The 48,249-nt window shown below is 41.1% G+C and carries 51 protein-coding genes and 1 other RNA gene; 22 read left to right on the forward strand and 30 right to left on the reverse strand.

Annotated features, from left to right (window positions below):
• Window positions 1-77 precede the first annotated feature (77 nt).
• Window positions 78-569, reverse strand: a complete 492-nt coding sequence (locus tag ASL19_RS14720; RefSeq protein WP_006279119.1) for a hypothetical protein — start codon at window positions 567-569, stop codon at window positions 78-80.
• A 178-nt stretch (window positions 570-747) separates the two neighbouring features.
• Here ASL19_RS14720 and ASL19_RS14725 point away from each other — a divergent pair, with 178 nt between their 5' ends.
• Window positions 748-2,583 (forward strand): serine/threonine-protein kinase, encoded by a 1,836-nt coding sequence (locus ASL19_RS14725; RefSeq protein WP_057178919.1) that lies wholly within the window; start codon window positions 748-750, stop codon window positions 2,581-2,583.
• Between the two features lie 20 nt (window positions 2,584-2,603).
• Here ASL19_RS14725 and ASL19_RS14730 read toward each other — a convergent pair whose 3' ends face one another.
• The 7 genes from ASL19_RS14730 to murC all read right to left on the reverse strand — a co-directional run bounded on the left by ASL19_RS14730 (window position 2,604) and on the right by murC (window position 8,270).
• Window positions 2,604-3,245: a hypothetical protein gene (locus ASL19_RS14730; RefSeq protein ID WP_006279117.1), complete on the reverse strand. Its 642-nt coding sequence runs from the start codon at window positions 3,243-3,245 to the stop codon at window positions 2,604-2,606.
• A 155-nt stretch (window positions 3,246-3,400) separates the two neighbouring features.
• Window positions 3,401-4,198 (reverse strand): tryptophan synthase subunit alpha, encoded by a 798-nt coding sequence (trpA, locus tag ASL19_RS14735; protein ID WP_057178920.1) that lies wholly within the window; start codon window positions 4,196-4,198, stop codon window positions 3,401-3,403.
• A gap of 14 nt (window positions 4,199-4,212) precedes the next feature.
• Window positions 4,213-4,518, reverse strand: a complete 306-nt coding sequence (locus ASL19_RS14740; protein WP_006279115.1) for a DUF3007 family protein — start codon at window positions 4,516-4,518, stop codon at window positions 4,213-4,215.
• Between the two features lie 37 nt (window positions 4,519-4,555).
• Window positions 4,556-4,765, reverse strand: coding sequence for an NAD(P)H-quinone oxidoreductase subunit L (gene ndhL / locus ASL19_RS14745; protein WP_057178921.1), 210 nt, complete (start codon window positions 4,763-4,765; stop codon window positions 4,556-4,558).
• A gap of 551 nt (window positions 4,766-5,316) precedes the next feature.
• Window positions 5,317-5,646 (reverse strand): YbaB/EbfC family nucleoid-associated protein, encoded by a 330-nt coding sequence (locus ASL19_RS14750; protein WP_057178922.1) that lies wholly within the window; start codon window positions 5,644-5,646, stop codon window positions 5,317-5,319.
• A 76-nt stretch (window positions 5,647-5,722) separates the two neighbouring features.
• Window positions 5,723-6,730, reverse strand: a complete 1,008-nt coding sequence (gene murB, locus ASL19_RS14755; RefSeq protein WP_057178923.1) for a UDP-N-acetylmuramate dehydrogenase — start codon at window positions 6,728-6,730, stop codon at window positions 5,723-5,725.
• Between the two features lie 70 nt (window positions 6,731-6,800).
• Entirely contained in the window at window positions 6,801-8,270 is a 1,470-nt protein-coding gene (gene murC / locus ASL19_RS14760; RefSeq protein WP_057178924.1) for a UDP-N-acetylmuramate--L-alanine ligase, read from the reverse strand.
• A 565-nt stretch (window positions 8,271-8,835) separates the two neighbouring features.
• Between murC and ASL19_RS14765 the strand changes: the two genes are divergently transcribed.
• Window positions 8,836-9,849, forward strand: coding sequence for a type I glyceraldehyde-3-phosphate dehydrogenase (locus ASL19_RS14765; protein ID WP_057178925.1), 1,014 nt, complete (start codon window positions 8,836-8,838; stop codon window positions 9,847-9,849).
• Between the two features lie 12 nt (window positions 9,850-9,861).
• Here ASL19_RS14765 and thiL read toward each other — a convergent pair whose 3' ends face one another.
• Window positions 9,862-10,926, reverse strand: a complete 1,065-nt coding sequence (thiL, locus tag ASL19_RS14770; RefSeq protein ID WP_057178926.1) for a thiamine-phosphate kinase — start codon at window positions 10,924-10,926, stop codon at window positions 9,862-9,864.
• 63 nt (window positions 10,927-10,989) lie between these two features.
• Here thiL and ASL19_RS14775 point away from each other — a divergent pair, with 63 nt between their 5' ends.
• Window positions 10,990-12,150 (forward strand): homocysteine biosynthesis protein, encoded by a 1,161-nt coding sequence (locus ASL19_RS14775; RefSeq protein ID WP_057178927.1) that lies wholly within the window; start codon window positions 10,990-10,992, stop codon window positions 12,148-12,150.
• Between the two features lie 7 nt (window positions 12,151-12,157).
• Here ASL19_RS14775 and ASL19_RS14780 read toward each other — a convergent pair whose 3' ends face one another.
• Complete coding sequence (locus tag ASL19_RS14780; RefSeq protein ID WP_057178928.1) at window positions 12,158-13,165, reverse strand: hypothetical protein; 1,008 nt, start codon at window positions 13,163-13,165, stop codon at window positions 12,158-12,160.
• Window positions 13,166-13,703: 538 nt separating this feature from the next.
• Here ASL19_RS14780 and ASL19_RS14785 point away from each other — a divergent pair.
• Window positions 13,704-14,507 carry a tetratricopeptide repeat protein gene (locus ASL19_RS14785; RefSeq protein WP_006279106.1) on the forward strand — a complete coding sequence of 268 codons (804 nt, stop codon included), beginning with the start codon at window positions 13,704-13,706 and terminating at the stop codon, window positions 14,505-14,507.
• On the opposite strand, the gene ASL19_RS14790 is transcribed toward ASL19_RS14785, so the two are convergent.
• From ASL19_RS14790 to ASL19_RS14800, 3 genes are read right to left on the reverse strand one after another with little or no spacing between them, the layout of a single operon-like run.
• Complete coding sequence (locus ASL19_RS14790) at window positions 14,490-15,122, reverse strand: TMEM165/GDT1 family protein (protein ID WP_057178929.1); 633 nt, start codon at window positions 15,120-15,122, stop codon at window positions 14,490-14,492. The two genes, ASL19_RS14785 and ASL19_RS14790, sit on opposite strands and share 18 nt — an antisense overlap.
• Complete coding sequence (locus ASL19_RS14795; RefSeq protein ID WP_006279104.1) at window positions 15,116-15,844, reverse strand: rhodanese-related sulfurtransferase; 729 nt, start codon at window positions 15,842-15,844, stop codon at window positions 15,116-15,118. Before ASL19_RS14795 ends, ASL19_RS14790 begins: the two co-directional genes overlap by 7 nt.
• A gap of 30 nt (window positions 15,845-15,874) precedes the next feature.
• Window positions 15,875-16,108, reverse strand: coding sequence for a DUF3134 domain-containing protein (locus ASL19_RS14800; protein ID WP_006279103.1), 234 nt, complete (start codon window positions 16,106-16,108; stop codon window positions 15,875-15,877).
• A 217-nt stretch (window positions 16,109-16,325) separates the two neighbouring features.
• Here ASL19_RS14800 and pipX point away from each other — a divergent pair, with 217 nt between their 5' ends.
• The 7 genes from pipX to ssrS all read left to right on the forward strand — a co-directional run bounded on the left by pipX (window position 16,326) and on the right by ssrS (window position 20,922).
• The gene (pipX, locus tag ASL19_RS14805; RefSeq protein ID WP_006279102.1) at window positions 16,326-16,604 is read left to right on the forward strand and encodes a transcriptional coactivator PipX; all 279 of its coding nucleotides are present in this window, start codon (window positions 16,326-16,328) and stop codon (window positions 16,602-16,604) included.
• Complete coding sequence (locus tag ASL19_RS14810; protein WP_057178930.1) at window positions 16,601-17,269, forward strand: YggS family pyridoxal phosphate-dependent enzyme; 669 nt, start codon at window positions 16,601-16,603, stop codon at window positions 17,267-17,269. The genes pipX and ASL19_RS14810 overlap by 4 nt, the downstream gene beginning before the upstream one ends.
• 328 nt (window positions 17,270-17,597) lie before the next feature.
• Window positions 17,598-18,179: a cell division protein SepF gene (locus tag ASL19_RS14815; protein WP_057178931.1), complete on the forward strand. Its 582-nt coding sequence runs from the start codon at window positions 17,598-17,600 to the stop codon at window positions 18,177-18,179.
• 30 nt (window positions 18,180-18,209) lie between these two features.
• Window positions 18,210-19,025 (forward strand): pyrroline-5-carboxylate reductase, encoded by an 816-nt coding sequence (gene proC, locus ASL19_RS14820; protein ID WP_057178932.1) that lies wholly within the window; start codon window positions 18,210-18,212, stop codon window positions 19,023-19,025.
• A gap of 11 nt (window positions 19,026-19,036) precedes the next feature.
• Entirely contained in the window at window positions 19,037-19,525 is a 489-nt protein-coding gene (locus ASL19_RS14825) for a pentapeptide repeat-containing protein (RefSeq protein WP_057178933.1), read from the forward strand.
• Window positions 19,522-20,679, forward strand: a complete 1,158-nt coding sequence (locus ASL19_RS14830; RefSeq protein WP_057178934.1) for a 5-(carboxyamino)imidazole ribonucleotide synthase — start codon at window positions 19,522-19,524, stop codon at window positions 20,677-20,679. Before ASL19_RS14825 ends, ASL19_RS14830 begins: the two co-directional genes overlap by 4 nt.
• Window positions 20,680-20,738: 59 nt before the next feature.
• Window positions 20,739-20,922, forward strand: a non-coding RNA gene (gene ssrS / locus ASL19_RS16990) — 6S RNA.
• 25 nt (window positions 20,923-20,947) lie between these two features.
• Here ssrS and rsmH read toward each other — a convergent pair.
• Genes rsmH through ASL19_RS14845 form a run of 3 tightly spaced genes read right to left on the reverse strand, consistent with a single transcriptional unit; the run spans window position 20,948 to window position 22,785 of the window.
• The gene (rsmH, locus tag ASL19_RS14835) at window positions 20,948-21,847 is read right to left on the reverse strand and encodes a 16S rRNA (cytosine(1402)-N(4))-methyltransferase RsmH (protein WP_057178935.1); all 900 of its coding nucleotides are present in this window, start codon (window positions 21,845-21,847) and stop codon (window positions 20,948-20,950) included.
• A 4-nt stretch (window positions 21,848-21,851) separates the two neighbouring features.
• A complete protein-coding gene (locus ASL19_RS14840; protein WP_006279095.1) occupies window positions 21,852-22,139 on the reverse strand; it encodes a DUF2288 domain-containing protein in 288 nt (95 codons plus the stop codon).
• Window positions 22,140-22,146: 7 nt separating this feature from the next.
• Window positions 22,147-22,785, reverse strand: coding sequence for a 1-acyl-sn-glycerol-3-phosphate acyltransferase (locus ASL19_RS14845; RefSeq protein WP_057178936.1), 639 nt, complete (start codon window positions 22,783-22,785; stop codon window positions 22,147-22,149).
• Window positions 22,786-22,873: 88 nt separating this feature from the next.
• Here ASL19_RS14845 and sipA point away from each other — a divergent pair, with 88 nt between their 5' ends.
• The gene (sipA, locus tag ASL19_RS14850) at window positions 22,874-23,095 is read left to right on the forward strand and encodes a regulatory protein SipA (RefSeq protein WP_057178937.1); all 222 of its coding nucleotides are present in this window, start codon (window positions 22,874-22,876) and stop codon (window positions 23,093-23,095) included.
• Window positions 23,096-23,198: 103 nt separating this feature from the next.
• Window positions 23,199-24,707 (forward strand): 4-alpha-glucanotransferase, encoded by a 1,509-nt coding sequence (malQ, locus tag ASL19_RS14855; protein ID WP_057178938.1) that lies wholly within the window; start codon window positions 23,199-23,201, stop codon window positions 24,705-24,707.
• A 58-nt stretch (window positions 24,708-24,765) separates the two neighbouring features.
• Here the strand turns inward: malQ and ASL19_RS14860 are convergent, their stop codons facing one another.
• Entirely contained in the window at window positions 24,766-25,605 is an 840-nt protein-coding gene (locus ASL19_RS14860; RefSeq protein ID WP_057178939.1) for a RodZ domain-containing protein, read from the reverse strand.
• A 49-nt stretch (window positions 25,606-25,654) separates the two neighbouring features.
• Window positions 25,655-26,413 carry a pseudouridine synthase gene (locus ASL19_RS14865; RefSeq protein WP_057178940.1) on the reverse strand — a complete coding sequence of 253 codons (759 nt, stop codon included), beginning with the start codon at window positions 26,411-26,413 and terminating at the stop codon, window positions 25,655-25,657.
• Window positions 26,414-26,485: 72 nt separating this feature from the next.
• Between ASL19_RS14865 and ASL19_RS14870 the strand changes: the two genes are divergently transcribed.
• A complete protein-coding gene (locus ASL19_RS14870; protein ID WP_006279089.1) occupies window positions 26,486-27,208 on the forward strand; it encodes a DUF2993 domain-containing protein in 723 nt (240 codons plus the stop codon).
• A gap of 19 nt (window positions 27,209-27,227) precedes the next feature.
• Here ASL19_RS14870 and ASL19_RS14875 read toward each other — a convergent pair whose 3' ends face one another.
• The 9 genes from ASL19_RS14875 to cimA form a co-directional block, all read right to left on the reverse strand.
• A complete protein-coding gene (locus tag ASL19_RS14875; RefSeq protein ID WP_057178941.1) occupies window positions 27,228-28,106 on the reverse strand; it encodes a phosphatidate cytidylyltransferase in 879 nt (292 codons plus the stop codon).
• Window positions 28,107-28,141: 35 nt separating this feature from the next.
• A complete protein-coding gene (cbiT, locus tag ASL19_RS14880) occupies window positions 28,142-28,744 on the reverse strand; it encodes a precorrin-6Y C5,15-methyltransferase subunit CbiT (RefSeq protein ID WP_006279087.1) in 603 nt (200 codons plus the stop codon).
• Window positions 28,745-28,860: 116 nt separating this feature from the next.
• Window positions 28,861-30,138: an adenosylhomocysteinase gene (gene ahcY, locus ASL19_RS14885; protein WP_057178942.1), complete on the reverse strand. Its 1,278-nt coding sequence runs from the start codon at window positions 30,136-30,138 to the stop codon at window positions 28,861-28,863.
• A 160-nt stretch (window positions 30,139-30,298) separates the two neighbouring features.
• On the reverse strand, window positions 30,299-31,441 hold the full coding sequence (locus ASL19_RS14890; protein ID WP_057178943.1) for a glycosyltransferase family 4 protein: 1,143 nt from the start codon (window positions 31,439-31,441) through the stop codon (window positions 30,299-30,301).
• 7 nt (window positions 31,442-31,448) lie between these two features.
• A complete protein-coding gene (locus tag ASL19_RS14895) occupies window positions 31,449-32,630 on the reverse strand; it encodes a glycosyltransferase family 4 protein (protein WP_057178944.1) in 1,182 nt (393 codons plus the stop codon).
• Between the two features lie 332 nt (window positions 32,631-32,962).
• Entirely contained in the window at window positions 32,963-33,685 is a 723-nt protein-coding gene (locus ASL19_RS14900) for a class I SAM-dependent methyltransferase (protein WP_006279083.1), read from the reverse strand.
• Between the two features lie 18 nt (window positions 33,686-33,703).
• Entirely contained in the window at window positions 33,704-35,341 is a 1,638-nt protein-coding gene (locus ASL19_RS14905) for an ABC transporter ATP-binding protein (RefSeq protein WP_057178945.1), read from the reverse strand.
• A complete protein-coding gene (locus ASL19_RS14910) occupies window positions 35,338-36,570 on the reverse strand; it encodes a zinc ribbon domain-containing protein (protein ID WP_057178946.1) in 1,233 nt (410 codons plus the stop codon). Before ASL19_RS14910 ends, ASL19_RS14905 begins: the two co-directional genes overlap by 4 nt.
• A 246-nt stretch (window positions 36,571-36,816) precedes the next feature.
• Window positions 36,817-38,439 carry a citramalate synthase gene (gene cimA / locus ASL19_RS14915; RefSeq protein WP_057178947.1) on the reverse strand — a complete coding sequence of 541 codons (1,623 nt, stop codon included), beginning with the start codon at window positions 38,437-38,439 and terminating at the stop codon, window positions 36,817-36,819.
• 236 nt (window positions 38,440-38,675) lie between these two features.
• Here cimA and ASL19_RS14920 point away from each other — a divergent pair, with 236 nt between their 5' ends.
• The 5 genes from ASL19_RS14920 (at window position 38,676) to ASL19_RS14940 (ending at window position 44,653) form a co-directional block, all read left to right on the forward strand.
• Window positions 38,676-39,104, forward strand: coding sequence for a hypothetical protein (locus tag ASL19_RS14920; protein WP_006276196.1), 429 nt, complete (start codon window positions 38,676-38,678; stop codon window positions 39,102-39,104).
• Between the two features lie 102 nt (window positions 39,105-39,206).
• Complete coding sequence (gene thiO / locus ASL19_RS14925; protein WP_006276197.1) at window positions 39,207-41,156, forward strand: glycine oxidase ThiO; 1,950 nt, start codon at window positions 39,207-39,209, stop codon at window positions 41,154-41,156.
• 88 nt (window positions 41,157-41,244) lie between these two features.
• On the forward strand, window positions 41,245-42,717 hold the full coding sequence (locus ASL19_RS14930; protein ID WP_006276198.1) for a TldD/PmbA family protein: 1,473 nt from the start codon (window positions 41,245-41,247) through the stop codon (window positions 42,715-42,717).
• A gap of 52 nt (window positions 42,718-42,769) precedes the next feature.
• Entirely contained in the window at window positions 42,770-44,110 is a 1,341-nt protein-coding gene (locus ASL19_RS14935; protein WP_057178948.1) for a TldD/PmbA family protein, read from the forward strand.
• Window positions 44,111-44,155: 45 nt separating this feature from the next.
• On the forward strand, window positions 44,156-44,653 hold the full coding sequence (locus ASL19_RS14940) for a single-stranded DNA-binding protein (RefSeq protein ID WP_057178949.1): 498 nt from the start codon (window positions 44,156-44,158) through the stop codon (window positions 44,651-44,653).
• A gap of 90 nt (window positions 44,654-44,743) precedes the next feature.
• Here ASL19_RS14940 and ASL19_RS14945 read toward each other — a convergent pair whose 3' ends face one another.
• The 3 genes from ASL19_RS14945 to ASL19_RS14955 all read right to left on the reverse strand — a co-directional run bounded on the left by ASL19_RS14945 (window position 44,744) and on the right by ASL19_RS14955 (window position 47,047).
• Window positions 44,744-45,631, reverse strand: coding sequence for a hypothetical protein (locus ASL19_RS14945; RefSeq protein ID WP_057178950.1), 888 nt, complete (start codon window positions 45,629-45,631; stop codon window positions 44,744-44,746).
• 100 nt (window positions 45,632-45,731) lie between these two features.
• Entirely contained in the window at window positions 45,732-46,241 is a 510-nt protein-coding gene (locus tag ASL19_RS14950; protein ID WP_006276203.1) for a hypothetical protein, read from the reverse strand.
• A 152-nt stretch (window positions 46,242-46,393) separates the two neighbouring features.
• Entirely contained in the window at window positions 46,394-47,047 is a 654-nt protein-coding gene (locus ASL19_RS14955; protein WP_006276204.1) for a methyltransferase domain-containing protein, read from the reverse strand.
• A gap of 101 nt (window positions 47,048-47,148) precedes the next feature.
• Here ASL19_RS14955 and ASL19_RS14960 point away from each other — a divergent pair, with 101 nt between their 5' ends.
• The 3 genes from ASL19_RS14960 to ASL19_RS14965 all read left to right on the forward strand — a co-directional run bounded on the left by ASL19_RS14960 (window position 47,149) and on the right by ASL19_RS14965 (window position 48,118).
• Window positions 47,149-47,397 (forward strand): hypothetical protein, encoded by a 249-nt coding sequence (locus tag ASL19_RS14960; protein ID WP_057178951.1) that lies wholly within the window; start codon window positions 47,149-47,151, stop codon window positions 47,395-47,397.
• 264 nt (window positions 47,398-47,661) lie between these two features.
• Window positions 47,662-47,847, forward strand: a complete 186-nt coding sequence (locus tag ASL19_RS18735; protein ID WP_235529015.1) for a hypothetical protein — start codon at window positions 47,662-47,664, stop codon at window positions 47,845-47,847.
• On the forward strand, window positions 47,813-48,118 hold the full coding sequence (locus ASL19_RS14965) for a hypothetical protein (protein ID WP_235529016.1): 306 nt from the start codon (window positions 47,813-47,815) through the stop codon (window positions 48,116-48,118). The genes ASL19_RS18735 and ASL19_RS14965 overlap by 35 nt, the downstream gene beginning before the upstream one ends.
• Window positions 48,119-48,249 lie beyond the last annotated feature (131 nt).

Below are 48,249 nucleotides of genomic sequence, written 5' to 3' on the forward strand. Positions count from 1 at the left end.
TAACCTCATTCAAGCGGATTGGGAATAAATTAAGATAAATGTAATCACCCGCGACAGAGCCAGTCGGTTAAGGGAGTTTATTCCCTGTCTATGAGGTTATCAAAAATTCTTTGCACTAACCCCTTGGTCTTGCTCTCTAAATATTGCCAATCTACCTCCCCAAACTCATCTAATAAATTAGTATCAATGTCAACTGGGACATTTTCAGGACTATAGTCCACAAAACAAACCTGATAACATAAATCCCATAAATCCATATTCACCACCTGTTCTTGATATTGCAAGCGCAAATGATATCCCGGATGGGGGATGGGTAAAAGAGCCAGTTTTTGCTTAATAGCTAGCAAATCTTCCGCTGTGGCGTTTTTTGAATCCTCCAATAACTGGATCACAATAGATTTAGTTTCATCCGTTGTACCCGCTGGCCAAATCAGTACGTCGTGGTAACTTCCTTTCCACTTGGATATATCCAGATGTTTACGAATATTATCAATAATGCGGATAAAAGCTGGTTGCATGAGAATTTCTGCTTGTTGCCATATGGTAGAATTGGGGATATTAGGTGGCATTTTTTTTAAAAATAATTAAAAAAACTAGGACTTACTCATTGACAATTTTTCAGGTTAATCAAAAAAACTGCCACTTTAGTCTAAATCTTTTCTCAACATAGCGGATATTAGGACAGAAAATTTGGAGATATTGACTAGGCAAAATTACAAGATTAAGTATGGAACCGGGGAACAAATCATGATAGGCAAACTACTAGACCATAGATATAAAGTTGTGCGTGTTTTAGCAACTGGGGGATTTAGTCAAACCTACATCGCTCAAGATACTCGGCGACCTGGTAATCCTATTTGTGTTGTTAAACATCTAAAACTGGTTAGTAATGACAAGCATATTTTTACAACTGCTAAACGTCTGTTTAATAATGAAGCTGAAACTTTGGAAAAATTGGGTAATCATGATCAAATACCTCGGTTACTAGCCTATTTTGATGAAAATCAGGAATTTTTCCTGGTTCAGGAATACATTGATGGTCATACCCTGACAATGGAACTTATACCCGGACAACCATGGGGTGAAAACCAAGTTATACAATTGCTCTTGGAAATCTTAGAGGTTTTGGAGTTTGTCCATCAACAGGGGGTGATTCACCGAGATATAAAACCTGATAATCTGATTCGTCGTGTGGATGATTACAAACTGGTAATTGTGGATTTTGGAGCTGTTAAACAAGTACGTTGTCCTTCTGCTCTTTCAGAACATCATTTAAATCCCACTATAGCTGTTGGCACTCCTGGTTATATGCCTACTGAGCAAGGACAGGGTAAACCTCGCCCAAGTAGTGATATTTATGCTTTGGGTATCATTGCTATTCAAGCTTTAACAGGAATAGCTGCTAATCAGTTCCCAGAGGATCCCGATACTGGTGAAATTCTCTGGCAACATTTTCGACCTGTCAATTCCCATTTGGGAGAAATTCTCACTAAGATGGTGCGTTATCACTTCAAGGAACGTTATCAAACGGCAACAGAAGCATTAGAAGTTTGTCGAGAGTTTATAAAAGAATATGCTAAATCCTGCGGTTACTCCCTATCTCCCACACCCACTACACCCAGTGGAAAAAAATCACCCATAAAAACCTATGATCAATCTGTTTCATTGTTCCCACAACCTACCTTAGCTTTGGCACCTGTTCATACTCCTCCCCTAGTATCTGCTCCTAAGCAGGAACAAAAACCAGATCCCTTACCACTGGTAATTGGTTTATTTTTGGTCGGTGGTGCAGCAGCTTTAGTAACCAATTTATATCCCAACATTCAAACTTTGACTGCTAATTGGAAGGATAAGAATGGCACAGAAAATTGCTTGGCTATGGTAGCACCCAATTCTAATGTGCGCTCCCAACCTAGCGCCATTGGTTCTGATAATATTTTAAAGAGTATTGGTGATCCTAGTGAGTTTATAGTTACTGGAAAAAGAACTAAGCGTGGTTGGATAGAAGTTAAACTTAAATCTGGTCGTTTGGCTTGGGCTCATTCGGATGTGATTACTAACAATGACCAATGGGTCTCTTGTCTGCGAGACCAGGGTATTTCTCTTCAAATCGTTGATGATTTACCTCTAATCACATCTCGATTGGTGCCTAAACCTCAGTTATCTCCTACTACCTCTCCATCCCCATTCTTGTCTCAATCTGCTGATACAGAGTCTCAAGATCCAATCGTTCTACAAGCTCGACAAAAATTCCAGTCAGGGGATGTGAATGGAGCAATAGCTCAACTGAAATCCGCTCCCCAAAAAACTACTTCTAATAGTCAACAAGTGAAGATAATTGACCAATGGCAACAAGACTGGGCCAAAGCTGAGACTTTGGCTAATGAAATTAATCGCGCTATTGATAGTGGACAATGGGAAAAGGTCTTGGCCTATCGCAACCAACCAGAAAAGTTACCTAATATTAAATACTGGCAAGATAAACTGGAACCATTGTTTAAACAAGCAGCTCAAAAGGTTGCTCAACAGGTTTTACCAAGTCAAAACTCACAACCGGACACTAACTCTAAAACCAAACCATAGTAGATACCCTGTGTTACACCTTAGTGTAATTCGTCGTATTCCGCTGTTTCTACCCTTCTGCTTTCAGCGTGAGAGGGTGGTAAAAACTCCGCCCGTCGCATGGTTCCCAGGGGTGCTGTTACTCCGTGATAAGGGTGAATTACCTGCACGGTGCGAGAGGGACGTTGTCTAGGCGAAAACAAGGACAACACACCAGCTACTACAATACCACCTCCTACTGTTAAAGTCGCCCCACCTACTGCCCAAATTATGGGTGAATTCCACCATTTTTCCGCTTCAGAAGGCAGTGTGGGCATCATTCTGGTTGGCTGCTGTTGTAGTGAATTCATTTGGTTTTGGCTCAAACTGAAGGCATTAATTTGACCCTGTAGCTGTTGATTTTGTAAGCGTAACTGCTCGTTGTCGCCTCTTAAACTGTCTACTTGAATTTTTAACTTTTCTAAGTCCAATCGCTGGTCTAAAGGTGCTACCGGTTGGGGGTTACCATATCCCCCCTGTCCAGATGGGTACTGTTGCATCCCCTGGGAGGGCACAATATTGTTGGGTAATTGTGAAATACTAAAGTTGGGTTGTTGTATGGGAGTGCTATTTCCTTTCAGCAATAGCAAAGCTGCTAAACCAGCAACAGCTACCCCACCCACAAATGCCATACTCTCACTCATATAGTACACCTCTTAACTAATAAAACTAAGTAGTACCAGGACCATAGTTGTATTGTAACTGACATAGTTTTGGGACACACTCACAGTCAATAAATTCATCGTCTAATTTTAATTCAGATTCATCTAAATTGCCATTAAATTACCAATTAATAAGATCAATTTTTGACCGCCTCCTTTAAATTTCGACAAAATTCGGCGATCGCTTTTAGTCCTTGATCGGGTGTACCCTCTGCCAATCGCTTGACTACCGCACTACCGACAATTGCTGCATCAGCTCCCCAGTCTTTTACTTGACGTGCTTGTTCTATGTCAGAAATACCGAATCCCACACCTATCGGTTTATCTGTAACACTGCGGATTTTGTCTAGTAGTTCAGAAGCTCGGTTTTCCATTTGTGACCGCATACCAGTGACACCAGTAACACTTACCAAATAAATAAAACCTTGAGAAGCATGGGCGATCGCCTCTATTCTTGCCATGGAACTGGTGGGAGCTATGAGAAGGGTCAGGTCAATTTCTTGCTCACTTGCTGGTTTCAAGAGGGTTGCAGACTCTTCCAAAGGTAAATCTGGAACTACCAAACCCGACACACCAGCGGATTTAATATCGTCTAAAAATCTTGCAATTCCTCGATGTAAAATGGGATTATAATATGTAAATAAAATTACAGGTGCTTTCAATTTAGGTGTAGTAGCCTTGAGCATTGTCAACACCTGTTCTAGAGTAGTACCTTTTTGCAGTGCACGGGTAGCAGCAGCTTGAATTACTGGACCATCTGCCAAGGGATCGGAGTAGGGAACACCTAACTCAATAATATCCGCACCAGCACAATCTAGCACTTTTAAAGCTTGAGCTGTAGTATGTAAATCCGGGTCACCAGCAGTAATAAACGGAATCAGGGCACACTCTTGATTCCGTCTTAAATTTTCAAAACAACGAGAAATTGCTGTCATCAGTTAGTCATTGGTTAGGGTTGATCATTGGAATCAATCTTAGCTTGTATTCTGGCCAACTCTTCCGGGGAGAGTTCATCCAGACGCTTTTGGAGAAAAGCCTTTTCATACTCTTCCCGCTGTTGGTGGTAGGTCATTTTTTTACTCCCTGCACGGAATAGATAGGTTCCCAACCAACCCATTAAACCTAACACCAGTAGAACTTGACTCCAAATTCCCGCGTCTTGACTATTTAAACCAACCAACTGTAGCACCCCATAAGCTAGTCCGCCTATGAGGAAGATCCCTAAGGTAATAGTAATTGCGTCAATACGTCGCATGAGAGTTGTGACCTACCAAGTTACTAGTTAAATTAAGTTAAACAATTTGTCTGGGTCTGGGTCGAAAATTGGCAATGGGGGAGAGCAATAATAAACCTGGGAAGAAGAAAAAGACCAAGAAGTACATAAATCCACGTTCCACAGAAGTTGCTGAATACCAGCGCCAGTTGAGATAAAACATAACGATCAGTGGTATGGCTAACAGATAAGCTCCAGCCAAAGCTAAATACAGTAGTGCTAAAAGCATAATTTTGGGATGGATGAGAGAATACTATTTAGTGCATATACCATTATATAGCTTATAGCCCCCACACTACCTCACCTAATCCATGGGAAAAAATTTTCCCCAACCTCTTGACAAAGTCTAGGAAAAGCAGCATGATGTTATGATGATGTTTTGGCATCCAACAAATCCTACGGGGGTGTGGCGGAATGGTAGACGCTGCGGACTTAGAAAAGTGAGCCTTGATAGAGAAATCCTTCAAGTGTAAGCTCTCAAACTCAGGGAAACCTAAATCTGATAAGATTTAATCAAACAGACAAGGCAATCCTGAGCCAAGCCCAGTAGACTTTTATGTTTCTGGGAAGGTGCAGAGACTCGACGGGAGCTACCCTAACGTGAAGGCGAGGGTAAAGGGAGAGTCCAATTCTTAAAACCCCAAAGGTAGTAGCGAAAGCTGCAGGAGAATGAAAATCCGTTGACTGTAGAAAGTCGTGGGGGTTCAAGTCCCCCCACCCCCATAAAAATTAATAGCCCCTACTTCTTGTAAAAGTAGGGGTTTGTTATCAGGTATCAGTCTAAAATCCTGGTAGTTCCAGACCACCAGTTAACTCTTCCATGCGTTCCCGCATAGTCTGAGTAGACTTGAGATAAGCATCCTTCATTGCTGCTGTCACTAGATCAGAAAGCACGTCCGATCCCTCGTTTAGTGCATTTGGGGAAATTTCTACCCTTTTAGGTTCCTGGTTACCACTAATAATCACCTTAACTAGTCCACCACCAGACTCGCCCACAATTTCCATCTGTTCCAATTCTTCTTGTAGACGTTTGGCACCTTGTTGCACTTCCTGAGCTTTCTTAAAAGCGTCCGCTATTTCTTTTACTCTTCCCAAACCAAATCCTGTCATAGTAAATTTTCCAGTTGTGCTGCGAATAAAAAATCAAATTCAATTATAGTTGTGACTGACCTAGGTCTCCACCAATTCAAGAATAACCATCCAAAACAGGAAACTGACCAATCATTTTTACCTCTGGTTCCAATAAAATTGACCATTGATCCTGAATTTGATGTTGAATATGGCGAATGAGACGGAAAATATCATTGGCCCTAGCACCTCCACGATTAACAATAAAGTTAGCATGAAGTTGTGCGACTTGGGCCCCACCAATTTGATAGCCTTTCAATCCAGTTTGTTCAATTAACCATCCCGCAGTCCGGGGTAAGGGGTTGCGAAACACACTCCCACAACTGGGAAAATTGTAAGGTTGAGTGGAAAGACGGTGCTGCTTGTGTTCTTTAGTTCTAGCTGTGACTTTAGCTGGATCTGCACCTGGTTGAAGTTGAAAAGTAGCTTGAGTAACTATACGCTCATTTCCTTGTAATAGGGAGCTGCGATATGTGTAACCCAACTGTGACCTATTCAGAGTTTCTAAAGTACCATCGGGAGATAGTAACTCCGCACTAACCAACATTTCCCCCATACATTTATTGTGTGCTCCTGCATTCATCACAACAGCACCACCCACAGTACCTGGAATGCCAACTGACCACTCTAGTCCTTCCCATCCTAAACTTGCTGCTTCCCATGCTAAACTAGGAATGGGTTCTCCCGCAGCTACTGTTAACTGACCTGTTTGGTTATCAAAGTATTTGTAACGGAAGTGACGGGTAGCAATTACCATTCCTGGTATACCTTCATCACTTACGAGTAAGTTGGAACCTGCTCCCAATATTGTAATGGGTAAATCCAGAGCTTGGGCATACTCCACAGTTGCTCTTATGGCCATTAAATCGCGAGGTGCACTGTACCACTGGGCTTCCCCTCCCACTTTGTAGGAGGTAAACCCAGATAGGGAAATGTTGGACTTAATTACACAATTAGTTCCAGGTAAGTAAATAATTTGATTATCATCTGAATTAACTGTTTTTTGTTTATTTTCCGTCAAAGTAGGGACTGTGCGGGGACTAGCAGAAGACTCAGAAATTATCATTGTTAATGTAAATGGGTAGCTTTATTAACATTTAAACGGAATATCTAGGCTAAAATACGGGTAGCCATCCCTAAAGTGTGACTGTGACTGGTTGACGCAGTGCACTGATAATTTCTGGAATTGTCTGATTTAAATTGCCAGCTCCAAGAAAGACGGCTAAATCCCCCGGACGTAGGGTGGATAATAAAACCGGAGGAATGAGGGCTAAACTAGGTTGATAAATTACTTGTGGGTGTCGCTTGGCAATTTCTGCTGCCAATTTTTCACCGGTAACTTGCTCACAACTAGGTTCACCAGCACTGTAAATATCAGTCAATACAACTAAATCCGCATGAGTGAAACAATTGGCAAACTCGTCCAAGAAAGTCCGCACACGACTGTAACGGTGAGGTTGAAAAATCCCTACTACCCTTTGTCCTGGTTTCGCTTGTAAACGCGCCGCTGCTAGAGTGGCACGGATTTCACTAGGATGATGAGCATAATCATCAATGAAGGTAATGCCATCTACTTCACCCTTAAATTCAAATCGTCTCCTGGCTCCTTCAAAGGTGGCAAGACCTTTGGCAATTTGCCCGAACTCCAAATTTAACAACCTTCCTACCGCCACAGCTGCTAGGGCATTACTGAGATTGTGGCGACCTAAAAGTTGTAAGTTTAATACTCCTAGAAACTTACCTTTTTCCCAAACTAAGGCTGTTGTTCCGTCTGGGCGATAGTCAATGTTGGTTACTGTATAATCAGCACCTTGATCTGGATCTAAACTATAACTGATCCCCGGTTTTAGGCGATCGCGTACTATGTTACAATCAATACTGCCCACTACAACTTGACAACCTCGGGCAAAGGTTTGGAAAGTCTCCACGACTTGTTCCAATGTTGCATAATGATCAGGATGATCTAGTTCAATATTAGTAATTATACCAATTGCTGGGGTATGTTTTACCAAGGAACCATCGGACTCATCAGCTTCTGCTACTAAATACTTACTTTCTCCTAATCTAGCATTTCCTTCCCAGGCATTGACTTCTCCTCCTACCACAATGGTTGGGTCAAGACCTGCTTCTAATAGCATGTAACCTATCATGCTACTAGTTGTAGTTTTACCATGGGTTCCAGCTACAGCAATGCTATGATAGTCAGCGATTAAAGCTGCCAAGACATCAGAACGATGTAGAATGGGGCAGCCCAATTCTAGCGCCGCCCTATATTCTAAATTATTATTGTTAATAGCTGTAGAACAAATGACCTGGGGTAAACTTTTTTGTTGGGTGGATAATTGGTCTGATGGGTTTGATAATATATGGCTAGTATGGCTAGAAAATGCTCCGGGACGGAAGAATTCTAGATTACTGGCCTCTTGTTGGTTAAAAATATGAGCCCCCAGGGACTCTAATTTGCGGGTAATCTGGTTAGGGCGCAGGTCTGAACCGGAAACGGGCAATTGTCGTTTTGTCAGTATGTAGGCTAGGGCGGACATTCCTATGCCCCCAATACCAATAAAATGAAATGGTCTACCACTAAAATCTATATAGCTATTCATCTTTTATTCCTCTGGCACCACACCAACAAATCTTTGCGACACGGGTATCATAACAGGATTTTGATTTTTGGAGATATAGCTTTCGTAATATTTCTATATCCAATCTGTATCCAAAAACTTACAGGTCAATTTTTGACTGAGTTTTTGTTTACTGGACAATATCCGGAGCAATCGATTCTCCAACCTTTTCTATCCTTATGATGATTATTCTGAAAAATCGGGAACTGTCGGGAAAAAAATCTGTCATATATCTTTCATCCTCAAGTGCGTGAGTTTTTGACTTTGTACACCTTAATAGGAGTTTCGTCAAGTGTGATCATCAGGATGAGGATATTGCTTAGTGATACTACAATTAGTTAAATTACATGTAAATAAAGTTAAACTATACTAGACTAGGTAAATTTATAAAAAACAAAAATAAACTGTACTAAATAAATTGAATTCAATAAAATATGTATTTTTTTTTCGATCTAAGATTCCACAGTTATAAACAGTCCCCCCCTTTGCGATATGATCGGGGTCAACGATATCAATTTATAGGCATAAATACAGAGGGGAAGACACTGTGGTTAGAGTTGCAATCAATGGTTTCGGGCGCATTGGCAGAAACTTTGCCCGCTGCTGGATAGGTAGAGAGAATAGCAAGGTTGAGCTTGTTGCTATTAACGACACTTCCGATCCCAGAACTAATGCTCACCTGCTTAGATACGATTCTATGCTAGGTAGACTACAAAATGCCAATATCAGTGCTGACGATAATTCCATTACTATCAACGGTAAGACTATTAAGTGCGTATCTGATCGCAATCCAGAAAACTTACCTTGGAAAGAGTGGCAAATTGACCTGATTATTGAAGCAACGGGTGTGTTTATCAGTAAAGAAGGTGCCTCAAAGCATGTAAATGCTGGTGCTAAAAAAGTTCTAATTACTGCACCTGGTAAGAATGAAGATGGTACATTTGTTATGGGTGTGAATCATTATGATTATAATCATGACGAACACCATATCATTAGTAATGCCAGCTGTACAACTAACTGTCTAGCACCTATTGCTAAAGTTTTGCACGAAAAATTTGGCATTATCAAAGGGACAATGACTACTACCCATAGCTACACAGGTGACCAGAGAATTTTAGATGCTTCTCACCGTGATTTGCGTAGAGCTAGAGCAGCGGGGATTAATATTGTTCCCACTTCTACTGGTGCTGCTAAGGCTGTAGCTCTGGTAATACCAGCGCTAAAGGGTAAGTTAAATGGTGTAGCTTTGCGTGTACCCACTCCTAACGTGTCCATGGTAGATTTTGTGGTGCAGGTAGAGAAACCAACAATTACTGAGGAAGTTAATCAAGCTCTTAAAGAGGCTTCTGAAAATTCACTCAAAGGCATTTTGGGTTACAGCGAATTACCCTTAGTATCCTCTGATTATCAGGGTACTAATGAATCTTCCATTGTGGATTCTAACTTAACTATGGTGATGGGTAATGACATGGTTAAGGTCATGGCTTGGTATGACAATGAATGGGGTTATAGCCAACGAGTTTTAGATTTGGCTGAGTTAGTGGCGGAGAAATGGGTATAAAATAATTCCCATTCATCCGGGAATCCCACACTCACCACCAAAATGTTGAAATCCCTGACTGAGTGTTAAAACTTGGTTGGGGATTTCTTGGGTGTTTGATTGTAGAATAACTTGGTCACCGGATGTAATTTCTCCGATAATTGCTGCACCTGATCCTAATTTAAGAACTAAGGCTTTGGCAATAGTTGGTGGTAAACAGAGTACCAGTTCAAAATCTTCACCACCATATAAGGCATAATCCAGCCATCGTAGTGGTGTTAACCAGTTGTTAGATATGGGTACTAGGGGAATTTTGTCTTGATGTAAAACTGCCCCGACTTGACTAGCACGACAAATTTGTAAAATAGCATCCGCTAATCCATCACTACTATCCATACCGCTCAAAGTAACTGGAGAGGAATCTCCACGGGGTTTTAAACCTGATATGAGGATTTCGTGTAGTATATATATTACATCTAAACGCGGGTTAGGACGTTGGTGAAATCTAATTAAAGCCTGCTTTTCCTCTTCCTTGAGGTTTTCACCCGTTTGAGGGTGCAAGAGCAATTCTAACCCAGCACGAGAAGCTCCATGCATACCAGTTATAACTATAGCATTCCCCACTTGAGCTGTACACCGCCGAATAATCAAATCTGGACTGACCTCACCAAAAGCTGTAATTCCTATAGTTGTAACAGGGGATCGCACTATGTCACCGCCAACGATGGGAGTATGATACTTCTGTAAGCAGTCACTCATGCCCTGATACAGTTGTTCTACCCAATTGACAGCCAGATCTCCTGGTAAACCGAGGGCGACGGTAATTCCTAGGGGAGAGGCGCCCATAGCAGCCAAGTCGGATAAATTAGCGGTAGCAGCGCGCCAACCTGCATCCTTGGGAGAGGTAGTAAGATTGCTAAAATGTACACCATCTACTAACATGTCTGTGGTTACAACCAAATGGTGTGCGGGTTTAGTCGGCAAAACTGCACCATCATCCCCTATAATATGGGGAGGACAAAAGCTCTGTAATTTCTGCAAAAGACCCTGTTCCCCCAGGTCACGAACTCTGAGGTATTCTCCCCCTAAATCAGCCATCTTGTTTTCTCTTCCATATATTACCATATATTAATAATCATAATATTCAGATTACTAAATACAATGCGAACTATTGCCGAAATTAATCAAAAGATCATTGAAAAGCGTGCCGTAGTCTGGACCGTGGAAGAGGTAAAAAAACGAGTTGCCCAAAATGGTATACTAAAAACGGCCCAACAGGTTGATGTGATTACCACAGGAACCTTTGAACCTATGGAATCAAGCGGGGCGATTATTAACTTAGGACACACTGACCCACCAATTAAAATTCGTCGTTGTTGGTTAGATGGGGTTCCCGCATATTCTGGGTTTGGGGCGGTGGACCTATATTTGGGCGCCAGTTGCGCAGTGGAAACCATGGAAGGGGAAGAACTAAGAGAACGCGGTGGTGGTCACGTGATTCAAGATTTAATTGCTGGTAAATCCGTACAAGTCAGAGCATTAGGACAAATTACCGATTGTTACCCTAGAGCTACCCTGGAAGCTAAAGTCACCCGAGAGACGATTAATCAATTCTACCTATTTAATCCCCGCAATCTTTATCAAAACTTCATTGTTGGTGTTAATGGATCCGAGGAACCGTTATATACTTACCTAGGACCATTACAACCGCGTTTAGGAAATGCAGTGTACTCCAATCCCGGAGCATTGTCTCCCCTAATGAACGATCCCGATTTACAACTGGTGGGAATTGGCACCAAAATCTTTTTAGGTGGGGGAATAGGCTATGTGGTTTGGGAAGGTACACAACACTTTCCCCTACAAAAGCGGTTAGAGAATCGAACCCCCATTGGACCATCTGCCACTTTAGCACTAATTGGTGATGCCAAACAAATGGATGCGCGTTGGGTAAGAGGGTGTTACTTTAAAAGTTATGGACCTTCATTAATGCTAGGGGTAGGAGTACCACTTCCAGTATTAAACGAAGAAGTGGTTAAACGTTGTGCAGTAACTGATCAAGACTTAGTAGCGCCCATTGTGGATTTTTCCATTCCCCGTCGTGTAAGACCTACCTTTGGATTAGTAAGTTACGCCCAATTAAAGTCTGGGAGGATCCCCATCGAGGGTAAACCTGTACGAGCTGCTCCCCTATCTAGCATGTTACTATCCCGACAAGTAGCTCTAGAGTTGAAACAGTGGATACAGTCGGGTCAATTTACCCTGACGGAACCCGTAGCTCCTATTCCCATGGACAGAGCTTTTTTACCTTTTACAGTAAACTAACCCAACTTTAATGGTTGTCTTGGGGTTTTAGCTTTTTCACTGGTTTAGTGATAGATGGTTTTGGTAAGGGTTTCGAGGAGTAAGAACCATCTCCATCCATTCTTGTAATGGGTCGAGCATTTTCTCCGGGATTTTTAACAAATGGTTTCCTGGTAACACCAGGACGGGGTCCACCTCTAAAAGTTGGTTTGCGTTTTTTGGGCAAATCAGCAACTGCTTCCGCAGTTTCCATCACTAACCCATCAGTTTCACGCTTGACTTTAAAGTCCCAAAATTTACCTATTGCTTTCATGGCCAGCACACCGTGAAGTTTCAACTTAAAATATTTGGGTTTTTCCGTTGGTTTCCGTGGAGCTTGTTTGATTTTTACTACCAAACTCCTGGTCTCGAAAGATTGGTAAACTACCTCTCCACGAACGGAAAATTCACCATCAGGAATTTGATCTGAGGTTTTTAAAGCTGATGTACTTTCCGTAGTGTTTTGACGAGAGGATTTTCTATTAGTTGCAACTGGTTCTGATGTTTCCCCAGACAAGGAAGGTCCATCTGTGGACTGTTTAGCAAGATTTTCCGGTTCCCAAACCCCTACAATTTGAATGTGTAGAGATTCATTTTCTTGTCTGGTACGGGGATAAACTACCCACAGGTGTTCTTTTTGTAAATCCAGATGCTTTTTGACTAAGCTCATAACTCGACCCAGCAGAACAGCATTTAACTGCACACCATCAGTTGTAATCAGGGTGCCCTGGGTGAACTGTTCGCTGCTAGGGGAGTAGCTACCCCGAATCAAACCAATCGCCCTGTATTGCATTAGTTCGCTAGCAGGAGGAATTGGTTGTTGACGGTTCCTAAGCTTCTCAAGACTTTCCCCATCTTGGACTTTGACGGATAAATTATCAGGTTTGGTTTGTGGTGATTTAACAGGTAATTTGCCTGTTAAGTCAATTTTGGCTGAAGCCTGACTAGAGGCGGTAATACTGGCAGATTCGGAAGACGGTATCAGGTCGGAATTCATAAAAACTCCTTAGATCGGAGATAGGTCCCATGGTGGGACTGAACAAAAGTGTGTGGAAGTTGCACGGCTAATAAAAGAAAGGTATACTTGCTTTGAATTTAGCCATTGCAGGTTAGGCTTTGAAATGTATCATTTGCAGAATGAATGGGTCAAATTAATTCCTAGCTGATTCTTGATAATTCTCAATCTCAATTAGGGAAGATTTTGACTGGTACTAATTTCTTAGTTCCAATTCGCAAATGCTAAATTCCTGATTTAACTAGGTTATAACTCACATTCTGGGGTGAGTGAGGAATTATCCACCAATCATTAGTTTGCTCAGTTATCACTCCATGGCTACAATTATGCTGATGATCCTACAACTGTCACCTAAGTTATGGACAAAGCTATAACCGTCTACTTTAAAAGTTTAGATACTCCTGATGGTCTTTGGTCATAAAATTCACAGTTAAATCACCTATTCCGCTAAGTTTTACAAAGTATTAACTTTATTCCCTTCTAAGGGGCTTATTTATTCAAGTACAACACAGGTAAAGTAGTGTCAAAACAAGGTAATCGCTGGCTAATTCAGATAGTCTTGCTGCTGGCAGTTGCAGCGTTTATTGGTGTGTCCATCATACCTATTTTGGGAACTCTCAATGCTCCACGTCCCCAAAATTCCCCAGAAAATCCCCGGTTAGCAGACCAAATTCGTGGCTATGAACTGGTTTTACAGCGGGAACCGGAAAATCAAACTGTTCTCAAGCAGTTATTACAGGTTAGGTTGCAAATTCTCAGTCAAAAGCCCAATAGTGAGGTTCAACCTGCTGATATTCAAGGGGTGATTGAAACTCTACAAAAGTTGAGTCGATTAAATCCAGATAATTTGGAATATAAGGTTTTACTAGCACAGGCAACCCAACAAATAGGAAATACACAGGAAGCAAGCCAAATTTATCGCTCTATTCTCCAGACCCAGCCTGGTAACATCCAGTCACTACAAGGTCTAGTTAAATTAGAACTAGACCAGAAACGTCCAGAAGTAGCTATTCAGTTTCTTAAAGAAACCATATCCAATGCTGAAAAGTCTAATTCTGTTCAACCAGGAAGTTTTGACATTATAGCTATACAATTACTTTTAGGTAGGGTATATTCTTCTCAAAAAAACCCTGATCAAGCAATATCTTTATATGAGGAGGTGATGAAACAATATCCCCAGGATTTTCGCCCCGTTTTAGCAAAGGCAATTCTCTTGAAAGAGCAGGGTAAAATTAATGAGGCAAAACCCTTGTTTGACAGTGCTCTGACTCTGGCTCCCGCTCAATACAAGGATGAGATTAAAAACTTAACCTCCGGTTTTTAGCTCTATGGCGGCTATAATACCAAAAATAATGAATAAAATGCCGCCTATCAGGGTAATCTGTTTTTCCGAAATTCTCCCCGCTATTACTCCCCCACCTATAACCGCTATGAGGGCGCATATTGCATGTCCCAATATTGCTCCCCCCGTTACACCTATAGCATTATTACCTGCTGCTAACGCTATCGTGGCTATTTGTGTGCGATCGCCCCATTCAGCTATAAAAGTTAATACAAAGGACTTGAGTAAAACTGCCCATGGACTTGTTGACTGATTAGTAACTTGGGACTTTTTCACTTCTTCTCTAGCTTCTTCCATTACCTCCTGATTTTCCGTAGGTTTCATTTTGCCAGCATCATAGAGTAGTTTCAAACCAAAGGCGATGAATAAGACTATTTCCCCATAACGTACATATATTTGGGAATCTTGCGTTATACTGGACAAGACTTGGCCAAATAGCACAGATAAGATTGTCATTGCCATTAAGGCTAAGGTCACACCTGCAAACACCAGTTTTTTTGAGTGCTGCATAGACAGAATAACGGCAATAAAGAAGGTTTTATCGCCCAGTTCAGAAATTGTAATTAGTATTAAGCTGGTGGTAAAGGCGGTTAGCATTCTTCCATAGTCCCATTCACCACACCTCGGTCATCAAAGACAAAACACTCTCCTTCCCATAAACTTTCCTCCCCGGTTACCTCCTCTAGATACTTCAATATCCCTCCCTTGAGGTGGTAAACCTCTTGAAAGCCTTGTGATAGCAGATAGGATGATGCTTTTTCACAGCGAATACCACCTGTACAAAATAAAGCGATTTTCTGATTCTTATCTGGGTGCAAGTTCTTGCTTACATAATCGGGGAATTCTCTAAAGATACGGGTATGGGGATTACATGATCTCTTAAAAGTGCCAATGCTGACCTCATAATCATTACGAGTATCAACCACCGTAACATTGGGGTTCAGAAGTAAAGCATTCCATTCTTGAGGACTGACGTACTTTCCCACCCGTTGATTAGGATCCACCTCTGGTATTCCCAGGGTAACAATTTCTCGCTTCAGACGGACCTTCATCCTCCGGAAAGGGGGGGTATGAGTGTATGATTCCTTATGCTCCAGATCCATCAACCTCCCATCATGACGAAGAAATGCTAAAACCCGGTCAATTCCACCACGAGAACCAGCTATTGTGCCATTAATTCCTTCAGTTGCCAATAGAATTGTTCCTTTGACAGCATGCTCCTGGCAAAAAGACAATAGAGGTGCTTGTAGTTGTTGATAATCCGGTAAACTGACAAATTTATAGAGAGTTGCTACAACCGTACTATTTTCTTGATTCATTCCCCGAGAGATGATATTGATAACAGCGTATTATTCTTCCAAGTCGGAACCTGGTTCATCATCATTATCATAGACTAAATCATCCAGATCAATAATTTCAGCAATTTCTTCTTCCACCTCACTGGTCAGGTCAGTCTCCACATTATCGCGTGCCATCAAACGCCCTGTAGACTTTAACCATTCCAAGAGAATAAATTCATTGCTTGTACGAATTACGGTAGCTCGTTGATTACGTGGTTGTTCGTGTAAAGGACTTTTAATCATAAGAAGAGTTAAGCAAAGTGTGCGACACCAAATTATAATCTATATTTGTATTTGTGTCATGAGACCATAATTATGGCAAGATAGAGACAAACTCATGGAACAGGAAGTTCACATAATCAGCCAAAAAAAATTCTGGTCGAGGGATATTTATTATCATCGGAATGATTGTGTGAGACCCGAAAAAAGAATATATACTCCCAAATTTGACGATTATTAAATGAATCCAGAGCACTCAGAAACCTACATCAATCATCCCACATGGGGTTTACTCTATAAGATCTCCACCCTTGATGATAACCAAGAGCTATTTACTACACTATATGCCCAACGCCTATTTTTTTTGGTAACCAGTGACGTTAAGGGGATGAAATTTCAGTCCATTGGTAGGACTGAAGCCAGAATGATGCTAGAAAATCGTTTACGTAGTTTACGTCGCAGTGGTAAACCACAGGAGTATGATCAGCTTCAAGGAGTTTTCCAGCGTACATTCCAATGACAAGTTCAATTGCTGAACGCGTAACAATCATTCGCGCCCAACTACCCCCATCAGTAAGGTTAATAGCTGTTAGTAAGCAGGTATCAACTCAATTGATGCGGGAAGCCTATGGGGCTGGTATTCGTGATTTTGGTGAAAGTCGCATTCAAGAGGCGGCGAGTAAACAAATTGAGTTGCAAGATCTACCGGACATTACTTGGCACTTTATTGGTCACTTACAAAGTAACAAAGCTAAAAAGGCTGTGGAGTTATTTTCCTGGATTCATTCGGTAGATAATCTACACATTGCTGAGCGTCTCCACACTATAGCTCAAACAATGGGAACTAATCTATACAGTTGCCTACAGGTCAAAATTCTCCCAGACCCCCAAAAATCCGGTTGGACAGTGCCCCAATTGTTAGCGGAATTACCATTCCTAAGTCAATACCAAAGTTTACAAATTCAAGGTTTGATGACAATTCCTCCCTGGGGCTTAAAGGAAGAGCAAATATTGCATGTATTTAATCATACTTACAATCTAGCTCAAGAAATTGCCTCCCAAAAATGGGCAAATATAGAAATGAGGGAACTATCTATGGGTATGTCTGGGGACTATGATTTGGCGGTAAAAGCTGGTGCTACCATGGTGAGACTGGGGACAATTTTATTTGGGAATCGCCCTTAGAGTTGATTTCAGGTTTGAGATCTTTTTCCCTGTTAAAGATGTAAAATAGAAAACCAACTACTGGTAATTAAGTAAGTATTTATTAGAATATGTGGTATCCTAACCCCCTTGACAAATTCGATCATTGGGACAGAATTGGGATGAAATAACTTTTTATTGTAAGGATGTATAGGATACTATCTTTTTTCATCGTTATTTCTAACAAGTTTTTTGAAGAGCAGTTGTTTAGTATAATCCGTCAGGTAAATACTAACAACAGTAAGGAACGAAGCCCACAGCAGCTAGATTTACATCGGATCAATTAAGGTAATTTCCAGGAGCATGAAAAATGAACAACATATTTTCTAAACTCAGAGATTTTGTGGGCTTGAATGAGCCAGTAGAATATGAGTACTACGAGGAGGAGCAGGATAATGATAACTATCAACCGGGTTATCAACCAGAAAATCCTCAGCCAGCTCCACAGGAAACCACCACTAGCAATAGAAGGTGGCGAGAAACCCCCCCAACAGTAAACCAAGAAGAAGTAGCAGGATCAAAACATATGACTAATGTGATTGGTATGCCAGGTGCGATTAATGGAATTTCAGAGGTTTTGGTTTTAGAACCCCGCACTTTTGAGGAAATGCCTCAAGCGATTCAAGCATTGCGAGAGCGCAAGTCTTTAGTGTTGAACCTAACAATTATGGATCCAGATCAAGCTCAAAGGGCTGTGGACTTTATTGCTGGTGGTACTTACGCTTTAGATGGTCATCAAGAAAGAATAGGTGAAAGTATATTCTTATTTACTCCTAGTTGTGTACAAGTTAGTACCCAAGGGGGATTTTTGCATGAAGTTCCCCAACCTCCAGTACGCCCGGTTCGGAACACCGGTAATTGGGGAAGTGAGCCCAATCGTATGGTACAATAAAGACTAAACCAATGGACGACTAATCACTAAATGACTATTAAATTGGGTTTAATTGGGGGCGGGGTGATGGGAGAGGCCATTTTATCCCGTCTCCTGGCCAGGGAAATTTACCAAGTATCAGAAGTAATCGTTAGTGAACCTCAGGAAGCTCGAAGGAGTTTTTTGCACCAAAGGTATGGGGTGTCTGTAACCAATGACAATGGTCAGATGTGGTCTCAAGTGAAAGAAGCAGTGATTTTGGCTGTCAAACCTCAAATCCTTTCTGCTGTGGTTGAGGAAGTGGTTGATATGTTGCCCATAGAACCTTCTCCATTAATGATTTCTATTCTAGCTGGGGTGTCCTTAAAACAATTGGAGAACTCCTTTCCTGGAGTGTCTATAGTTCGTGCCATGCCAAATACACCAGCGACGGTGGGTGCGGGGATGACTGCTATTTGTTGTGGAGGGCACATCCAACCTACTCATCACCACATAGCTACAAGAATTTTTCAAGCTGTGGGGGAGGTGGTAGAAGTGTCTGAAAGCCTCATGGACGCTGTGACTGGTTTGTCTGGGAGTGGTCCTGCCTATGTAGCATTAATGATAGAAGCATTGGCTGATGGAGGAGTAGCATCCGGTTTACCTAGAGCAGTGGCTAAACAATTAGCTCTACATACGGTGTTGGGGACAGCAAAACTAATTGCAGAAACTAATATACATCCAGCAGAATTGAAAGACCAGGTAACCAGTCCAGGGGGAACAACCATTGCTGGGGTGAGGGAACTAGAGAGGGCTGGTTTTCGTTCTGCTTTAATGGAAGCTGTTAAAACTGCGGCTGAACGCTCGCGGGAACTGGGTGTTTATTAGGGCGAAAAAAGATGAAGCAACTAGGTTTATTATTGTCGTTGACAATCATCCTCTGGTGTATAACATTGCCAGCAGTAGCAGTGGATTGGACTCATCCCCTATCATTTAGCAACGCTGAGTTAGGAAGACATAATTTTTCTGGACAAAATTTACAAGCTGCTGAATTCTCTAATGCTAATTTAGAGATGGCTAATTTTGCTAATGCTGACTTGCGAGGAGCAGTTTTCAGTGCTTCTGTGATGACCCAAGCAAATTTACATGGGGCGGACTTAACCAATGCTATGCTGGATCAGGTAAAATTAACAGATGCTGATTTAAGTGATGCCATTTTTATAGAGGCAATTTTGCTGCGTTCTAACTTTGCGAAGACCAACATTGATGGAGCAGATTTCAGCGAAGCTATCTTAGACAGGGGACAAATAAGGGATTTGTGTAAGAGTGCTAGGGGAATAAATTCTCGAACCCATGTTCAAACTCGTGATTCTTTGGGGTGTGGATGAAGCGCATAGGTATAATTGGTGGTGGACAACTAGCTTTGATGATGGGGGAACCAGCTAAAACCCTAGGTCTGGAATTGATAGTACAGACTCCTGCTATAACTGATCCAGCTGTGGCTATTGCTCAGGATGTGGTTTTAGCATCGGTTGGGGATGCGGTAGCAACGAGTATATTAGCTAATAAATCGGATATAATCACCTTCGAAAATGAGTTTGTTGATTTAGATGCTTTGTCTGATTTAGAGAAGCAAGGTGTGTGTTTTCGTCCCCATTTAGGCGCTTTATCTCCTTTATTGGATAAATACCATCAAAGATGCTATTTGAGAGATTTAAATTTACCTGTACCGCAATTTTTCCCTTGGGTAAATTGCCCAGATTTGGCATCAAAAATAGAATATTTGGGGTTTCCCCTAGTGGTTAAATCTAGAAGACATGGTTATGATGGTCAGGGCACTTTTATTGTAGACAATCATGCTAGTTTCTCTACTTTAGTCAATCAAGTTGATAAGAAACCTGTTGAATTCCTCATTGAAGAATTTGTTCCTTTTACTAAAGAGTTGGCAATTGTTGCTGCTCGTTCAGTGAAGGGAGAGATTGTGACCTACCCAGTAGTAGAAACCCAACAGGAAAAACAGGTTTGTCGCAGGGTCATTGTCCCAGCGGATATTACCCCTGACCAGGAAGACCAAATTGTGGCGATCGCCCGCAAGATATTAACCAGTTTAGGAGTAGTGGGGGTATTTGGGATTGAGTTATTTATTACTGCTGGGGGGAAGATTTTAATCAACGAAATTGCACCGAGGACTCATAACTCTGGGCATTTTTCCCTAGATGCTTGTAAAACATCCCAATTTGAGCAACAGCTCAGAGCTGTAGTGGGAATGGATTTAGGGGACACAAGTTTAACCGTTCCAGCTGCGGTCATGGTCAACCTATTAGGGTATGAAGAATCACATAATGAGTATTTCCAGACTAGGGAAAAATTAGCAACTATTCCCCACTCTCATCTATACTGGTATGGCAAAAGGGAATCCCGTCTGGGACGTAAATTAGGACATATCACAATATTAATAGAAGAGCTAAATCGGGAGTTGATAGAGAAAATTATCTACGAAGTGGAATCTATATGGTATACTAGGAATAGTGCAGATAGATAGGGGAAAATTTTTTTCTTCCCCCCCCTATACAAATAATAGTTAATGGTTATAATATAGGGGTTGAACTACGACGTTGGTGACTGCCCTCAAGTTTTTTGATCTATGTCTTTAACGAAAAGGGAACCAATTAGTTCTTGTGGCAGTAGACCGGGCTTGTACTCGGAAACTTTAAACAAGCAACAGCCATTCCCACCTGGTTTAACCAGGTCATAAACTTAGGTAAAACGGCGTTGTGGTCAACTAATCATGGGTTTTTAGTTTTTAAAAACTAAAAAGCAACTTTTTGTGCTATTCTCAACTTGGCTGAGCGGGAGCGGGGATTGTGTTGAATTTCGGACTCTGTGGCTGTAATTGGTTTCTTAGTCATCACCGTTAATAGGTCAGAGTTCCGTAACCCGTGTTTGACAATTCTATCCTCCAAGCTATGAAAACTAATAAGAGCTATTTTTCCTCCAGGAACTAGGGAGGGTGGTGCTTTGTGAAGCAAAGTTTCCAGGACTTGTAACTCATCATTCACTGCTAGACGTAGAGCTTGAAACACACGGGTTGCTGGGTGGATTCTACTATAGCGATATTTAGGTGGAACACAGGAGCTGATGGATTCTGCTAGTTCTGTGGTGGTAGAAAAAGGGCGGTTCTCGATGATGCGCCTAGCTATTTTTCGAGAAAGTCTTTCTTCACCGTAGTGAAAGAAAATATGGGTCAGTTCTTGTTCATCCCACCCATTAACTATATCAGCAGCGGTGAGAGATTGTTGCTGATTCATGCGCATATCCAGATTAGCAGTATTTCTAAAACTAAACCCCCTTACTGGATTATCCAAATGATAGGAACTAACTCCCAAATCTGCCAAAATTCCATCATAAGTATTGGGAGGGAAGAGAAAATTAGCAAAATTAGTGTGTAGAAAATCAACACGATCTCCAAACTCAGATAAATTGATTTTTGCTGCTTTCAGAGCGTCTAAATCCTGGTCAACCGCCATCACCTTAGTGTTGTCAGCAGCTTGTAATATTAACCGAGAGTGTCCACCACCACCCACGGTTAAATCCAAATAATTGCCACCCGCTTGGATAGTTAAACCCCTAATTAATTCCTCGCCCAGAACGGGAATATGAGAAAAAGCAAATTGATTTAATGGTGTTAATGGCGGGTTATTGATAACCATCAACTCATTTCTCCTGTATTAAAACATAAGGTTCTATAATTAACGCATTAAATCTTTTAGTGGGATTCCCATTCCAATCTCCTAACTGTATGGGAGAAGGCTTGCTAATTAATTGTTCATCAATCCACACCCCAACAGACTGGGTATTATCACTGGCGATCGCCTCTCCCACATCTAATAGGTCTAATCCCGATGCTACCACAATGATAGCATCTCTTTGCGCATGGGGGACTAACCATTCCCATTCTGCTTCATCTAGGTTCTCTGTTAGCTTTTCTTTTAAATCTGACATAATTTGCCTACCTACCCAAGTCATGTAACCTATTTATAGCTTCCGCACATTTACGAGTAACTGCTTCCAATTCCTCCTTACTTGTGGAACTAGGAGTTGCAATCAATTTACCAATTCTAATAGTTAAGGGAACCTTGCGGGGAATAGGTGTACCCGGTTGGACGATTTTTTCACTTCCCCACAAACTCACCGGTAATAGGGGAACCTTGGCTTTAGCAGCTAGTAGTGCGGCGCCTCGTTTAGGGTCATGAATACGCCCATCACTGGTTCTAGTTCCTTCTAAAAATACTCCCACTGCCCAACCATTTTCTAAATATTCCAGGGCGTATCTAATTGCTCCTCTATCTGCTGTACCGCGACTCACTGGATATGCACCATATAATTTAATAGCCTGGGCTAAAACAGGAATTTTGAATAATTCCTCTTTGGCCATATATGCTACAGGACGACATACACAATTAGACACTATGGGAGGGTCAAAGTAACTAGCATGGTTACTGACGATCACCAACCCACCTGTTTGGGGAACATTTTCCACCCCATAGATTTTGCCCCCAAAGTAAGCGTGTAACATGGGGCTGACCACAGACCATTTGAAAGCGTGGTAAAGTGCTAAACTAATTAAGGGTTCCCGTTCTCTGGTCACGAAAATAATTTAAAAGCGACTATATATTAGAATAGTTCATGGCGATCGCCTTTTGCCATCCTGCAGGACTAATTACCTTTTATTTCCCATGTCTAGAGAATTTTTTATTGGCAGTAGAGTTCGTTTAGTTACCCTACCCCCCTATATCAAAACTGCTGATCCCATGCCCATGTTACGTCCTCCGGATGTAGTTAGCATGAAAGAAGAAGGTATAGTTATTGACCTGAGACCGGGGGGATATTGGGTAGTGCGTTTTAGCCAGGGTACATTTCTGGTAGAAGGTCAATATATGGAAAGAGCAGATCATTGATTGTTAAGAATTAAGATGTTTTGAAAGTTCAATCGAATTTAGAGCGCGAATTCAATGTAGCATTGTTTCCTGTTAACCGCCATCTGTTTTTCTCTCCCAAACTATGCCCTTTCCAAGATCCAGTGGAATTTTACTTCATCCCAGTTGTTTTCCCAGTCGCTTCGGGATTGGAGACCTAGGGTTGGAAGCCTATCGTTTTATTGATTTTCTGCAGGAGAGCTATCAGCAGTATTGGCAAGTTTTACCCCTAGGTCCCACGGGCTATGGTAGTTCTCCTTACATGTGCTATTCTGCCATGGCGGGGAATCACTTACTAATTAGTCCGGACAAGCTAGTAAATGAGGGTTTGTTATGTGAGGCTGATTTTGCTGATTTACCCCAATTTACTGCTGATAAAGTAGATTTTGCACAAGTGATCCCCCAAAAAATCAGTTTGCTCCAGCGGGCATGCGATAATTTTAAAATAAGTGCTAATAGTCACCAAAGGGCAGCATTTGACCAATTTTGCCAGAGCAAAGGTTATTGGTTAAACAATTATGCCTTGTTTATGTCTATCAAAGATGCTCAAGAGGGAGAAGGCTGGTACAATTGGCCATTAGAACTAGCTAAGCGGGAGCCAGAAGCAATAAGCAAGATTGAGCAAGATTTAGCAGAACAAATATTCTATTACAAATTTATTCAATATGAGTTTTTTCGTCAGTGGTCAGAACTCAAAGAGTACGCCAACGAACGGGGAATAGGTATTATTGGGGATATACCCATTTATGTAGCTCATGATAGTGCTGACGTGTGGGCAAATCCCGAGTTTTTTGCCTTAGATACAAAGACGGGAGCGGTGGATCTAATGGCCGGGGTGCCACCAGACTATTTTAGCGCCACTGGTCAATTGTGGGGAAATCCGGTGTACAACTGGGAGGAATTAGAAAAGCAGGACTTTGCATGGTGGGTACAACGTTTTGAAGCCATACTAGATTATGTGGATATAATCCGCATTGACCACTTTCGGGGTTTTGAAGCCTATTGGGCTGTTCCCCAAGGAGAAGAAACTGCTATTAATGGGGAGTGGATAAAAGCACCTGGAAAAGAGTTTTTTGCCCTAGTTAAACAAAGACTTGGCAAATTGCCAATTCTAGCTGAAGATCTGGGAATTATCACCCCAGAGGTAGAGGCGCTAAGAGATGAATTTGAGTTTCCTGGAATGAAGGTATTACAATTTGCCTTCGGTTCCGATCCTGGCAATCCATTTCTACCCTTTAACTATCCCAGAAATGCTGTGGTCTATACTGGTACCCATGATAATGACACGACTGTTGGCTGGTTTAACACTGCCAACGACTACGAAAAGCAAAACCTGTTATTATACTTAGGTGGTGTTAGTAGTGATGGAATTAACTGGGACTTGATCCGACTAGCTTTGATATCCGTTGCTAATCAGGCAATCATTCCCCTACAGGATATTTTAGGGTTGGGAACGGAGTCCAGAATGAACTACCCGGGTACAACAGAAGGTAACTGGGAATGGCGTTATGAAGAAAGTGTGCTAAGTCAAGAACTGAGCAATCGTCTCAAGACCATCACTCAACTTTGTGGTCGATCTCCCAAAACTTCCTGATTTGGCTCCTGGGGGTGGGAGTTGATTAGGGTGGTAGGTGTGCACCCCCCAATAACCATCAAAATTGAAGGTTTTTAGATGCAATTCTAATTTCACCAGATCTCCCTGGTTTTCCCATTTGTTTAGGTTCTTCCTGATTGACCTTCATTACCACACCTCCAGCATTATTTGTTTTGACTATGAGTTCCCCAGTAGCTTCCCAATCCCTTTGGGATCCCTGGGTCAAAACTCCTTCAAATTTCGTTTTGCTATCGGCCACAACACGGATCCAAGCCTGCGAATTGACAAAAATACGAACCTGGACAAGATTATTCTTGGCATCAGTCCTGTCACTAACCAAAGTGACCATTGGACGCACTGTTACCATTTTAGTAGGGGATTTTTTATCAGACATATCGGTACTAGCTTGTAGGCGAGGTTCATTGTCGTTTCCTTTAGCTTCTATATTTTGAGTTAGGGATTGAGATAGACCAGTTACCGAACAAACTATGACAAGTATGTAGAGCAAATAAAGATGGAAAGGACGCAATTCTAAGAAAACCCGATTTCTATATCCATATCTAGGTTTAAAAACTAATTTTGGTGACCCCGTGGGGAAACTACTGGCTAACTCCACTCCATTTAAGCTCAGTGCATTAGCAAATTGTCTGATTAAACCCTGAATATAAACAGGTTCGGGGAGACTTGACAAGTCTCCTGCCTCAATTGCAGTGAGCAAACGACCGGGAATTCTCGTAGTCAAAACCACTTCATTTATAGACAACCCCTTTTCCTGACGTAAAGCTGCTAACTGACTCCCCAACTCCAAAAGTTTTTGTAACTGTTGCTCTTCTATTGAGAGGTTTTTTGGTTTGTGGGCCCTTTTAGGGAACCTTAACCATTTTGTAATTTTCAACATACTCCCCGTTCCTTAATCACTCCCTACCTGATTCCAATTACAAGTTAACTCAATTTTGTATCTGGTGGACCAGATGCTGTAATAAAATAATCTCGCTGGTTACAAGATGACGATACTTACCAATATCAGTAAATTTACCCTGTGAATTTTGCAGTTGGATTCTCCCTATTGCTCTGCGATTAAGGTGCACAACTGGATATCCCAACTGTTGAGCCACACGACGAATCTGACGGTTTCTTCCCTCCTGTAAAATAATCTCCAGTTTACTTTGGGTGACCCCCTGTTCGATTAATTTAACTTGAGCAGTTCGTGTTTTCCTCCCGTCTAACATTACTCCCTGACTCCACATCCTCAGAACGTTTGTTGGCGGATGTCCTTCCACTACAACATGATAGGTTTTGGGAATATCATGACTAGGATGAGTAAGAGCAAATGTTAGATCTCCATCATTGGTTAAGATTAATGCCCCAGTAGAATCAGCGTCTAACCTTCCGACAGGATGAATACCAGTACCCTGGCGTAATTTTGCCGGTAACAGATCTAAAACTGTTGTTCTACCTTGAGGATCATTACAGGTGGAAACCACTCCTGTGGGTTTGTTTAATAGTAAATACACTAAAGCTGGACGATTACCCTGTATTAAGGGTTTACCATCAATGGAGATTATATCCACTCTAGGATCGACCTTTTGACCCAAGCGCGCCAAAATTCCATTGATCCGCACTCGTGATTGTCCAATCATCTCTTCAGCTTCGCGACGGGAGGCTATACCCCATTGAGAAATAATTTTTTGTACCCTTGTTTCCATGGAACAATTTAAATTTAGTGTGCCTCCTAATTGATAAGATAAGTATGTACAGTGGAAAATAAGGTTGTCAAGATGACAAAACGAACCTTTCAGGGAGAAAAAAGTAGTAAGACCCGAATAATAACTAAGATTCTTAATGCAGCAATTAAGCTTTGGTTAAGATCTCAGTTAAGTGAGGTTTCCGAGCTAGAGATTAAGGTTGATACAGACGATCAGCAGTTGCTTTCTGGGCGTATCCCCAAAGTCTCCATTTTGGCGACTAAGGCAGTTTACCAGGGTATTCATATTACCCGTGTTCAACTTACAGCTCAGGAAATACATGTTAACCTTGGCTCTGTGATCCGAGGCCAACCATTACGACTGTTGTCAGTAGTGCCCGTGTTTGGTGAACTACTTATCAACGAGGTGGAACTAAATAGTTCCCTCCCTTCTCCGCTACTTTCTCATGCTATCAAAGAGACGGTACTTAAAACAATACCAGAACTTGGCAAAAAATACCAGTCTATTTTCTGGAATGAAATTGCACTCCATACCCAGGGTTTTATACTCCAAGGTGTGGCTCAAAGTGCTGGAAAGTCTGAGTCTTTAGGGGTTCGCGTCAAATTACAACTGGTGAGTGGGCAAGAAATAAAATTAACACTGTATAAAGACATCTATAGTCCATGTCAAGCTGCAGAAGGTGAGATTGATCATATTGAAGAACTTTTACATCTGGGTTCAGATGTAGATTTAGAGGAATTGAGTCTGGAATCGGGACAGATTTCCTGTCGAGGAAAGATTAATGTCAATCCATGAAACCATACTGACACTTGTGTTAATCAATTAGGGGTAATATTAGGGTGATAAAATAATAAACCAGGGGAGCGGTAAAAATATAACTGTCAGTGCGGTCTAATATTCCACCATGCCCGGGGATCAACTGTCCAGAATCTTTTACCCCTGCATCTCTTTTAAGTAAAGATTCGGTCAAATCTCCTAACAAACTGGCAATCCCAATTAATAAACCCAATGTTAGACCAGTCAGGAAGAAATAAGGCAAATTGAGAAAATATGACCCCCACAAAGCTAAGACCAGACTACCCACCATACCAAAAATCGCCCCTTCCACGGTTTTTTTGGGACTGATACTGGAAAGAGGAGTTCTGCCAAAATATTTACCAAATATATAAGCACCAATATCAGCAGCCCAAATACACAAAAAAGTTAGTATGGTAAAGGTGAAACCCCGGGGTAAATCGTCTAGTTTAATTTGTGCAAGTTGGGTATTAAATAAGTAGTCATATAAGTAATTACCCAAGTTAACATACCCATCCTGAATATTTCGCAGTCTCACCCAATAACTGGGTAAATAACCAACATAAAACAAACCCATAATAGAAGCAGAAATATCCGCAATTGTAGCAAGTTGCGGTTGAAAAAGTAGGTAAAAACAAATAAGAGTTCCTGCTATGGGCATAATTGCATCCGCTAAACTAGGTTGGAAATTACAAATGCCTAATAAAATTAAACTGACAGAGATGGTAGTTTTAGCAGCGGGCCTCATTCCTCTAGAACGAACTAAATTAAAATATTCCAGTTGACCAAAAAACACAATTATACCAATAGCTATCGTGAAATACCAACCTCCCAACAACGTGCAAGATACAGCAAGAACAATAGCAATAATTCCACTAATAATTCTGGACCAAGGCATGGCAAAAATAATATTTGAGATTTTCGACTTTGGATTCAATCAAGTTTTTCACCACTAAGGATAAAAATAGGATCCGTAGACACAAGGGTTTGAGAAAAACCTCTGGTTTCCAATCGGTTGACAGCAGACTGCATAACTTCTATATTTCTAGCTGTCAACTCTGATAGGGTTTGAGATATGGCATATAGACTCTCTAGATTAGCAGCTGTAGCAACTACACGACCAGATAGGGGTAAATAATTCCAGATGGCTTGTAAAGTTTCTTTGATAGCTCTCCCCCCTTCTATACAAACACGATCAGGAATCGTTTGTATACTATTTAGGCAATCTGGAGCAGTCCCCTCTACCACTCTAATATTTTTTACTTGAAAGCGATCGCAATTACGCTTGATTAAATTGGCGACTTCCTCATCTCTTTCCACAGCTATCACCTGTCCCTGGGGACATAATAAACCTACTTCTATGGCAATTGTCCCCGTACCAGCTCCCACATCCCACAATACAGAATCCGGTTTAAGACGCAGTTGGGAAATCAACAACAATCGCAATTCTCTTTGACTAAAAGGTATACCCGGTAAATTTTCAAATAGGTCATCGGGTATACCAGGGCTAATATAGGGCCAAAGTTGGCAAGGCATAGGTTACTAAAGGTAAAATTTTAACCTGGAAGCATTTCAGGGATAGATGATCTACCCCTGGTCAACTTATAGCCATAGCGAGGGCGATCCAGAACGCCTACCTGACTAAGTATTTATCACGTCCCCGATTGCCAGGAATTTATATACTCGATTTGAGCTACTGTTAAAGTATCAATTGCAATACCCAAGGCTTGCAATTTCAACTGGGCAATTTCTTGATCTACTTCTTTGGGTATGGAATATAGACCTGGTGATAATTTACCTTGGTTTTTTACTAGGTATTCACACGCTAAGGCCTGGTTGGCAAAACTCATATCCATTACTGCACTGGGATGTCCTTCCGCAGCAGCTAGGTTAACTAAACGACCTTCACCTAGTACAATAACTGATTTGCCACTCTGGAGTACATATTGTTCTGTAAAGGGTCTAACTACTTTGATTTCCTTGGCTTGGGAAGCTAGATATTTTAGATCTAATTCTATATCAAAGTGTCCAGAGTTACACACTATTGCCCCGTCTTTCATGGTGTCGAAGTGTTCACCTCTGACCACATGTTTATTACCCGTTACAGTAATAAACAGATCGCCTTGGGATGCTGCTTCGGACATGGGTAACACACGAAAACCATCCATTACTGCTTCAATTGCTTTAATGGGGTCAATTTCTGTGACAATAACGTTTGCACCTAGACCACGGGCACGCAGGGCGGTTCCTTTACCACACCACCCATAACCTGCTACCACAATGGTCTTCCCTGCTAGTAATATATTAGTAGCACGAATAATACCATCTAAGGTGGATTGACCTGTACCATAGCGGTTATCAAAGAAATGCTTGGTATCAGCATCATTGACGTTCATTGCTGGAAAGGTCAATACACCATCATTCAACATTGCTCGTAACCGAACAATACCTGTTGTGGTTTCTTCCGTTGTTCCAATGAGATCTGCTATTTGATGTTGGCGTTCTTGAACTAAGGTAGCAACTACATCACTACCATCATCAATAATAATATTTGGACGGTGATCTAAGGCAATTTGTACGTGACGACTATAGGTTTCAGCGTCTTCCCCTTTGATGGCAAATACTGGAATGCCATAATCACTCACTAAGCAAGCAGCTACATCATCTTGAGTTGATAGGGGATTACTAGCAATTAGAACCGCATCAGCGCCACCTGCTTTGAGGGCAATCGCTAAATGTGCTGTTTCGGTAGTTACGTGGGCGCAGGCGACCAATCTCAAACCAGCAAAGGGCTTTTCTTTTTCAAAGCGATCGCGGATTTGTTTGAGTACGGGCATTTCTCTACCGGCCCAGTCAATACGTTGTCTTCCCAAGGGAGCTAGAGCAAGGTCTTTAACCTCGTGCTTTAATCGGGGAGCAGTTACAGTCATGAAAAGTTATCCTCTATAAAAAAATCCTATTTGTCTGGAGCTATTGGTCTGGGGAGGGATTTTAAACTTCCGCCTTTTGACCGATCACCTTGGACAAGGGGTTAAGAAACCTTTACGTACTTTAACAAGATTTTCCCCAACTGGCAAACTTTTGGTTAAATTACATCAACCTTGTAAGAATCGACTGCTGAATTTTTTGGTTAATAACATTCAGATCAAATTTTTGTTGGCTAAGCTGTTGTGCATAACTAGCAATATTTTGGATTTGTTGTTGTTGGTCAAAACAATATTTAATTATACTTGCCAACTCATGAGGTTGATTAGGTGTAACTAAAAAACCATTTGTGCCATTTTCTATTAGTTCTACAGCTCCTCCAGATTTAGCTGCGATGACTATTTTACCACAGAGCATACCTTCCACAATAACTCTTCCAAAAGGTTCAGGTGCAATGGATGTATGGGTGATTAAATCACAAGCTGACATTAATTGTGGTATATCCTGACGAAAGCCTAAAAATTTAACTCGGTGTTCCAATTGTAGGTGATGAACTTTTTGGTGTAATTCCCGAACATACTCATGTTCCCCAAATAAAGCATCTCCCACCAGAATAGCTATGATATTGTCTGGAACATGGGCTAATGCTTCTATCAGAATATGCTGTCCCTTCCATGGAGATAACCTACTGAAATGTCCAATGACAAATTTATTCTCTACTGCTAAAGTGTTTCGTATTTGCTGGGTTTGATATTCTGACACTTGATAGTTTTTCGTATCAAATCCATTATATACAACTTCTACCAGTTGAGAGATTCCGCCGGCTTGAATAAATGCGTCCTTACTAGATTGAGAGTTAGCAATCACTAAAGATGCAAACCTATTGGCAAAATTAACAGCGATTTGTAAGTTAATGTGACTAAAATGTTCTAAAGACAAAATATCATGTAGATGGTAAACCAAGGGGACACGAGTCAAAAAACTAGCAATTGCTCCTACAACTAAAGCCTTTTGGGTGTTAGCATAGATTAAATCATAGTTTTTAGCATGGCAAATAACTGCATTAATAAGAGGGATAATGTGTTGTATACCAATCAAGCTAGATAAAAAACTACTTTTCTTTCTAATAGGAATACTTTGAGTTGTTAAAACCTCCACAGGAATTTGATAGTTTTCTAATAGCTTTCTAAAATCACCATCAGCAAATAAACCCACTAAACAACTATCACCAAAAGGTTTAGCAATATCTAATAGACATAACTCTGCACCACCTGGTTTACCACTTTGGTCTAAAAATAGAATCTTCATAATTATCTTATTTATGGAATACAATTACTTGTCTCACCCTTTGAGCAATATTAGTCCAATCATAGTTTTCAGCAGCATAATTTCTACATTCTTCCCTAGAGGGTAAAACAATCTTTGCTAACATTACTTCCTGCAATTTATTAGCAAGACTATCAACCGCGATGGAATCAGTAATTAACTCAGGTGTAAAGGGTTGTAAAATTTCTGGCATTCCCCCCACAGGAGTACATAAAACAGGAGTTCCACAAGCCAAAGACTCTAGAATTGCCAGTCCAAAACCTTCAAAAGATTGACTTGGCATCACAGTCAAATCAGCTGCTTGGTAGGCTATAGGTAACTGTTGATCTGGTAAAAATCCTAAAAATCTGACTTGATTTTCCAATCCCAATTCCACCACTTGTTTCTCCAGAGAAGTTTGTATATGTCCCCTTCCAGCAATAGCTAACCAAATATCTGGAACTACAGGCTTAATTTTTGCTATTGCTGTCAAGAGTTTATCAATTCCCATACGATGTACTAGACGACGAGAGGTAAATAATATCTGTCTTTCAGTTGGCCAACCCAGTTGTTCTCTCGCTGCTAAACGGGATAAATTATTTTTAAAATGTTTCACATCTACTCCCCCAGGAATAACATGTATTTTTTCCCAGGGAACCTCATACTGTTGATGTAAAATGTTCCCAAAAGCTCGACTTAAAACTATAAAGCGATCGCATTGGTTATAGGTATTTTTTTCCACCAAGTGTTGCTTGATCCAAATAGTCAGTTGTTTATTTAATAGTTCCTCTTGACTTTCAGCGGCCCATGGACCATGGAAATTAAATGTAATTGGCAATCTCTTGGGTAAAAGATCTAAAATAGGAAAGCTATACAATGCAAAGTGTAAGTTAACTGCATCAAAGTGATTGAGGTTAATTTGTCGAAAGCTACTGCGAATAGACCATAATCTTTGCCAAATCTTGCTATGGGGAGATGCGAGATTACGTAACCTAATATTGGCAATAGATATATCCTCTTGTTTAGGTAGACCAACTCCACATAATTCAATCTGGTCTTGGTTAATAGCCAATTTATGAATTAGTTCATAAATATACCTTTCCATTCCCCCTGGTGTGGTAGGGAACCAACCGCTCCCGACGGTGAGGATAGAAGCGGAATTTAATACTGATTTTGTACTTATATCTTCCACCTAAAAATCTCCTTTGATAAATCGGTCAACAGTACTGATTAACAACATCAACTTACATGTGTTCAAATCCGGTCAAAAATCCCGGTTCAATCATGTCTTTATAATTCAAAATAATTGAATGTTAAGTACCCAGTTAACCCATCTATCCTAGGAATTATTTTTAACCCATATTTTGTAGAAGAGGGTCTACTATTTGATAGTAAGTAGGGAGGCACAATTATTTGTAGGATGGGTTAGTGGTAGGGTAACCCGTGGGGGGTTTCGTTCCTCAACCCAACCTACGTTCATGTTTAATTCCACTCACCCGGTTAGGGGTAGATTCAGGTTTAGGTTCAAAATCTCACCTTATATAAGGCTATTATTTCCCCTACATTTAATTGTTCCTTCACTATTTTACCTCCTTGGGATTTAATAGTTTTTTTCCAGTCGCTGGTAGTTTCTAAAAACACCTCCGTGCCTAAATAGGTTTCCAAAACTGCCCAATCTTCTGCTACTGGTTGAACTGAATTGATAGTGTCAAAGACAAAATTTCCACCAGGTTTTAAGACCCGTTTTACCTCCTCCAGTACCAATTGCCAATATTCCAAAGGAAAGTAATAACTAAATCCTGTAGCAATGACTAAATCAAACTGTGCTGCATCATATTCCAAACAATGAGCTGCTCCTAATTCCACACCCTTAAACAGCTTAGAATTTAATTGGGAACCCCGAGAATTTAAAGCATCCCTGGCTATATTGCTAATTTCCTGTCCGTGGAAATATGCTTGCCAATCTCGCCAAGGATATATTAAAAAACTAACTCCGCAACCAATATCTAAACAGTGTTGATTTTTTTGAGGTTGGGCAATTTCCCAAAACGGGGTGGCAATTTTTGATGATAGGATCCCACTTTTCCATTCTTGATAAATGGACATTTGTTTGATTTCCTCTGGTAGTTCAAAGGGTTGATTTTGATATTCTTGATTGAATCGATGAGCTACCTGTTCTATTCTCTGTTGCCATTTGTCCGCAGAATAGCTGTTTTTAAAAATATGGGAGAGTGAATTTTTAGACATGATTTCTCCGTAACTTAATTAAACCCTAGCTAATAATGGTGCAGCACCCAACAGAGTTTGGGTGTAAGGATGCTGGGGATGGGAAAATATTTCCTTCGTTTTTCCTAACTCTACTATTTTACCACTATTCATTACAGCAATGCGATCGCACAAAAACCTAGCCAACCATAAGTCATGGGTAATAAATAGGTAAGTTAGGTCAAATTCCGCCTTTAATTGTAACATTAAATCCAAAACCTGGGTTTGGACACTAGCATCCAACATACTCACAGGTTCATCACAGATCACTAATTTAGGGCGGGTAATCAAAGCTCGCGCTATGGCTACCCGTTGTTGTTGTCCCCCCGATAAATCTGCTGGATAACGGCGATAATAAGTTTGCCAAGGAGTTAACCCCACTTTTTCTAACATCCATACAACCTCTTCTTCGGCCTGTTTTCCACGGGCTATTTTGTGAATTAATAGGGGATCTGCTATACTTTCTCCCACGGTCATAGCTGGATTTAAACAAGCATGGGGATCTTGAAATATCATTTGAATTTCCCTGCGGAAACTGCGAACTTCTTCACGGGATAATCTGGTTAATTCTTGCCCTAAAAATTCCACTTTTCCACCCGTGGGAGGAATCAATTGTAAAATGGTTCTAGATAGGGTACTTTTACCACAACCTGACTCTCCCACCAGACCTAATATCTCTCCTGGATATAATTCTAGGTTAATGCCATCTACTGCTTTGATTGTTTGCTGTTGACTCTGAAATAATCGCTCTAGAAAATTCGGCTCTATACTATAATACTGTTGTAATTCTGTGATTTTAAGGATGGGATTTTCTTTTTTCTCCTCTTCTCCCACACCTACTGGTTCTTGCTGAATGTGTAGAGCTGCTCTTAATAAAGATTGGGTGTATTCATGCTGTGGTTGTTTAAATACACTCTCTGTTTTACCCATTTCCACTATTTTACCCTGGTACATCACCCCAATGCGATCGCAGTATTCTGCTACCATTGCTAAATCATGGGAAATCAACAACAAGCCCATATTATCTTCTGCACACAGTCTAGTTAGTTCTTGTAAAATCTGGGCAGAAACAGTTACGTCTAAACTAGTTGTTGGTTCATCCGCAATAATTAACTTGGGATTGAGTAACAAAGCTAAAGCAATAGCTACTCTTTGACGCATTCCTCCACTAAACTCATGGGGGTACTGACTCCAACGACTTCCAGGAATTTTTACTTTTTCTAAGGTAGCCAAAACTCTTTCCTTAGCTTGTTTTTTAGTCAGTTGTGGTGAATGTGCAGCCAAGGTTTCCAAACAGTGTTCACTAATAGTCATTAGTGGGTCTAACCTGGTCATAGGATCTTGAAACACCAAAGCCACCGCTTCACCTCGAAACTGTCGCATTTGAGCAGGAGTTAAATTTAACACCGAACTCTCACGAAAATTTACCTGACCTTGAACCCGACTATGGTCAGGCAATAATCGCATAATTGCCCGACCAATAGTAGATTTACCACAACCAGACTCACCCACCAAACCAATCTTTTCTCCTGGTTTTAGACTAAAGGATACATCATTAACCGCCCAGATTGGAGTTTGGTCATAATCTTGAGGATAAGCTACACAGAGATTTTGAATATTCAATAGGGATTCAGTCATAGAGAAATTTGCTCAGTACCACAATGATAACAATAGGGTAACTTCTTATAAGTCAAGTTATGGCAATGGTGACATTCCACATACTGGTAATAACCACAATGGGGACAATGGGCCTCACGAGACCTAAGGTTTCTTCCACAGTTGATGCACTGGGAGTTCTGTACTCTTTTACCAGCTTGAATTTTACTATTAAAAACTACATTCCTTTGCAACAACTTAATAATCCCAAACCCGACTAGGGGAATCACTACAATATAAACATAGCTAACTAAGAATAGTAACCCCCCCAATAAGCTACTAATAATATCTACTAAGAATTTAAATACTACGCCAACTTGCAGAAATTCCAAGACTTTGATAACTAGGGGAATCACAAATATAACTAGTAAATGCCAGCTAATTAGAGATACTAGTCCATACCCTTGGCGTTGTGACCTACCATAAATGAATGAAGCGATGAAAATTAAAGGTAATAGGAATATAGCTTGCAGGGTTACTTGAATGCTGGGATACCAAAATGAGGCTGTTTTATAGCCATTAACTAAGTTAGAAAATTGAATTTTATCCTGCAAAAACGAGAGAAATTTGCCACTTGCTGGTCGGTTGAGTAGCTGATTTTTTCTCTTTTTATTTTCCTCTTTAAATTGGGCAATTTGCCTTGTATTACTATCTAGTTTTTGCCTAGCTTTATCAGCTTCTACTTGGTTGATGGACTTGCTATCAGGTTGACGAGCTATTTTTTCCAGAAGAGTGGAATCATATTGTCTACGAATCTTGGCATTTTCCCCCCCTAAACCATTGATTTTTTCTTGGGTCTGATTAATGGTTTGTAAAAATTGCCGATTTTGAACGGTATTTAAATTGTCTTTTAATAGGCCATAGTTCAGGCATATTTCTGACACTTTCCCTAATCTTCCTTGTTCTTGCTGTTTATATTTTGCGTTAAAGTTGGGCTGATTATTTTCTACTAATGAATTAGTAATTATTTCATAATCTTTAGTTGCTGAGGTTTGCTCTTGATAACCCTTCCATTCATTATGACAGGGATAAGTTTCGTCAGGAGTAAGATGCCATCTACCAATACTATCCAATCCTGTAAATACATTAATTAGAATAAAAACGTCTATTATGATAATAACTATCAAGCTGGCCTTATTTAATGGTTCTCGATTAAGCGTGCTAGTTTTATTAAAAAACTTGCTAAAAAGATTACGTACTTTGTTTAACATATTAAATCTGTCAGTTAGTTGTTAAGTTTTCTAGTAGTGTTGTTTATTTGCGAAAGTTACATGCTTGTGCTACCAAAAATAATGACTTTCCAACCAACTGTATCATCTTTTTGACTTCTCATTCATTAGAACCGTAGGAGGAAAATTCGCGGGGTGTAATATTGGGTGGTGCGTCCCACCCATGGGAAATATTAGATCCGAGCTCTCCAGGTTGCGAGTCCTTCGCGAGCTGGAGAGCTTTGAGACTTAAATTTTACAGTAGGGAACAGGAGAGGGAAAATGTATTAATAAACCATATTCCAAACCTGCTACCACTGCTTGATAGGAAGCTTCCAAAATATTAGTGGATACTCCTACGGTTGTCCAACGTGCTTGACCATTACCAGACTCAACTAGGGCGCGGGTTTTGGCAGAGGTGCCCACATTACCATTGAGAATTCTGACTTTGTAGTCTGTTAGTTCAAACTCGCCAATTTGAGGGTAAAAATTCAACAGCGCTTTACGCAACGCTGCGTCTAAAGCTGCAACAGGACCATTTCCTTCTGCTACCTCTAAAATATTTTCTCCCCCCACACCTACCTTAATTGTCGCTAGGGAGTTAGTGATGTTTTTTCCCTCAGCTAGATCACAATGTACTCGAAAACCTTGGACTTCAAAGAACTGTTGTTTGAGTCCTAATACTTCATACATTAATAGGACAAAACTAGCTTCTGCAGCCTCAAATTGATAGCCTTCATTTTCTAGTTCCTTAATGCGTCTGAGAATTTCCTTGGTTTTCGGGTCATGTTTATCTAATTCTATGCCCAAAGTTTTCGCCTTGGCTAAAACATTACTCACCCCAGCTTGTTCAGAAATCACGATTCGACGGAGATTGCCCACTTGCTCCGGTTGGATATGTTCATAGGTGAGAGAATTACGCTCCACAGCTGAGACATGAATGCCACCTTTATGAGCAAAAGCTGAACGTCCTACATAGGGCGCGTGGTCATCTGGTGCTAAATTAACCACTTCACTCACAAAACGACTTGTGGGTGTTAATTGACTTAGTAGATTTTCGCCAATACAATTATAACCTAATTTTAATTGTAAGTTGGGAATTAAAGAACAGAGATTAGCATTGCCACAACGCTCACCATACCCATTTATCGTCCCCTGAACCATTGTAGCTCCCGCCATTACAGCTGTAATAGCATTAGCAACTGCCATTTCTCCATCATTGTGAGTATGGATACCAATATGAGCATTTGATGACCAGTCAGAAATTGACTTGCTAACGATAGTAACAACTTGGGAAACCTCCTGGGGGAAAGTTCCACCATTAGTATCACATAAAACTAACCACTCAGCACCGCACTGAGCAGCTGTTTTGATGGTCTGTAAGGCATAATCTGGATTTTGCTTATATCCATCAAACCAATGCTCGGCATCATAAATTACCCGCTTACCTTGGGAACGTAAATACTCGATGGTATCACCAATCATGGACAAATTCTCATCCAAAGAGGTCTTAATGCCCTCTGTAACGTGTAGATCCCAAGATTTGCCAAAGATTGTCACCCAAGTTGTACCCGCAGCTAAAATCGGTTCTAGCATGGGTTCATTAATAGCTTGGGAAAAAGGACGACGGGTGGAGCAAAAGGGGACTAGTTGAGCTTGCTGTAGAGGATTTTTCCCCACTTGCCAAAAAAACTCTATATCCTTGGGATTAGCGCCTGGCCAACCACCTTCTATAAAGGGTACACCTAATTGATCCAGTTTATGGGCAATACATAATTTATCTTGTATAGATAATGACAAACCTTCCCGTTGACTGCCGTCTCGGAGAGTAGTGTCATAGATGAGAATTGGCGTGGAGAGAGCTTTAGTCATAAAGCAAAGATCTGGTAAACTACTACCTATTTTCTATGTTCTTTAATCACTGTACAATTTGGTGCGAGTCAAATTGACCATCAACTCCTACCTGTTATCCCCAAAGTGAGATATGATTTGTTCTTAGCCTGTCAAATCTGGATTTTAGGTAGTTTGAAAATGACACATCATGGATTTTCACGGTCAAGGTTCTCAGCCAGCTTGCACACCGGAAACTTATAAAGGAGATAAACAAGATGGGTAAATGGACACCATTAGTTTTAATGGCTGGAGGCGTGGCAATCCTAGTGGGCACCCTATTGGGGATTAACTTTCCCATGGGTGGAGACCAGTCTGCTAATGTTCCCCCAGAAAGGCGTGCTTCCGGCGTTCTCCCAGCTAATATTAATGTTAACACATCTGCTCCGGGAGAGGATGGGGAATCTGCTAATAGAAATAATCAAAACAATTCGGAAAGTGCCAATAACACGGATATCCCCGATGACGTTCCCAATACTCCCAGAGGTGCTAGGGTAGCTCAAAGCAATTCTACTACCGGTTCACCCAGAGATTCTAGTACCACCCAAGACCTGAACAACAGTGATGGATCTAGCTCTGATATAAATAATGGATCGGAATCTGTTAGAATTAATCGAAACAAACGACCTATTCGTGCTTTGTGGTAGTAAAGTAATCATATAAGGTGTAATCTAGGTTAGGGGGCTAAAGCCCCCAGTCTACCATTAATAGCTAATAATGGCTAAATAGATACTGATAAATACTGAGTAATGAATACGGATATTTTGATTATTGGTGGTGGTGTTATTGGCTTGGCCTGTGCTGTAGAGTTGAAGTTAAGGGGTGAAAATGTTACGGTTTTATGTCGTAATTTTACTGAAGCAGCTGGTCATGCAGCAGCAGGTATGTTGGCTCCTGATGCTGAAAACATAGCCAATGAAGCCATGTTGACCCTGAGCAAGCGATCGCTTTATTTATACCCAGAATGGGTTAGTAAGTTGGAAGAGTTAACAGGGTTGAGTACGGGTTATTGGCCTTGTGGTGTTGTTGCTCCCGTGAGTCAAAAACCAACTAATTACACCCCAGGTTACTGGTTGGATAAATCAACAATTGAGCAATATCAACGGGGTTTAGGATCGGATATAATTGGTGGTTGGTGGTATCCTGAAAACGGACAGGTGAATAATCAGTCCCTAATTCAGGTTTTACGTTCAGCAGCAGAGTCTTTAGGGATTGAGTTCCAGGATGGGGTTACTGTTGAGGCAATTCTACAGCAACATTCCCAGATTATGGGGGTTCAAACCAACAAGGGTTTATTCCACGCTGGTCACTACATCCTAGCTGCTGGTGCTTGGTCAAATCAATTGTTACCTTTACCAGTGCGCCCCTGTAAAGGACAAATGTTGCGGTTGCGCGTGCTGGGAATTGTGCAAGAAATACCTCTAACAAGAGTGCTATATGGTGAAAATGTTTATATTGTGCCTCGAAAAGACGGTTCTATTCTTGTGGGTGCTACCGTGGAAGAGGTGGGCTTTACACCCAATAACACACCAGCGGGGATTCAAAATTTACTCAACCAGTGCACCCGGTTGTACCCGTCCCTAGCAGATTATTCCCTAGAAGAGATGTGGTGGGGTTTCCGTCCAGCTACACCCGATGAATTGCCCATTTTGGGTGAAAGTTACTGTCAAAACCTGACCATGGCCACTGGTCATTATCGCAATGGGGTTTTGTTAGCACCAGTGACAGCCAAACTACTAGCTGACCTGATTGTGTCCCAAAAACCCGATCCTCTGCTCAACCATTTCCATTATTCCCGCTTTGAACATTCATCCGTGCCAAACATACCATTCACTCATTCCGCTAATTTTACTGACAGCAAAGCTAATAATTCATACTTAAAATTTCCAGAATTTAAGCAGATAGATTCAGAATTAAAGATTGGTCACAAGGTCTTCCATTCCAGATTAATGACCGGGACAGGAAAATATCGCAGTATGGGGGAAATGCAAGCAAGCATTAATGCTAGTGGTTGTCAAATAGTTACCGTAGCTGTGCGCAGGGTGCAAACTAATGCTCCTGGACATGAAGGTTTAGCAGAGTCCTTAGATTGGAGTAAAATTTGGATGTTACCCAATACAGCTGGATGTCAAACCGCCCAGGAGGCCATCCGAGTAGCTCGCTTAGGTAGGGAAATGGCTAAATTGTTAGGACAAGAAGATAATAACTTTGTTAAATTAGAGGTCATACCCGATCCTAAATACCTGTTACCTGACCCCATTGGTACCTTAGAAGCAGCAGAGCAACTGGTAAAAGAAGGTTTTGCGGTTTTACCCTATATCAATGCCGATCCAATGTTAGCAAAGCGCTTGGAGGAAGTAGGATGTGCCACAGTTATGCCCTTAGCAGCTCCCATAGGTTCAGGACAAGGATTAAAAACCAGTGCCAATATCCAGATTATCATAGAAAATAGTAAAATACCAGTAGTGGTAGATGCGGGAATTGGCTCACCTTCAGAAGCAGCACAAGCTATGGAGTTAGGAGCTGATGCCTTATTAATTAATAGTGCGATCGCCCTAGCACAAAATGCACCAGCGATGGCCTATGCTATGAACCTAGCCACCACAGCGGGAAGAATGGCATACCTAGCAGGTAGAATGCCAATCAAAGAATATGCCAGTGCCAGTTCACCTACAACAGGAACCATCACATCCTTGTAGGTGATGCTGATGGATTCAAAAAATTGTTAGAATATAACTAGAATGTAAATGGATATTTTCCACACAAAGCCAGTAGGCGAGGCCATACATGCTTATAAATACCTTACTTATTTCCTCTCAAATCCCTAACTTAAATTACTCATCCACCACAGAGCGGTTTGACCAAACCTGGGAAGCTCCATTAGCAACCTTATTGGGGTTGGGGCGTGCTGCTGGTGCGGACTTTGTGGAGTTTTTTTTAGAGCGTCGTAATTACATTAGTTGTTTAGCAGAAGAAGATATTATCACCAGTATTTCACCTAGTTTCAGCACAGGTGCGGGTGTGAGAGTATTCCATGGTAAAGCGGATTGTTACGTTAGCACCAACAATCTCACCTTTGCGGGTTTAAAAGCAGCCTTAGAAAAGGCACTTTCCATACTAGGCTTACAATTACCCATAGCAAATGCCTTCATCCCTGAAATCTACCTGGAATTGTTCCGAGACTATGGCAATAAAAGAGGAAAAGACAGTTGGTTACCCCTGTGTACCACAATTAGGGAAATGGGGGAAATACTGCTAGAGGGTACAGCCCAATTGCATAAAAAAGCCACTCACATTCAATCTCGTCGTGCCAGCTATTTTCGTGATTGGCAAGAAGTATTAGTTGCAGCCAGTGATGGTACATTTGCTCGGGATATTCGCCTGACTCAATCCGCAGGTTTTAGCCTTCTATGTGCTGACGGATCTCACCGTACCTCCATCAGTGAAAGAGCAGGCAATACCAGCGATCCTAACTTCCTCAAAAGCTGGGATTATGAACAGTCAGCAGACCAAATTGCCGAATCAGCTGGTAAAATGCTTTATGCTGACTACGTAGAATCAGGGAATTACCCCATTGTCATGGCCAATCACTTTGGCGGGGTAATATTTCATGAAGCTTGTGGACACCTACTAGAAACCACCCAAATAGAAAGAAAAACCACCCCATTTGCGGATAAAAAGGGCGAGAAAATTGCCCATGAAAGTCTAACAGCTTGGGATGAAGGGAGATCAGATAATGCTTTTGGCACAATTGACATGGATGATGAGGGAATGCCAGCCCAAAGAACATTACTCATAGAAAAAGGAGTTCTCAAAAACTTCTTAGCTGATCGAACCGGGTCTATGAGAACTGGACACCCAAGAACAGGTAGTGGTCGCCGTCAAAATTATACCTTTGCTGCTGCCAGTCGCATGAGAAATACCTATATTGCTCCTGGAGAATACACCAACGAAGATCTGTTTGCTTCCATCGACAAAGGTATTTACTGCAAGAAAATGGGTGGAGGTAGTGTAGGTGCAACTGGGCAATTTAATTTCAGCGTTGATGAGGCCTATCTCATAGAAAATGGGAAAGTCACCAAACCTTTAAAGGGCGCTACCCTAATTGGAGAAGCTAAGGAAATCATGAACAAAATTTCCCTTTGTTCCCAGGATTTAGAATTGGCACCTGGTTTTTGTGGTTCTGTGAGTGGTAGCATTTACACCACAGTAGGACAGCCACATATTAAGGTAGATTCCATTACCGTGGGGGGGAGATAGTTTGGGATCACATATCGATAACCAATAACAAAGTTTAAATACTAGAATTCTCATGTCTAATATCCAACAAGTCGCTAAAAACGCCCAGGAAACCGCTAAAAAACTGGGTATTGAAAAATTCGATATTTATGGTTCAACTGTAGATGACACCAGCGTACAAGTTGACCAAGGAGAACCCAAACAGGTAAAAGCTTCCAATCGTTCTGGGGTGACAGTCAGGGTTTGGAACGAGGAGAATACAATGGGTGTTACCAGCACCACAGACGTGGATCCCAAAGGTTTAGAATTAGCCTTGCAAACTGCTTATGAAGCTAGTTTCTTTGGGGTGAAGGAAAATGTTCCTGACTTTAGTCCAGAAGCAACATTGCCCATTGAAAGTACATCCAAAGAGAAATTTGCTCAAGCACCTGTTTCGGAACTGATTGACAAACTGCTATTGGCGGAAAAAGAACTTTTAGACTCCCACCCTGCAATTAATGGTGTACCTTATAATGGCTTATCTCAACGAGACATAGAGCGGTTCTATCTCAATAGTAATGGTGCACTAAGAAAAGAGTCTCACTCTTTAGCCTCAATTTATTTGTACAGTAAAACAGAACAAGAAGGGAAAAAACCTCGCAGTGCTGGTGCTTATCGGGTAAAAGAAAATTTAGGCAATTTAGATATTGCAGGTTGCATCAAAGAAGCAGCAGATAAAACTATCAGTCATTTGGATTACCAAAAAGTTAAAACTGGTAGATATGAGGTAGTTTTTTCTCCTGAAGCTTTTTTGAGTTTATTGGGTGCGTTCTCTAATTTATTTAATGCCCAAAATATTCTAGATAATCAAAGTTTATCCCAGGTAGATGACCTAGGGAAGCAAATTGCCTCTCCTTTACTTTCAGTTTATGATGACGCCTTGCATCCAGCTAATGTAGGAGCAGAAACCTTTGATGGAGAGGGTACACCTACCCGTCAAATAAAGCTAATAGAAAAGGGAATTTTAACCAGTTTTTTACACAGTGCGGGAACTGCCAAAAGACTCAATGCTCAACCTACAGGTAATGCCAGCATTGGTGCCAAAGTAACTGTGAGTCCTAATTTTTATCATGTGTTTGCTGCTAATACAACTGAAAAAGAATTCAGTTTACAAACAGCAGAAAATGTGATACTAATTGATGATTTACAGGCTCTTCATGCGGGTGTTAAAGCTTTACAAGGTTCTTTTTCCTTACCTTTTGATGGTTGGTTAGTGAACAAGGGCGAAAAAATCAGCATTGATTCAGCAACCGTGGCGGGGGATTTTCTGGAACTATTGAAATCTATTGTTTACATAGAGAAAGAACCAGAATTAACACCGGGGGGAGTTTGTCCCAGAATTTGGGTAGGTGAACTTTCCATTACTGGAGACTAGGTTCTTGAGATTTCTACTTGGTCAAAGATTTAGTGAGGATAGATTATGAACAATTGTATCTTAATGGTAGAGATTTATGATGAACCTCAATTGAGACACACAACAGAGGGGTTAGAAGTCACAGAGATGATAGTTCATGTACCAGGATTACGTACTGATGACCCTACCCATCCCTTAAAAGTAGTAGGTTGGGGGAATTTAGCCAAGGATATTCATCAGAATTATCATGCAGGTGACCGGGTGATTTTAGAGGGACGTCTGGGAATGAACACCTTTGATCGTCCTGAAGGGTTTAAAGAAAAACGCGCTGAGTTGACAGTGCAAAAAATTCACCCTGTCACCAAAAATACGGGAACTAGTCAATCAGCTGCACAACCTTCCCAAGAGACCCCCAACTATCAAGCAAGTAGACCCACTCCCACCCCAACAGAAACAGCACCTTCAGTAACCACCTTGGATCCCAGTCCTCAACCTGTAGCTCAAGTGGTAAGTCCTCAACCAGTGATTCAGCCAACACCTAATCCGGACGAGATACCATTTTAGCTTGTACAGCTTTAGCCAGAATGCTTGCTAGTCATTCTGGCTGTGACCGGATGGTTAGGGTTATAGGAGATGATTGTGGACTAATGGGGCTTATATTTCAGCTACAGCCCGTTCAATCAAGCGACGAGCTAGAGTTTGAGTTCCCGTGTGTTCATAATAGTTGGTGGACACATCTAAAAAGGCTGCTACATAGTCTAATTTATCATCAGCAAAATCAAGAAAACCACTGATGTTATTCAGGACTTTTTGAGCAGTTAAGGCATTAGCAGAAACTATTCCATTCATCCAACCCTGAACAGAGTCCAGACTTTGACCAATAAAGTCTATTTTTCCCCCGATACCATTTCCGGGGATTGCATCCTTGATGCTTTTAAAAGTAGAATTTTGGTCCAATTCCTGGGGATTCATACTACTGAGGAAGGCCAATGATTTTTGCACAAAATCAGGACCGAGGGGGAGAATACCATCCACACAGATTAATGCTACCATCCTAATTAGTGATTCACCAGCATATTCCCCCAAAGCGGCTACAAAATCGCCAATACTATCACCGGGAATGCCATTAATTTGACAAAAAGCCACTAATTCTACCACAATTTTTAAGGTGAGGTCAATAGTTTGGGCTTTATCGGGTTTGGGGGTGATAGAGTTTAAGAAACCAAGTAGGGGTATGGTTTCACCAACCTTATTTGCCAAAGCTGCTGCACCCAAAGCTTTATCAGTGCCATCTACGGTTTGATACAGCCATAAGGCAGTTTGATAACCTTGAGATTTATCATTAAAAAGGTAAACCGCCCGTTCACCAATGGCTTGAATTAAATCTTCGTCAGTTTCACCAGTAACAGTTTTAATTGTATTGACAAACCCCACTGTATTTTGCCATTCACCAGGAGCAACAAAGTCCAAAGCGTTCAACAAAGAAACAGTTAAACCACTGGTAGGTAACTCATCAACTAGTTCAAAAATTGGCTTGCTCACAATAATCTCCTGATTTATCTCTGGTATGGTAGTATTTGTTTTGCTACTGTGCTATTTTAGGTTGTTGAGGGAGGGGGGTAATTTGACTTTAGTTGAAAGGTTATTTCAACTTGGATAAACCATCAAGATCAAATTTTTCAATCCAATCTTCTCTCTCACTGGCGTTAAATAATGGGTCTTTAGAAATCACTTTTACTTGGTACTTACCTACCAAAACAGAGGTTTGGGTTTTACCCAGTTCCACTGCTGGATAACCATCTATTGTTTTGGTGCTATTGGCATATTTTGACGCCGTTCCAGGAGTGCTAGTGGTGTCAGAAATGGCTAACTGTGCTACCACTTTACCATCTTTTTTCAAATTAGCCTCCGAGAACCCCTTTTTCTCCTGGGTATAAACTCGACTGTAGCCATCTTCACTTTTAGGAAAGAAAGCATTTAATTTACTACCCTGGGTGGCGTTTTTAGAAACTGCTTGACCACTTTTTTGCTTTGTACTTTCTTGTTGTACCGCATCAAAACGACTAGGTGCTTTGGCTGCGCAAGCTGTTGTCAACAGTAAAATGCACAGTAGCAAGCTGGCCAATATCCTGCGTCCACGGGATAAATTCATGTTGATTCTCCTGGAATTATTGTAATTTATTGTGGTTTTTGTTGAAGCAATTACCAATTTAATGCAGGGTGATCATTTGTAAGGAAAAATTTATTATTTCCTTATTATTTTTCTATTCTTTTCTAAGAAATACTACTTAATTTTAAGTATTTTTACTTGGAGGCTCGATGAGCTATCACCGCGTAAAATGGGTCTCCTCCAGGTAAACCCAACCATTTTTGTATTAAATGAGGAGCTTGTGATCTAGTAGCAATCACCTTGGGGGTGGTAAAACCGGACACGGAGGCAAAATAACGTTTGACTAACTCCACTCTAGATGATTCTGTGCCATCACGCCAGATTTGAATTGCCTTCTGATAGAACATCCGATTGGAAAAACTAATAATCGCCACACCACCAGGTTTGAGAATACGATGGATTTCTGAAAATATAGCTTCTGGATATTGGATGTACTGTACAGACACGCAATTGATCACAGCGTGAAAATCCTCATTCGCTAGTGGTAGTTGGGGTTGGGCGTTAATATTTTGGACGAAATAATGTTTTAAGCGAGGATTGCGTGCTAGTTCCTCAGCGTTTAGTCCGTGCCCTTCCACATGGTCAAAATCTACCTCTGGTGGTAAATGAGACACCCAGCTACTCATCATATCAAAAATGCGGGTTTTAGGTTGCAGGTATTGACGGTATATGTCGGTTAGCTGCTGAATGAATCCATCATCAACATGAGTTACCAATCGTGGGTAGTCGTAAAATAGGTTGTCATCGGTATCGTCTATTTTTAGACGTTGTTCTGGTCGCAGCAGCATAAGAAATATTTGTCCGTAAAATTCTTTTGAGCTTTATTAATTGTAGCAGATTTAGCTTCCTAAGTGGCGATCGCATCGCTTACCTGTTCTATACCTAGCTATTGCACATTACTGAGTTCGACGAAAAATTTGACCGAGTTTTGAATGAGTTACAGCGAGATAGGGAAGAGCAAGCTCGTAAATGGGATGAGCAAAATCGCAAACTCGATGCTTTTCAAGCTGAGCAAAATCGTAATAGAGTGGTTGACCGTAAAATTGTGATTTCCCCCATGGTGGATGAACGGGCTATACCGGTAGCGAAATCCCTAGGTATTGAGACATATAGTTACGCTGACATGGTGGTATCATAGCTTATAATCACACTCTACTCTGTTAAGGAATTAAGTGTGTGAGTGGAATTAAATATAAAATGAAGCTAGGTTGGGTTGAAGTATGAACCGAACACCCCCATGGGTTAACCTACCGCTAACCCATCCTGCAATTGTGCATCTTTACTTAGTAGAGTTTACAAAGATCCTAAAATTAGAGGTTATAATATGGGTAAGTAGCTAAAAACTAGTTACCAGAATCCCTACCATTTGAGGGGAGCATTTCAACATCTATACCCAAAACCTATGATAGAGGCTGAAATTAAAGCATTAATCCAAAAAGAATTGCCCAGGGCGATTGCCGAAGAACCGGGGGTACGGGATTTCGTCTTGCGCACGGTGTCAGAATATTACACCCCCCGGACTGAGTTCGACGAAAAATTTGACCGAGTTTTGAATGAGTTACGAGGTGCTCAATCTTACCCTTTATGACCAGGAGGGGGAAGTATTTGGACGCCCAGAGCAGGTGGAATTGGATATAATTATCAAAAATGGACTGACTATTGTCTGTGAACTTAAATCTTCCATTGACAAAGCTGGTATGTACGTTTTTGGTCGCAAGGCGGAATTCTACGCTAAAAATCAAAATAGAGTGGTTGACCGTAAAATTGTGATTTCCCCCATGGTGGATGAACGGGCTATACCGGTAGCGAAATCCCTAGGTATTGAGACATATAGTTACGCTGACATGGTGGTATCATAGCTTATAATCACACTCTACTCTGTTAAGGAATTAAGTGTGTGAGTGGAATTAAATATAAAATGAAGCTAGGTTGGGTTGAAGTATGAACCCAACACCCCCATGGGTTACCCTACCGCTAACCCATCCTGCAA

This window comes from Cylindrospermopsis sp. CR12 (assembly GCF_001432185.1).
In the GTDB taxonomy this organism is placed as follows: Bacteria; Cyanobacteriota; Cyanobacteriia; order Cyanobacteriales; family Nostocaceae; genus Raphidiopsis; species Raphidiopsis raciborskii.

Excerpts from the sequence above, each read along its gene's own strand:
- ASL19_RS14720 (WP_006279119.1), bottom strand. The coding sequence starts at position 569 with ATGCCACCTAATATCCCCAATTCTACCATATGGCAACAAGCAGAAATT.
- ASL19_RS14725 (WP_057178919.1), top strand. The coding sequence starts at position 748 with ATGATAGGCAAACTACTAGACCATAGATATAAAGTTGTGCGTGTTTTA.
- ASL19_RS14730 (WP_006279117.1), bottom strand. The coding sequence starts at position 3,245 with ATGAGTGAGAGTATGGCATTTGTGGGTGGGGTAGCTGTTGCTGGTTTA.
- trpA (WP_057178920.1), bottom strand. The coding sequence starts at position 4,198 with ATGACAGCAATTTCTCGTTGTTTTGAAAATTTAAGACGGAATCAAGAG.
- ASL19_RS14740 (WP_006279115.1), bottom strand. The coding sequence starts at position 4,518 with ATGCGACGTATTGACGCAATTACTATTACCTTAGGGATCTTCCTCATA.
- ndhL (WP_057178921.1), bottom strand. The coding sequence starts at position 4,765 with ATGCTTTTAGCACTACTGTATTTAGCTTTGGCTGGAGCTTATCTGTTA.
- ASL19_RS14750 (WP_057178922.1), bottom strand. The coding sequence starts at position 5,646 with ATGACAGGATTTGGTTTGGGAAGAGTAAAAGAAATAGCGGACGCTTTT.
- murB (WP_057178923.1), bottom strand. The coding sequence starts at position 6,730 with ATGATAATTTCTGAGTCTTCTGCTAGTCCCCGCACAGTCCCTACTTTG.
- murC (WP_057178924.1), bottom strand. The coding sequence starts at position 8,270 with ATGAATAGCTATATAGATTTTAGTGGTAGACCATTTCATTTTATTGGT.
- thiL (WP_057178926.1), bottom strand. The coding sequence starts at position 10,926 with ATGGCTGATTTAGGGGGAGAATACCTCAGAGTTCGTGACCTGGGGGAA.
- ASL19_RS14775 (WP_057178927.1), top strand. The coding sequence starts at position 10,990 with ATGCGAACTATTGCCGAAATTAATCAAAAGATCATTGAAAAGCGTGCC.
- ASL19_RS14780 (WP_057178928.1), bottom strand. The coding sequence starts at position 13,165 with ATGAATTCCGACCTGATACCGTCTTCCGAATCTGCCAGTATTACCGCC.
- ASL19_RS14790 (WP_057178929.1), bottom strand. The coding sequence starts at position 15,122 with ATGCTAACCGCCTTTACCACCAGCTTAATACTAATTACAATTTCTGAA.
- ASL19_RS14795 (WP_006279104.1), bottom strand. The coding sequence starts at position 15,844 with ATGAATCAAGAAAATAGTACGGTTGTAGCAACTCTCTATAAATTTGTC.
- ASL19_RS14800 (WP_006279103.1), bottom strand. The coding sequence starts at position 16,108 with ATGATTAAAAGTCCTTTACACGAACAACCACGTAATCAACGAGCTACC.
- pipX (WP_006279102.1), top strand. The coding sequence starts at position 16,326 with ATGAATCCAGAGCACTCAGAAACCTACATCAATCATCCCACATGGGGT.
- ASL19_RS14810 (WP_057178930.1), top strand. The coding sequence starts at position 16,601 with ATGACAAGTTCAATTGCTGAACGCGTAACAATCATTCGCGCCCAACTA.
- ASL19_RS14815 (WP_057178931.1), top strand. The coding sequence starts at position 17,598 with ATGAACAACATATTTTCTAAACTCAGAGATTTTGTGGGCTTGAATGAG.
- proC (WP_057178932.1), top strand. The coding sequence starts at position 18,210 with ATGACTATTAAATTGGGTTTAATTGGGGGCGGGGTGATGGGAGAGGCC.
- ASL19_RS14825 (WP_057178933.1), top strand. The coding sequence starts at position 19,037 with ATGAAGCAACTAGGTTTATTATTGTCGTTGACAATCATCCTCTGGTGT.
- ASL19_RS14830 (WP_057178934.1), top strand. The coding sequence starts at position 19,522 with ATGAAGCGCATAGGTATAATTGGTGGTGGACAACTAGCTTTGATGATG.
- rsmH (WP_057178935.1), bottom strand. The coding sequence starts at position 21,847 with ATGGTTATCAATAACCCGCCATTAACACCATTAAATCAATTTGCTTTT.
- ASL19_RS14840 (WP_006279095.1), bottom strand. The coding sequence starts at position 22,139 with ATGTCAGATTTAAAAGAAAAGCTAACAGAGAACCTAGATGAAGCAGAA.
- sipA (WP_057178937.1), top strand. The coding sequence starts at position 22,874 with ATGTCTAGAGAATTTTTTATTGGCAGTAGAGTTCGTTTAGTTACCCTA.
- malQ (WP_057178938.1), top strand. The coding sequence starts at position 23,199 with ATGCCCTTTCCAAGATCCAGTGGAATTTTACTTCATCCCAGTTGTTTT.
- ASL19_RS14860 (WP_057178939.1), bottom strand. The coding sequence starts at position 25,605 with ATGTTGAAAATTACAAAATGGTTAAGGTTCCCTAAAAGGGCCCACAAA.
- ASL19_RS14865 (WP_057178940.1), bottom strand. The coding sequence starts at position 26,413 with ATGGAAACAAGGGTACAAAAAATTATTTCTCAATGGGGTATAGCCTCC.
- ASL19_RS14870 (WP_006279089.1), top strand. The coding sequence starts at position 26,486 with ATGACAAAACGAACCTTTCAGGGAGAAAAAAGTAGTAAGACCCGAATA.
- ASL19_RS14875 (WP_057178941.1), bottom strand. The coding sequence starts at position 28,106 with ATGCCTTGGTCCAGAATTATTAGTGGAATTATTGCTATTGTTCTTGCT.
- cbiT (WP_006279087.1), bottom strand. The coding sequence starts at position 28,744 with ATGCCTTGCCAACTTTGGCCCTATATTAGCCCTGGTATACCCGATGAC.
- ahcY (WP_057178942.1), bottom strand. The coding sequence starts at position 30,138 with ATGACTGTAACTGCTCCCCGATTAAAGCACGAGGTTAAAGACCTTGCT.
- ASL19_RS14890 (WP_057178943.1), bottom strand. The coding sequence starts at position 31,441 with ATGAAGATTCTATTTTTAGACCAAAGTGGTAAACCAGGTGGTGCAGAG.
- ASL19_RS14900 (WP_006279083.1), bottom strand. The coding sequence starts at position 33,685 with ATGTCTAAAAATTCACTCTCCCATATTTTTAAAAACAGCTATTCTGCG.
- ASL19_RS14905 (WP_057178945.1), bottom strand. The coding sequence starts at position 35,341 with ATGACTGAATCCCTATTGAATATTCAAAATCTCTGTGTAGCTTATCCT.
- ASL19_RS14910 (WP_057178946.1), bottom strand. The coding sequence starts at position 36,570 with ATGTTAAACAAAGTACGTAATCTTTTTAGCAAGTTTTTTAATAAAACT.
- cimA (WP_057178947.1), bottom strand. The coding sequence starts at position 38,439 with ATGACTAAAGCTCTCTCCACGCCAATTCTCATCTATGACACTACTCTC.
- ASL19_RS14920 (WP_006276196.1), top strand. The coding sequence starts at position 38,676 with ATGGGTAAATGGACACCATTAGTTTTAATGGCTGGAGGCGTGGCAATC.
- thiO (WP_006276197.1), top strand. The coding sequence starts at position 39,207 with ATGAATACGGATATTTTGATTATTGGTGGTGGTGTTATTGGCTTGGCC.
- ASL19_RS14930 (WP_006276198.1), top strand. The coding sequence starts at position 41,245 with ATGCTTATAAATACCTTACTTATTTCCTCTCAAATCCCTAACTTAAAT.
- ASL19_RS14935 (WP_057178948.1), top strand. The coding sequence starts at position 42,770 with ATGTCTAATATCCAACAAGTCGCTAAAAACGCCCAGGAAACCGCTAAA.
- ASL19_RS14940 (WP_057178949.1), top strand. The coding sequence starts at position 44,156 with ATGAACAATTGTATCTTAATGGTAGAGATTTATGATGAACCTCAATTG.
- ASL19_RS14950 (WP_006276203.1), bottom strand. The coding sequence starts at position 46,241 with ATGAATTTATCCCGTGGACGCAGGATATTGGCCAGCTTGCTACTGTGC.
- ASL19_RS14955 (WP_006276204.1), bottom strand. The coding sequence starts at position 47,047 with ATGCTGCTGCGACCAGAACAACGTCTAAAAATAGACGATACCGATGAC.
- ASL19_RS18735 (WP_235529015.1), top strand. The coding sequence starts at position 47,662 with ATGATAGAGGCTGAAATTAAAGCATTAATCCAAAAAGAATTGCCCAGG.
- ASL19_RS14965 (WP_235529016.1), top strand. The coding sequence starts at position 47,813 with ATGAGTTACGAGGTGCTCAATCTTACCCTTTATGACCAGGAGGGGGAA.